Origin of the sequence: Roseivirga sp., assembly GCF_034669765.1 — a bacterium.
Lineage (GTDB): Bacteria > Bacteroidota > Bacteroidia > Cytophagales > Cyclobacteriaceae > Roseivirga.
The window spans coordinates 1-57,671 of the sequence record NZ_JAXMOQ010000007.1 but is presented as its reverse complement, the minus strand read 5'-3'; the positions used below and the strand labels follow the sequence as shown (position 1 = coordinate 57,671).

The 57,671-nt window shown below is 37.9% G+C and carries 49 protein-coding genes and 1 tRNA gene (1 of these 50 running past the window's edge); 8 read left to right on the top strand and 42 right to left on the bottom strand.

The window, feature by feature from the left end; translation table 11 throughout:
- From asnB (VOI17_RS14340) to VOI17_RS14180, 33 genes are all read right to left on the bottom strand, one after another.
- Positions 1–546, bottom strand: partial view of an asparagine synthase (glutamine-hydrolyzing) gene (asnB, locus tag VOI17_RS14340; RefSeq protein ID WP_323757915.1) — the start only. The gene continues 1,347 nt to the left of window position 1, outside the view; the window shows 546 of its 1,893 coding nt (coding positions 1–546); it begins with the start codon at positions 544–546; the stop codon falls past the left edge of the window.
- A gap of 72 nt (positions 547–618) precedes the next feature.
- Entirely contained in the window at positions 619–1,431 is an 813-nt protein-coding gene (locus VOI17_RS14335; protein ID WP_323757914.1) for a class I SAM-dependent methyltransferase, read from the bottom strand.
- Between the two features lie 62 nt (positions 1,432–1,493).
- Entirely contained in the window at positions 1,494–2,789 is a 1,296-nt protein-coding gene (locus VOI17_RS14330) for a hypothetical protein (RefSeq protein ID WP_323757913.1), read from the bottom strand.
- Positions 2,790–3,974 carry a glycosyltransferase family 4 protein gene (locus tag VOI17_RS14325; RefSeq protein WP_323757912.1) on the bottom strand — a complete coding sequence of 395 codons (1,185 nt, stop codon included), beginning with the start codon at positions 3,972–3,974 and terminating at the stop codon, positions 2,790–2,792. It abuts the gene before it with no gap.
- A gap of 6 nt (positions 3,975–3,980) precedes the next feature.
- The gene (locus VOI17_RS14320) at positions 3,981–5,111 is read right to left on the bottom strand and encodes a glycosyltransferase family 4 protein (RefSeq protein ID WP_323757911.1); all 1,131 of its coding nucleotides are present in this window, start codon (positions 5,109–5,111) and stop codon (positions 3,981–3,983) included.
- A gap of 69 nt (positions 5,112–5,180) precedes the next feature.
- Positions 5,181–6,998, bottom strand: a complete 1,818-nt coding sequence (locus VOI17_RS14315) for a hypothetical protein (RefSeq protein ID WP_323757910.1) — start codon at positions 6,996–6,998, stop codon at positions 5,181–5,183.
- A 144-nt stretch (positions 6,999–7,142) separates the two neighbouring features.
- The gene (locus VOI17_RS14310) at positions 7,143–8,306 is read right to left on the bottom strand and encodes a glycosyltransferase (RefSeq protein WP_323757909.1); all 1,164 of its coding nucleotides are present in this window, start codon (positions 8,304–8,306) and stop codon (positions 7,143–7,145) included.
- A gap of 21 nt (positions 8,307–8,327) precedes the next feature.
- The gene (gene asnB / locus VOI17_RS14305) at positions 8,328–10,256 is read right to left on the bottom strand and encodes an asparagine synthase (glutamine-hydrolyzing) (protein ID WP_323757908.1); all 1,929 of its coding nucleotides are present in this window, start codon (positions 10,254–10,256) and stop codon (positions 8,328–8,330) included.
- Between the two features lie 116 nt (positions 10,257–10,372).
- Positions 10,373–11,608 (bottom strand): glycosyltransferase, encoded by a 1,236-nt coding sequence (locus VOI17_RS14300; RefSeq protein ID WP_323757907.1) that lies wholly within the window; start codon positions 11,606–11,608, stop codon positions 10,373–10,375.
- Between the two features lie 174 nt (positions 11,609–11,782).
- Positions 11,783–13,063 carry a hypothetical protein gene (locus VOI17_RS14295; protein WP_323757906.1) on the bottom strand — a complete coding sequence of 427 codons (1,281 nt, stop codon included), beginning with the start codon at positions 13,061–13,063 and terminating at the stop codon, positions 11,783–11,785.
- Between the two features lie 189 nt (positions 13,064–13,252).
- Positions 13,253–14,353 carry a hypothetical protein gene (locus VOI17_RS14290; protein ID WP_323757905.1) on the bottom strand — a complete coding sequence of 367 codons (1,101 nt, stop codon included), beginning with the start codon at positions 14,351–14,353 and terminating at the stop codon, positions 13,253–13,255.
- 240 nt (positions 14,354–14,593) lie between these two features.
- The gene (locus tag VOI17_RS14285; protein WP_323757904.1) at positions 14,594–15,466 is read right to left on the bottom strand and encodes an NAD-dependent epimerase/dehydratase family protein; all 873 of its coding nucleotides are present in this window, start codon (positions 15,464–15,466) and stop codon (positions 14,594–14,596) included.
- 152 nt (positions 15,467–15,618) lie between these two features.
- Complete coding sequence (locus VOI17_RS14280; RefSeq protein WP_323757903.1) at positions 15,619–16,851, bottom strand: glycosyltransferase; 1,233 nt, start codon at positions 16,849–16,851, stop codon at positions 15,619–15,621.
- A 149-nt stretch (positions 16,852–17,000) separates the two neighbouring features.
- Positions 17,001–17,936 (bottom strand): methionyl-tRNA formyltransferase, encoded by a 936-nt coding sequence (locus tag VOI17_RS14275; protein WP_323757902.1) that lies wholly within the window; start codon positions 17,934–17,936, stop codon positions 17,001–17,003.
- Complete coding sequence (locus tag VOI17_RS14270; protein ID WP_323757901.1) at positions 17,933–18,643, bottom strand: hypothetical protein; 711 nt, start codon at positions 18,641–18,643, stop codon at positions 17,933–17,935. The genes VOI17_RS14275 and VOI17_RS14270 overlap by 4 nt, the downstream gene beginning before the upstream one ends.
- Before the next feature lie 10 nt (positions 18,644–18,653).
- Positions 18,654–19,763: a class I SAM-dependent methyltransferase gene (locus VOI17_RS14265; protein WP_323757900.1), complete on the bottom strand. Its 1,110-nt coding sequence runs from the start codon at positions 19,761–19,763 to the stop codon at positions 18,654–18,656.
- A gap of 47 nt (positions 19,764–19,810) precedes the next feature.
- The gene (locus tag VOI17_RS14260; protein WP_323757899.1) at positions 19,811–21,223 is read right to left on the bottom strand and encodes an NAD(P)-binding protein; all 1,413 of its coding nucleotides are present in this window, start codon (positions 21,221–21,223) and stop codon (positions 19,811–19,813) included.
- A complete protein-coding gene (locus VOI17_RS14255) occupies positions 21,210–22,262 on the bottom strand; it encodes a GNAT family N-acetyltransferase (RefSeq protein ID WP_323757898.1) in 1,053 nt (350 codons plus the stop codon). Before VOI17_RS14255 ends, VOI17_RS14260 begins: the two co-directional genes overlap by 14 nt.
- Entirely contained in the window at positions 22,255–22,896 is a 642-nt protein-coding gene (locus tag VOI17_RS14250) for a class I SAM-dependent methyltransferase (RefSeq protein ID WP_323757897.1), read from the bottom strand. The genes VOI17_RS14255 and VOI17_RS14250 overlap by 8 nt, the downstream gene beginning before the upstream one ends.
- 6 nt (positions 22,897–22,902) lie before the next feature.
- A complete protein-coding gene (gene asnB / locus VOI17_RS14245) occupies positions 22,903–24,801 on the bottom strand; it encodes an asparagine synthase (glutamine-hydrolyzing) (protein ID WP_323757896.1) in 1,899 nt (632 codons plus the stop codon).
- Between the two features lie 2 nt (positions 24,802–24,803).
- Positions 24,804–25,946, bottom strand: coding sequence for a DegT/DnrJ/EryC1/StrS family aminotransferase (locus VOI17_RS14240; protein ID WP_323757895.1), 1,143 nt, complete (start codon positions 25,944–25,946; stop codon positions 24,804–24,806).
- A 10-nt stretch (positions 25,947–25,956) separates the two neighbouring features.
- Complete coding sequence (locus VOI17_RS14235) at positions 25,957–27,249, bottom strand: ABC transporter ATP-binding protein (protein ID WP_323757894.1); 1,293 nt, start codon at positions 27,247–27,249, stop codon at positions 25,957–25,959.
- Positions 27,250–27,253: 4 nt separating this feature from the next.
- Entirely contained in the window at positions 27,254–28,099 is an 846-nt protein-coding gene (locus VOI17_RS14230; RefSeq protein WP_323757893.1) for an ABC transporter permease, read from the bottom strand.
- Positions 28,100–28,110: 11 nt separating this feature from the next.
- A complete protein-coding gene (locus VOI17_RS14225; protein WP_323757892.1) occupies positions 28,111–29,094 on the bottom strand; it encodes an NAD-dependent epimerase/dehydratase family protein in 984 nt (327 codons plus the stop codon).
- A gap of 68 nt (positions 29,095–29,162) precedes the next feature.
- Positions 29,163–30,320, bottom strand: coding sequence for a hypothetical protein (locus tag VOI17_RS14220; RefSeq protein WP_323757891.1), 1,158 nt, complete (start codon positions 30,318–30,320; stop codon positions 29,163–29,165).
- Between the two features lie 16 nt (positions 30,321–30,336).
- A complete protein-coding gene (locus tag VOI17_RS14215; RefSeq protein ID WP_323757890.1) occupies positions 30,337–32,871 on the bottom strand; it encodes an SLBB domain-containing protein in 2,535 nt (844 codons plus the stop codon).
- Positions 32,872–33,061: 190 nt separating this feature from the next.
- The gene (locus tag VOI17_RS14210) at positions 33,062–33,583 is read right to left on the bottom strand and encodes a UpxY family transcription antiterminator (protein ID WP_323757889.1); all 522 of its coding nucleotides are present in this window, start codon (positions 33,581–33,583) and stop codon (positions 33,062–33,064) included.
- Positions 33,576–34,100, bottom strand: coding sequence for an ArsR family transcriptional regulator (locus tag VOI17_RS14205; RefSeq protein ID WP_323757888.1), 525 nt, complete (start codon positions 34,098–34,100; stop codon positions 33,576–33,578). The genes VOI17_RS14210 and VOI17_RS14205 overlap by 8 nt, the downstream gene beginning before the upstream one ends.
- 175 nt (positions 34,101–34,275) lie before the next feature.
- Positions 34,276–35,412, bottom strand: coding sequence for a DegT/DnrJ/EryC1/StrS family aminotransferase (locus VOI17_RS14200; RefSeq protein WP_323757887.1), 1,137 nt, complete (start codon positions 35,410–35,412; stop codon positions 34,276–34,278).
- Positions 35,413–35,415: 3 nt separating this feature from the next.
- Complete coding sequence (locus tag VOI17_RS14195) at positions 35,416–36,387, bottom strand: Gfo/Idh/MocA family oxidoreductase (protein ID WP_323757886.1); 972 nt, start codon at positions 36,385–36,387, stop codon at positions 35,416–35,418.
- Positions 36,384–36,956: an acyltransferase gene (locus tag VOI17_RS14190; RefSeq protein ID WP_323757885.1), complete on the bottom strand. Its 573-nt coding sequence runs from the start codon at positions 36,954–36,956 to the stop codon at positions 36,384–36,386. The genes VOI17_RS14195 and VOI17_RS14190 overlap by 4 nt, the downstream gene beginning before the upstream one ends.
- Position 36,957: 1 nt before the next feature.
- Positions 36,958–38,013, bottom strand: coding sequence for an NAD-dependent epimerase (locus VOI17_RS14185; RefSeq protein ID WP_323757884.1), 1,056 nt, complete (start codon positions 38,011–38,013; stop codon positions 36,958–36,960).
- A complete protein-coding gene (locus VOI17_RS14180; protein ID WP_323757883.1) occupies positions 38,014–39,300 on the bottom strand; it encodes a nucleotide sugar dehydrogenase in 1,287 nt (428 codons plus the stop codon). It abuts the gene before it with no gap.
- A 173-nt stretch (positions 39,301–39,473) separates the two neighbouring features.
- Here VOI17_RS14180 and VOI17_RS14175 point away from each other — a divergent pair, with 173 nt between their 5' ends.
- The 7 genes from VOI17_RS14175 to VOI17_RS14145 all read left to right on the top strand — a co-directional run bounded on the left by VOI17_RS14175 (position 39,474) and on the right by VOI17_RS14145 (position 46,407).
- Positions 39,474–40,157 carry a heme exporter protein CcmB gene (locus VOI17_RS14175; protein WP_323757882.1) on the top strand — a complete coding sequence of 228 codons (684 nt, stop codon included), beginning with the start codon at positions 39,474–39,476 and terminating at the stop codon, positions 40,155–40,157.
- Between the two features lie 71 nt (positions 40,158–40,228).
- On the top strand, positions 40,229–40,891 hold the full coding sequence (ccsA, locus tag VOI17_RS14170) for a cytochrome c biogenesis protein CcsA (RefSeq protein ID WP_323757881.1): 663 nt from the start codon (positions 40,229–40,231) through the stop codon (positions 40,889–40,891).
- Between the two features lie 5 nt (positions 40,892–40,896).
- Positions 40,897–41,145: a CcmD family protein gene (locus tag VOI17_RS14165; protein WP_323757880.1), complete on the top strand. Its 249-nt coding sequence runs from the start codon at positions 40,897–40,899 to the stop codon at positions 41,143–41,145.
- 68 nt (positions 41,146–41,213) lie between these two features.
- Positions 41,214–41,612 carry a cytochrome c maturation protein CcmE gene (locus VOI17_RS14160; RefSeq protein WP_323757879.1) on the top strand — a complete coding sequence of 133 codons (399 nt, stop codon included), beginning with the start codon at positions 41,214–41,216 and terminating at the stop codon, positions 41,610–41,612.
- A 21-nt stretch (positions 41,613–41,633) separates the two neighbouring features.
- A complete protein-coding gene (gene ccsA, locus VOI17_RS14155; RefSeq protein ID WP_323757878.1) occupies positions 41,634–44,165 on the top strand; it encodes a cytochrome c biogenesis protein CcsA in 2,532 nt (843 codons plus the stop codon).
- Between the two features lie 93 nt (positions 44,166–44,258).
- A complete protein-coding gene (locus tag VOI17_RS14150) occupies positions 44,259–45,554 on the top strand; it encodes an aminotransferase class V-fold PLP-dependent enzyme (RefSeq protein WP_323757877.1) in 1,296 nt (431 codons plus the stop codon).
- A 67-nt stretch (positions 45,555–45,621) separates the two neighbouring features.
- On the top strand, positions 45,622–46,407 hold the full coding sequence (locus tag VOI17_RS14145) for a Rossmann-like and DUF2520 domain-containing protein (protein ID WP_323757876.1): 786 nt from the start codon (positions 45,622–45,624) through the stop codon (positions 46,405–46,407).
- A gap of 33 nt (positions 46,408–46,440) precedes the next feature.
- Here VOI17_RS14145 and VOI17_RS14140 read toward each other — a convergent pair whose 3' ends face one another.
- The 5 genes from VOI17_RS14140 to VOI17_RS14120 form a co-directional block, all read right to left on the bottom strand.
- Positions 46,441–47,604 (bottom strand): AIR synthase related protein, encoded by a 1,164-nt coding sequence (locus VOI17_RS14140; RefSeq protein WP_323757875.1) that lies wholly within the window; start codon positions 47,602–47,604, stop codon positions 46,441–46,443.
- 91 nt (positions 47,605–47,695) lie between these two features.
- Positions 47,696–49,759 (bottom strand): OmpA family protein, encoded by a 2,064-nt coding sequence (locus VOI17_RS14135; protein ID WP_323757874.1) that lies wholly within the window; start codon positions 49,757–49,759, stop codon positions 47,696–47,698.
- A 38-nt stretch (positions 49,760–49,797) separates the two neighbouring features.
- Positions 49,798–50,298 carry a hypothetical protein gene (locus tag VOI17_RS14130; RefSeq protein WP_323757873.1) on the bottom strand — a complete coding sequence of 167 codons (501 nt, stop codon included), beginning with the start codon at positions 50,296–50,298 and terminating at the stop codon, positions 49,798–49,800.
- Between the two features lie 76 nt (positions 50,299–50,374).
- Positions 50,375–51,172 carry a (Fe-S)-binding protein gene (locus tag VOI17_RS14125; protein WP_323757872.1) on the bottom strand — a complete coding sequence of 266 codons (798 nt, stop codon included), beginning with the start codon at positions 51,170–51,172 and terminating at the stop codon, positions 50,375–50,377.
- A gap of 14 nt (positions 51,173–51,186) precedes the next feature.
- On the bottom strand, positions 51,187–52,509 hold the full coding sequence (locus tag VOI17_RS14120; RefSeq protein WP_323757871.1) for a 4Fe-4S dicluster domain-containing protein: 1,323 nt from the start codon (positions 52,507–52,509) through the stop codon (positions 51,187–51,189).
- Positions 52,510–52,608: 99 nt separating this feature from the next.
- On the opposite strand from VOI17_RS14120, the gene VOI17_RS14115 reads away from it, so the two are divergent.
- Positions 52,609–52,681 (top strand) — tRNA-Phe (locus tag VOI17_RS14115).
- 120 nt (positions 52,682–52,801) lie between these two features.
- On the opposite strand, the gene VOI17_RS14110 is transcribed toward VOI17_RS14115, so the two are convergent.
- From VOI17_RS14110 to VOI17_RS14095, 4 genes are all read right to left on the bottom strand, one after another.
- On the bottom strand, positions 52,802–53,614 hold the full coding sequence (locus tag VOI17_RS14110) for a pseudouridine synthase (RefSeq protein ID WP_323757870.1): 813 nt from the start codon (positions 53,612–53,614) through the stop codon (positions 52,802–52,804).
- Between the two features lie 50 nt (positions 53,615–53,664).
- Positions 53,665–54,234 carry an SMC-Scp complex subunit ScpB gene (gene scpB, locus VOI17_RS14105; RefSeq protein WP_323757869.1) on the bottom strand — a complete coding sequence of 190 codons (570 nt, stop codon included), beginning with the start codon at positions 54,232–54,234 and terminating at the stop codon, positions 53,665–53,667.
- Entirely contained in the window at positions 54,234–54,620 is a 387-nt protein-coding gene (locus VOI17_RS14100) for a TraR/DksA family transcriptional regulator (protein ID WP_068411383.1), read from the bottom strand. Before VOI17_RS14100 ends, scpB begins: the two co-directional genes overlap by 1 nt.
- A 493-nt stretch (positions 54,621–55,113) precedes the next feature.
- Positions 55,114–57,671, bottom strand: a 2,558-nt coding sequence (locus VOI17_RS14095) for a lamin tail domain-containing protein (RefSeq protein WP_323757868.1), incomplete at its 5' end; no start/stop codon positions are given.

Sequence of the window (57,671 nt, the reverse complement as noted above, 5' to 3'; positions counted from 1 at the left end):
TTTACCTGGAGACCAAAGAAACTTTATGTAGTTGGCAATCGACTCATAGTCTAATTCATTTGAGTCAAACTCAAGCGCCTTTAACTCAGACGAGAATTGAAACTCGTTGTTTACAAAACTGTAATACAAAGGCTTAACACCAAACCTATCCCTCACCAAAACAGCCTTTTCTGTTATAAGGTCATATATGCAGAGTGCAAATATTCCATTTAGCATCTCAAAAATTTGAGTGCCATACATTAAATAACCTTCAAGAACTGTTTCAGTGTCAGAAGTCGACTTAAACGTTACTCCTTTTTCTTCAAGTCCTTTTCTAATTTCCCAGTGATTATATATTTCACCATTGAAAACCATTACCGTATTTCCATCCTTCGATAGAAACGGTTGATGGGCCATTTCACTAACATCTTGAATAGAGAGCCTTACATGGCCAAGGGTAACATTCTTATGTTCAAACCAACCGGTATCATCTGGTCCTCTATGCTGTATGAGGTCGAGTACCTTCCGATCAATTCTTTTATTAAAAGCTCCAACTATGCCACACATAAAAACTTAAAATCTATTAATACATTCCAATGAATAAGTGCTTCAAAAAAAGCACGACAGGATAGTTTTCGCTCATTTTTTTTCTAAATCTAACATCAGAAATAGGCCGTTATTTCTCATAAAAGCTTTGAAGAAACGTCTTGGCCATATTTTTCTTGCTCCATTCAAAATAGCACCTTTATGCCTTTGCCCAGCCTGAGAGGTCAGTAAATCACCATGAGTTAAAGGAGAGGTAATGGAATTGATTTTGAACTTATGAAAAAGTTTCCTTGCCTCTTTATAAGAGTAAGCTTTTGTTCCAGGGCTTTCCAAATATTGATGATATATCTTATTAAGACCAATAAAAGGTCTAAACGTGAACAAACCATACCTTAACCACAGCATGAAGCCAACTAGGCTATATTTATGGTATATCATTATTTTGCATTTGCCATTTTTCATCAGCACCCGATGAATTTCATCTACCACCTTTGGTGTATTCGGAGAGTGGTGTATTACGCCCCATGAATAGATCATTTCAAATGATCCATCCTCGAAAGGTAAATTTTCAGCATCAGCGACCGAGAGGTCAGAAGTTAATCCTAGTAATTTAAACCTCCTCTTTGTATGACCTACCGCCCGTTCTGTTAAATCAATACCTGTTAATAATGCCTCACTTCGAGCCAAAAGCATATGATCTGACCCTAAGCCAACACCAATCTCTAGGGTCTTTTTATCCTTAAATGATTCAAATTGGCCAAAACTTAATATCTCTGGTTCCAGTTCATATCTTACCTTCGATTGATTTAAATAGTCATCCTTAGAAAAACCCTCTAGAAACAGCTTCTCTCCACAAGAGCTTTCATTCCAGAATTCATGAACATCATTTTTTAAGTTATTTGTCACAATAAGAATTCATATATGAGACAAAAAGCCAATGACTGTATTGTTTTTTCATTAATACTCAGCTACACCTGTTCTAAATTTCTTTTATTGGCCAGTTTTTTAGCTAAAACCTTCTTATCAAACATTCCATAAATGAGCCAAATGGGTGGATAGACGATGGGTAAGCTAAACATCAGCCCAATTAAGACAAGGAATACGGTAAACAATCCTGCTTGCTTAAAATCTAACCCTGACAAAATTAGCATCAAATATAGAAGGAAGAAAATACCATATTCGAACAAATACTTCCCAAATGAAGACACGGAGTCGCTAGATATTTCATATAACAACCTAGGTCTATTATAAGCGGGGTAGAGTTCTTCTAGCCCATTGTCCAAATAAACACCCCTCGCTTGAGATGTAAACGAACCACTACCGCGCCCTAGTGGCTTTTCAGATGCTCCGTAAATACCAACCAATATAGGATTCACTCGATTAGCAAGCGATGCAATGCGTAGAAGGTCTTTGGGAGATGTTGACTTTAAAACGCCAACTAAATCCGATAACCCTTTATTTCCGCTTACTCGGTCAGTAGTCGTAACAAAAATCCCAAGACCAATCCCCATAAATAAACCTATATACCAGTATTTCTTGATATAGCCCGTGAATTGTGATGCCGTGAATAAAAACAGCAATACATATCCTGCTCCAGATTTCGAGAGAAGAATCATAAATACACAAGCCGCAAACCTGTAATAGTAAAACTTATCCTTCTTTTCTCCCTTATAAAACCAATTCTGAATGATCAAAAGATAGATACAAATGATCCCTAGAAAACTCGGCTCCGGAGCAAAAGATGTCACCCCTCTTCCGCTAACTGCAGAATACTTCACTTCTCGAATGAAATGCTCGAAAATCAGACTAAATATTCCAGGAGAAATAAACTGTAATATTGCACCAATAAGGTAAATGATAATTACTGCTGAAAGAATTTTTTTACTGAAGTAACCATTATATCTCTTTGCTATGTAGAAAACGCCAAAGCTATATAATGGCCCTATCGCTTTTCTAAGCTGATATGTTGACTCATTAATATTAATATAAAAGATGAACACTAGACATAAACCAAAAATCAGCAATTCACGTTTGTCCACCACAAACTTATCTTTCATTAGAAGAATAAAAAGGACTGTATATCCAATCAATCCCGTAAGAATCTGAACATCCGTACCAAGTGGTACAGGTGAAACATAGGGCATCAAAGCAAAAAAGAAAAAGATATTAAGAATAACCTCTTTAGAAAAAACGGGGTTAATGTTGAACCTTAGGTTCAACTTCTTTAAATCAAATTTTGTCGTTAGCACTTTTATTAACATCATCTAATTCGCAAGTAGCCTTAGGTAAACCTCATTCATTTCTCTGGCGGCCAAATCTTGAGCACATATCCTGAGATACTTCTCTTTCGCTGCTTCCCCAAAAGCTTTGAGCTTACTTCTATCTTGTTCTAAACAAACTATACCATTAACCAATTCCTTATGGTTTTTCTCATTAATCACTAGCCCATTTACTTCATGTTCAACCAAATCATCTATCTTATGATAAAGTGCTAGAATTGAAGGAATCCCATATATTCCAGCTTCGAAAACAGACCTTGGTGTGCCGTTCAAGTGCATTGGGGCAATGAGCAAATGGCAGTTTTGAATCTCAGACTTGATATCTCTAACCTGCCCCAACAAGGTAACATTTTTAAGGTCGTATTTTTCGATTGCCTTTCTCATCCTATTCTCATAATCAGGATAGACATTAAGCAGGTTTAACAATCTTCCAAACATGCTTTTAAAAAAAGCTTGTGGTTTAATATTAGATCCAATTATTACAAACTGAATGTTAAGGTTAGCCCTTAATTCAATTATGGCCTTTAAGGTCTCTTCTACACCTTTTTGCTTGTAAAAATTGGCAAGAAACAACACTTTGAAAACTTGACTATCATAATTGATTGCGCTAATTCGATTAATCTCATTTTCATCCAATTGAATGGGATTGTAAATAACGCTCTTATGGAGTATTTCAGGGTACAAATGAGCAACACTTTTAGTAATGCAAATCAATTGATCAACAAATCGATTGCATTGATTTGTAAAGAGTTTTAATAGTAATTTGTATTTCCTATTTGGGACGGTTCTTGCATGCATTACGACAGGAATTCGCAGCTCTTGCTTCACCCTTTTCGCCAAAGAAAACATCCCAATTTCATTTAGGTGTACTATGTCTGGTTCTATTTCGCTTATTATAGCAACAACCTTAGCAACTTCTTTATAATAAAAAAACGATTTTAGGTTGACAAAAATCGTTCTTATATATCCAAAGTTTTCTGCCGTAAAAAGTACAGGGATTCCTCTAATTTCGTAAACATGAGGCGTTAACAATTTGAACTTGTCTACCATTTCTCCTTGTTGAGTAATGATGTGAATCTCATGTTCCAATACTAATTTGGACAACAAAAAATAAAGACTATTCCCTGCTCCTCCAGTGGAGCCACAGTGATGGACATAAACTATTTTCATGTTGCTCTATAATCGATTGTACAACTGGATTAGTTTTTCTTCTTGTAGCAACCAACTGTATTTAGCAGATGTTGCAGATGTATTTGCCTTAAAGAAATCAAGGTCTTTGCTATTCATTAGATCCACAGCATTCTTAAATCCCTCCTCAGTATTTTCATTTGCAACGACTCCAACTTTATTGGTCTCAACAAGCTTCTTCATTTCCGGAAGGTTTGAGCAGATAACTGGCAACCCACAAGAAATATACTCGAATAGCTTATTTGGGAGACAGTACCGATCAGATAAAGAGATATCTTGAATGAATGCAATCCCCACATCTGCGGAAGAAGTATAATTTAAGAACTCATTAGGATCCACAAAGTCGTGAAAATAAATATTCCCTCTTACTCTGTAATCATCAATAAGCTCTTTTAACTTCCCTTTCCCCATAAATACGATAACGTTCTTGTCTGAATCAAGCTTGCTGAAAGTATTTAGTAATATCTCTACCCCTCTCCCTGGCATCAAGTATCCTTGATATAAAAAAATTCTCTGGTCGGGTCTAATCTCCAGTTTTTCTCGAAATAAATTGTGCTTTTCCCCTGTATCTCTTGTAATCTTTGGAACATTTAGAAGCACTGTTGGTGGCTCAATGCCATATAGTCTTACATACTCATTGGCGATCGTATCACTTACCGTAATGACCCCTGAAACCTCTTTGATAAGCTTTCTTTCCAAGAATTGATATATCTTCTTTCGAAAGCCTTTGATACCATTCGCTTCAGTTTCATATTCATGTGCATCGTACACAATAGCAGCATCTTTATGAGCTAAGCGTTTGATAAGGCTTGCCACCACCAACCCTTGCAAGTCATTCGCATGAATAACCTCACATTTTATCTTTTTAGCCCTAAAAACCGACCGAAAGATAAACTCCAATGTTTTAAACAAGTTAAAAACAAAAAAAGAGGGTAGTCTTTGTGCAAAAAGTGAAATATAGACCGTACTAAACTGATAATGGGTAGTCGTTTGTTTTCTTGAATCAGGGCAAATCAGACTTACTTGATGGCCATGACTGGCGAGCGCATTCGTATAATTTATGACCCTGTTATCATTTGCTATTTCCTTTGTCGTTAAAGCTAATATGTTCTTACCCATCAAAAACTAACTATTCAGTAGGTCATTAAAATCATTTCTAATCGTAGTTACAATAAACCTAAACTTGGCCTAAAGTGTATACAACTTTGGGATCTTATTGACCACCGTAATCGCCTCCTTAAAATCAATACCTACTGCGTCTAGATACCACCTTATGTTTTGATACCTCGGCTGATTCTCATCCTCTACTAATTCGAGAGCTTTTTCTCTGGTCATCTGCCCCTCTCTTATCTGATTACTTCTAAAGGTATCATGCTCAGTAAAACCTGCCACTACATAGTATATATAATTATAAAAAGCAGCTGTACCATCTCCAATTCTCCAGGTAGTAGTTGTGTCAGGTGCTAACTCCCAATCATAGGTAGCAAGTGTTTGATCGATTTCTGTTTCATCCCATCTGAAGAAATCAAAAATATGGTAGTAGTCACTTTTCTCTGTAAAACTCCTGTAGTACTCTCCAGAGAGCGTATCCCATAAAGACCTATTAAAATACCCTGGTGACTTCATCATTGCTTTCATACGAAGAAATTGATATCTCAACTGCTTCATAGCTCCGTGACTATATACTCGCTCCTCTTCAAAATCTGGAGGAACGCCTAAAAAGCCAGATTTAAAATGGGTCACCTCTAGTGGATTTACGCCCCATAAGTTGAGCCCAATTCCCGTTTGCTGTTTTATTGTCTCTACATGCCTAAAAAAGTGCTTGTCGCCTGCCGTGAGGATACTGATCATGCCCAAATGAGGTGACTTAAGCCAAGCCTTAAGGTTCATCTCTATATATTTTCGCTTCTTCGTAATATCATCAGCCACTATAATATTTTCAACACCCATTTCGGCACACATTCGGCTTATATTTCTTCTGCCCAAATCGGTTACCATACCCCAGTCATAGGTATAAGTAATTGGCTTCATTTTAAGCTCCTTGACAATCAAATGAAGCCCAAAACAACTATCTCTACCTCCTGAGAAAGGAACAATACAGTCATTCCCTTCCTTTCGTCTGTATGGCTCTACTAACTTGAACAATTCCTCTTTAGGTCTCGGAACATTTCTTAGTTTGTAGTTATTGCAATAGTTACAAACACCCTTATCATCAAAACGGATATAAGGCATCGTTTCTGGAAGAATACATTTGGTGCACCTCTTCAAGTTTGGTTTAGGGTATTCTAGTAATTTCTCTTCTGAAGACAAAAGTGGCAAATCAGCTATCAGGTTGGTTTTTCTACCTGCTTTATCAGATACGTCCATGGCTTTATCAGACACCGCAATGTCAATAAAAACACCAGTCTTTATCTTCTTAATATCCTTGCATCCCATCTGAACCAATGGATAACTCTCAGAAGCAAAAATCTGTCTTCCCTCATTTTGCCCCAAATACAAACTACCATTGTTTGAAAACAGGCAGAGCTTACCAAGTTTTGGTAATACCAATGCACAAGCAACAATCCCTTCACACAAATCAAGTATCTTTTCAGGAATGCTCTCAAGGGTATCTCCGTTTTCAACACATTCTGCCGCAATGGCAGCAATCACTTCTGTATCTATCTGAAGCTTTCTTTCCTTGCTAATTTTAGACCAGATCGATTCATGGTTAACCACAATACCGTTATGAATTACTGCGACTCCATCTCGTACCACAGGTTGGTTGTCGGATAGGCCATTCGTAATCAATCTGCTATGTCCCATCACCATACTAGAGGATTTCAGCTTGACTTCCTTTAAAAGTTTGCTTATAGCGTAATCAGCACGCTTAACAATATAATCCGAGCCGTCCGTAAAGATTAAACCACTCGAATCCATGCCTCTTTGCTGGGAGTGATTAACTAAGACTTGCAATTCCTTTTTATCGACTGGAGCCGAGGAAATGATACCGAATATGCCACACATGTGCTAGATTTTTGATTGTTTCAAATGAATTGATAAAAAGACTATAAAGTGTTCTTTTTAATCAGACCGCGAAGTTAGTCTAATTATGGAATTAGTAAACCATGTAGTTGATGATATTGCCATTAACAATGGTCTCTTGATATTTTATAGTTGATTTTTGTCCTCAAAACTTTTATAAAGTTCGAAAAGTATTTTTTCTTGTGTACCCCAATTGAACAAAGCTCTCGTATTAAGTATATGTCTGGCTAATTCGGGTGAATCAAGGTTTGGAAGATTGTTAAATGCCTGAATAAAACCTTCCACATTATTCGAGTCTGCCGCTGTTCCTACCTTATAGGTATTGATAAATTTCTTCAAGTCTGGTAAGCCAGAGCTGATCACAGGAAGACCCGCAGCAATGTATTCGAATAGCTTATTTGGCAAACAGTAACGATCCGACAAAGAAATGTCCTCTATAAACGCAATTCCACAATCTGCCGAAGATGTATACCCTAATAGCACATCTCCCAACACAAAGGGATGAACAAATACTGATTCACCATATTTCTTATGCTTCTTTATCTCATCTGTAAGCGTTCCCTCACCCATGAAAACCAAAACACCATCTGCTAAATTGAGTTGATCAAAAGCCTCAAGTATTACCTCTATCCCTCGCCCTGGATATAAATAGCCCTGGTATAAAAAAATTTTCTTTGAGGCAGGAATACCGAATTGCTCCCTGAATAAATTCTTTTTGATCACTTCTTCTGACCTGAGAATTGGACAGTTTAGAATTACAACTGGTTTTTCAATTCCATATAAGCGTACATATTCATCTGCAATTGTAGGCCCCACGGTAATAACACGATCACAAAACCTAATTAAGAGCCGCTCTTTTAGCTTTACATATGTCCATTTTAAACCGTGAAGACCATTCCTTTGGGTTTCATATTCATGCGCATCATAAATCAACTTAACCTTGCCAAGCTTGATGAACTTCATGAGAACACCAAACTGCAACGTGTTCAAGTCATGACAATGAATGATGTCATATTTAACTCTTGCTTGTCTAAAGAACTGCAACCACACAAATAGAATAAAGTATACCGCACGTACATATTTAATGCGCTCTATCGTATTATTCATCATTCGCTTCCGAATGATTTTGACCCCATTCAATTGCTCCTCAGTTGGTAATGATGTCTTTCTTTGGATACCCATTAGCGTGACATCATAGCCTTCAGAAGCTAATGAGAAAGCTTGGTTAAGCACTCTATTATCATTCCTTAAATCATTAAACACTACTGAAAATACTCTTTTCTTAGCCATTTTATTTATTAAACTGATGAGTCAATTAAGCTTTGTTTCAATATGAGTTTTGTTAATTGCTAACCAATTACAAAAATTAATTATTCTCCAAGTCATCCAACTAAAAGGCTTTGATCCATTTAGGGACTCCTTTAATTCCTCTTGAATTTTAATTCCATCCAAGAAAGGGATGTTCGAGGTATTTTTGACCCAATCAGTTATGTCGTTGTTTATATCACTTATCCATTCCTTTTCGGGGGTTGCAAATCCTATTTTATCCGATCTATCTAAAATTTCATCTGGGACAATTCCTCTCATGGCTTCCCTAAAAATATACTTTGTCGTACCTTCTTTGGACAAAAGATATTCTTCAGGCAATGAGAGTAAAAACTCGGCAATTTCAGTTGTAAGAAATGGTACTCTCCCTTCAACACTCCATTTCATGGAATTCCTATCACCATGTCTTAATAGTGAATTTAACCCCATTTCATTTTGCCCCATTACCGACCTTCTCAATTCGGCTACGAGTCTTCTACCGTAAATCACCTCATCTGAGCTATTGTCAGCTTTTGAAGTATTATTGACTGAGTTGATGTCGACTAACAACCAGTCTGGGACAGACAAAATAGGTTCTTTTCTATACCTCTCCCTCAGTCCATACAACCTTGTCTTTATAAGAATGTGTTTGGCAACTTCTGAAGATAAAGACTTCAAAACGGGCTTAATTGATCGGCCCGTTACCTTTGACCATGACTTCAAGAATTTAATTAGCTTAGCATATTGATTCTTATCCACATAACTCATAGAAGCATGTACAGGATACCCCATGTAACCTGCTAATAATTCATCGGCCCCCTGTCCTTCAAGCAACACCGTGACGCCAGACTCTTTGGCCTGTTTGAAAACTCTATACTGTGCGTAAATACTAGTGCTACCAAATGGTTCGCCTTGTGCCTTCGTCAAGTCGTTAATATCGCTAGCTAACTCTTTAGAGTCTAATTTTATTTTGTGAGGAATTGCATTTACATGTTCATTAACTATATCAACCCATTTTTCTTCATTTAGCCCAGCATCCTGTGCCAGATAACTAAATGTATGTATAGGCATATCGGGCTCCAAATAGCGCATAGCACAAACTATTGCAGATGAATCAATTCCTCCGGACAAGGCAGCTCCAATCGGGACATCGCTCCTCATGTGTACACGAACACTTTCAAGAAATAAGCGTCTTAATTTATCTTTTGCCTCATTAAATGAAATAGTGTTGTTTTCAACAATACTTGGCCTCCACCATCTCTCTTTTTTCAGAACTAACTTATCAGAAATATCTAGGGTCAAATAAGTGCCCGGTTCCAAAGCGTTAACCTCTTTTAAAAAAGTATCTTTTCCAATATCATACCCCCCTTTAATAAGGTAGTTTATTACAGATTGTTGGTTTAATTCTAACTTTTTATCCATCATCGTTAGTAATGGCGGTACTTCAGAGGAAAAATAAAATTTTTCCTCTGAGTGAATAAAGAAGAACGGTTTAATACCAAAAGCATCTCTGACACAGTAGATTTTTTTTCTCTCTACATCATAAATAACAAAAGCAAACATCCCATTTAGACGCTTAATACAATGGCTTCCCCACTCTGCCCAACAGTATATTAAAACTTCAGTATCGGTATGAGAGACAAATTCATAGCCTAATGCAACTAACTCTTCCCTTAACTCTTTATAATTGTAAATCTCCCCATTGAATGTTATCCAATACCTGCCGTCAGCAGAACTCATTGGCTGATGCCCTAAATCAGAAAGGTCAATAATGGAAAGACGCGAATGTGCAAAGACTATACTTTTATCTCTAGGCTTAAACGATTTTATACCTTTACCATCAGGACCTCTATGAGATAGGCTATTATTAGCAAAGGAAACTTTATCTATTAAGCCTTCTCCATTAGAATCAATTGCTCCTATTATGCCACACATACTCCTGCCACTATTTTTTTTAACTTATTCATTTGTACACCATTTGAGACTTTCGATGCTGGCCAGATGTATTCTCTTTACACTGAATCACAATCATTTATTCAATTTTAGAGGAATTAAAACTTAAGTCCTTCTCTCTCCCCATCTGCTACAAACTCCCCATACCACTCTTCGTTTTGAATACATGCATTCCATTGATTCAAAAGCTCCTTTTCATCTTCAGAAATAGGGGTATAGTCGTTTCTGAAAAATGAAGGAATATAATCATACTGAATGGGTTGGCCTTCAATGAGGTTGATTACCTTTTTACAAAATATTCGAATGTCAAGGTATTTATCTACATATGCTCTACCTCTTGCTGCCAGTTCACTCCTCCTCTCATAATCATTGATAAGTGAGGCCAATTCTTCTTTAATTGTGGAAGGGTTCACATCTACGATTGGGCAATCTGCTGGGTTTTTCTGAGGATAATTATCATAAGACATATTTGCCATTACAACTGCACCACTGGCAAGTGCTTCGGTAGCTAACTTCCCTGTACCCGGGCATAGAAGTTGGTCAATCACAATATCCACATCGGAATACAGTTCCACCGCTTTTTCATTGGGCACATTCTCTATGAGTTTAACTGCAAAATCATAGCCCTCATTCTTCAACTCTTCGATAGCCCTAAGCACATATTTTGTTCCTTTAATAGACCTGTCACTAGGGGCATGGGCCACTATAGGTCTAACCTTTCTTTGGGCTCTATTCTCATTAATCTGCTTAGCATTGACCATCATGTTCCAACGATAATATGGTCTTAACTGTAACTGCCCCTGATCTAGCCTACTAAAAATAAAATCTGAATAGCGTTCGCATGTTCTGATTCTTGTTAAGCGTTCTTTCAATGCCACCTGTGTTTTCAACCCATCAATATCGTATTCTATTGGAGCCAAGCCATGTTTTTTAAACTCCTGTTCCATAGCAAAAAACCAACGTACGTCATCACCAACAAAAACACATACAATCTTTTTTCCTTTTCGCTTCAAATACTCAAGATCAGCGAAGTCCTCTCTAAAACTAGACGAAATAAACACGAAAACATCGCACTCCTTGACAGCCTTCCTGAAAATGTAGGCGTCAACCAATTTACCCCATACTTTCCTTACCAACGAATTTAGAATCCTAGGCTTTAAAGTAGGAAGGCTATCTTTTACTTTAGCCGTATTAAAGTCTGCGTAATCGTGAATGATAACCGATGAGGAGATATATCTTGAGACAATAAACGTATCTATCCCAAGATCCGAAAATCCATTCTTTAAGTCAGAAAATACCGAGGCTATATTGTTTAATCCGATAAAAACCTTCATCTACTACTTCTTAACGATGTTGTCATTTTTTAAATATTATCTAGAAATACCACACAGATTCCGACCTGAGGTAAACAGCCTCTACTTTATTGAGGTAAAAACGCAAGCTCCTTGTGCTATGAATAATACCTTCTTAAGTTCAAATTAAGACCGTTTCAGTTTTATAGGTCATTTTTAGTCCTTACGTTGCAAAGGATGCTCAATAAAAGGATATCGATTGTTAAATGATTCTTTATCATTCGGATTGAAAAAGTTAAGTAAGTCAACCTCTTTACCGTACCATATTCTATCATAGATCGCCCCAAATATTTCTCCCATCGCTTTATAAGAATGATATTTCTCCACGTACTTCACTCCAGATTCACCTAATTGCTTTCTCAGCTCCGGTTGAGTGATCAGCCTTCGTAAGGAGGATTTGATCTTTTCGGGGTTGGAGCTGAAAATTGGACATTCATTTAAGTATGAAAATCGTCTAAACACTTTAATCTGATTTTCATCCTCTTCCAAATTTGAAATAACAGGAAGCCCTGTCGCCATCCCTTCCAGTGCGCTGAGGGCAAATCCTAGGATCAGCTGTTCGACCAATATATCCGCATCTAAAAAAAGTATCTCCCTAACTTTATCATTTTGCATCTTCTCTAGCAAACACAATTCTACCAGCAAGCCTTCTGCCTGTAGTTCCTCAACCGCTTTGACCAGAAACTCAGTCCCTTTCGCTCCACGATGATTGGGAGTGTGATATACTTTCACCGCACCATTTTTCCCATCGGCATTATTATATTTTATTTTGGGTTTCCAGAGATCTGTATTCATAGGATAAACAGCATATGGAAGAATATCCCAACGTGCGATCTGATCAAATTGAAAGCCAGCCATGATACAATCAGCATGTTCTACAAAATAATCTATTTTTTCCCTTATCACTTTTTCCCTTTTTACACCCTCAGGATAGTTCATCAGCAAGGCATGATGCCAAGACTTATTATACAGTTTGGAATACATCTGATAGTCTGACCCATATGGCAAGACTACAAACTTCAGTTGCGCCTTCCTATAGAACTCTAGCTCCTCTCGCCAGAATTTCGTATCTGCCCATATGAGACCATCATATGTAGTATGAATGATATCCGATTTACTTGCAATAAAGAAGAGGAGATGTATTCGTGCCAAACTCCGATAGCGAGGAAGTAATTTCCTGACTACCTTCAAAAAAAAAGGAACTGGCACTTGGTCAAAATAGAAGTCAAAATCAGACCTTTTATTGATAGAACCGTAATACCCTGACATGAAGGATTCAGATGAATATCCGATCGCCTTCATAGCATCATTCCAGTACTTGAAGTTGAGAATAGGAGTAACTCCCCAGATCAAACGTGGACGATTACTTATTTGCTTTCCTTTTACTCTTTTTGTAAGGAAGTAGTGAAAGGCAACATTGATCAGAAACTTCTCCATTTTACTATGCAGTAACCCCATTAATAAACAATGGGCACTCATTATCATTCCTAGATTGGCTATAATTCATAAATTAATGAAGAGATAGGCAATTGTATATCAAACAGAATTTAGGTTCTAGCATGATGAAATTTTGGTCTTTAAAAAAAGGTCCTTTAGAACTTGATATTTAGAATTAGGCGAAGCCCACTATAATGGAACTGACAAACCTTTTCTGTTACTCGGTTGAATATTTATACTACTATTAACCTTATGAAAAACCTTGCCTATGTATTCGAGTGAATGATATTTCTCAACAAACTTAATCCCTTTAACGCTTCGCTCCTCCAATGAAATATCACCTTTTAATATTCCCAGCAGGTTCTGTTTGACCTCCAAAAAATGTGAATTTATATGGGGTAACTCTTCTAGAGAAGCTAGGTTACCAGAACTCAAATATAATTCTATTAAATCCTTTCTAAGGTAACAAATAACTGGTTTTCCCATAGACATTGCCTCCATTGAAAACATAGCATACCAACCTACAATTAACTGATCGGCTACAACATCCACCTTAGACATTGCTTCTAAAACCTCAGTATTAGGTTTTCCTTGAAGCAAAACTAATTCCACTGGATATCCTTCTGACTTTAGTTCCTCTACAGCCTTTATGAAAAAACTTGACCCTTTGGTTGCCTTATGGTTGGGGGCATGTAATATTTTCAAGGGATTGTCTAAAGTGTACTCTCGTCTATAAAATTCTAGATTTTTCCGGTACGGAGAAAACTTCGCTATATCTATCGAAAAATGGGCTAAAGTTAAAGTGTCCCAATGATAGGTAAAGTCGACCCAATCGCACCCACTAATCACATGGTCCGCATGAATTGTCCATCTTCTTACTTGCTCTTCTACTGAAGGCATGTGCTTATAAAATTCTGGATAGTCAGAATCTAAGGCATGTTTATAAGGAAGGTTAGGGAAATCCCTGAGGATGCTTACATCACCTCCATAAGGCATAACAACCACCTTTGTCTTTGAAAGTTTAAATAGTTTAGGTTCGTGTCGTCTAAGTCTTTGTTCTCCATAAAAGGGACCTCCATTAAAATAGATATAAACACATTTATAAGTAGAAACTGTACGAAGAAAAAATAGATATTTAGCAAAATACTTACCCAACCAATTTCTTTTTTCATTTACCTCAAAATCTCGGTAATCAAAATCATCCGTTATAAAATATGTTTCATTAACAAAGGTCTCGACAGAAAAACCTTGCGCCAAAAGTGCCTTTTTATGATAAATATTGTTTATCAATGGCTCAGGCCCTAAACCAATGTCTATGGGCTTGTTATTACTCTTACCAATAAAATAGCACCTTAAGTAGAGATACGGTAAGGCAAATACCCATTCAATGAAATTAAGGCTAACCCTAATCCCATTTCTCAATAAAAATGAAATACCTCTTCTTAGTATTGAACGCCTAGGTCCTGATTGACTTGCTATTGACTCTTGCAAAGGGATGAAATTATTTGAAGTTACGAATACTAAATAATGCTAGAGTAACTCGTCAATTTTGTCCTCTATTTTATGTTTAGGAACATAAAGCCTTGACTTCAAAAACTCAATTTCTGCAATGCAATCATCAGTTTTCTTATCTATGTTCTTGATGATAGGATCCTTACCAACCTTAGCGCCAATTATTTTTACTATTTTTTCCAAATTTAAGGCTTCCGGACCTGCCACGTTATATGTGTAACTCCCATCATTATTTAATAAAAGATTTGAAAGGACTTCTACAACATCGCTAACATGAATAGGGTTAATCACTATCCCCCCACCGGCTGTTAATGTAATTGGATTACCATTCTTAACATTATCAACTAGCCTTGGGATGAGCATAGATCGTTTTTGCTCTTTTCCGTACATAAAGAAAAGTCTAAGAATTGAAACATCGAAATAGTCAGTATAATTATGCGTGAGTATTTCACTACAAATTTTGGTAGCAAAATAATTCCCTAACTGTCCAAATGTATTGATTGGAGAATTTTCATTCACCATACCTACACTAGTATCATAAATGCCACCTGTTGATGTAAAAACAAACTTCTTTGCATTTGCGCGTCTGGCATAGTCCAAAAGCTTAACCGTTGAGGTAACATTTACATTGAAAACAGCTAAAGCATGCTCAGGAAATTCACGAAAAAGTTCTGACTGTGCGAGGTGAATTACCGCAAATACATCGGAGGGCAAGTCATTTGTTGACCAATCAGAATTAAAATCTCGCTCATAATAGTGAACATTATCAATCGGGGCTGAAGGTAACCTATGAACCAAAGCATGAATTTCATAGTCACCATTTAATGCCCTTAATGTATTTTGTCCAAGTAAGCCATTAGCGCCTGTTATCAATAATTTAAGTTTCTTCATGACCATATTTTAATCTTCTAAATTCTAATGTGTCTTTTATTGCAAAAGCCTATTACCCTTCGTAAAGAGAGTACTTTCTGATAACACTTTTCTCTTAAAACAGTTAAATACCCAACCGTACAATTTATTATTATTTAAGCTCTACTCAATACTCAATATTTTAATTCAAGCTTATCAGGAATTCTGTTTTGTTTTAATGGATGCCTGATAATAGGATATTTGTGATTATATGATTTTTGGTTGGTTGAATTGAAAAAATTCATCGGATCACTCTCTGGGTCTTCCCACCAAATCTTCCTTTCAATTTCGCCAAATAGTGCACTGAAAGCTTTATAAGAATTGTACTTCTCAACGTACTCCCTACCCGCATCCCCCAAATGTTTTCTAAGACTGGGATTGGTAATAAGCTTCCTCAAGTTCTCTTTAATCGTTTCTGGAGAAGTAGATACAATAGGGCACTCATTGAGGTATGAATAACGTCTAAATAATGTGGAAATATCCTTATGCTCCCAGTTGGACATTACCGGTATACCTGAAGCCATGCCTTCCACACCACTTAACCCATAGCCAGTAAAAATAATCTGTTCTACCAGAATATCTGCTGTAGTAGTAAGAGTATTTCGTACAACTTCATTCGGAACTTTTTCTAAAAGTACAAAGTCAATTTTGAGCCCTTCATCCTTTAATTCCTGAACAGCCTGAAGAATAAACTCTGTTCCCTTGAATCCTCGGTGATTTGGTGAATGAACGATTGTTACAGCCTCATTAACACCGTCAGCCTTTCTCAATTCAGTACCTCGCTTCCACAGGTCTACATCAATACATAATGGACTAACTGGAAGAATATCCCACCTCGAGGCATCGTCTACCATAACACCCATTATCATGAAGTCTGCATAGATCGTCCAATAGTCCACTTTTTCTATTATTGCTTTCTCATTGAACACCTCTGCCGGCATATTGATCATTAAGTTATGTTTAAGGCTTTGATCTATAATTTTAGAATACTTGTAGAAATCGCTCCCGTAGGGAATAATGACCACTTTTTTTCCGTATTTTTTCATCAGAGATGCCTCTCTATTAAAAAATACGGTGCCGTCAAAAAAATTGAATCGGAAGGCCATTACAAAAATATCGTACTCCTTGATTATAAAATTAAATACCCTAAGCTTCTGTCGAGTAAGCTTCCAATTATTAGGCTCTCCGTTAATTGGAAACAGATCCTCAATCAGCAAATCAAAATCCTTCTTAGTATTATTTGTAGGAACTCCATATGCTATTGAGTCAGCTTTATACCCCTTAAACTTCAAAGCATTAGCCCAATATTTGTTATTTATAATTGGACAGGGACCAAATAAAACCCTTGGCTTTTGATCCTTGGTCAAAGTGATTGCAGTAAAGACAAAGTATCTATAATAATAATAAAACGCATATTCCATATGCTTACTATTCATTATTTTCAATATTCTAGACCGAATATTATGATACACTCTATATCTAACACTATTATAAACTCTGTTAAATATGGACATGATTATACTAGTCTTAACCTTACACTTTTAAATCTTGTGGCAGGCTTAACCCTTTGACCATCAATGTCGATTTCCTTTACCAAAATTTTTCCCTCTCCAGTGATCACGACTATGTCTTCTGTGTTAGAATCTACTGTTGCTATTTGTCCAGGGATCGCGCTGAAATTTTCGCGATCAACATAAACGGAAGCTCTCCAAATAGTAATTTTTTGGCCTTTATTATCATAGCAAAACGCCCCACTGAATGGCTCAGATGAAGCATTAATTAGCCTGATAATATCTTCCGCTCGATTATTCCAGTCAATTCTTCCGTCTTCTGGTCTTCTGGGATAACACCTTAAAGCCATCAAAGAATTTTTGCTTTGGGCCTCTAAAACAAACTGAGGTTCTACTTTCAGTTTCTCCGCCACCTTGAGAAACATCCTTGGTATGTCTTTTTCAAACCACTGATATACCTCCCCAACTCGAGTATCAATATCTATTGGGTAAAGCTTCTTTAATAGAATATCTCCTGAATCAAGCTCATCTCCAATCATTCTGTGAATACACAATCCAATTTCCTTTTCTCCATTGATGATGGCCCATGCTTGACAAGCGTTACCTCGATAACGAGGTAGATCTCCACCATGGGCATTGAGGATCCCTAATGGAAATAAATCCGTAACCTCTTTTGATATAACACCACTGTAATTAATACTAATGGCAATGGCTACATCATTCGAAGTTGATAGCTTCAATATTTTGTCTTTTGAAATTGCGGGATCATGCAGAAATGGACAATTTAGTTCATCTGCAAAAGCTTTAAAATCATCCGACCCTACTTCGTATTCTGGAGCCTCCTTGGAGGTAATAATATAAGCTATTTCAAATCCTTTACTCTGCAGTAACTTACCTGTATCAAGCAATACTTTTGTTCTCCCAATCAGAGCTACCTTCATTTTTTCCCTCCAAATTGTAAACTAACATCGTATAGTTTCGAGGACATTAAGCCATTCAGTGAAACATGCTCTAACAAGGCAATCAAAATATCTCTAGTCCCTAAAACTTCTCCTATATTCTGTACCGTTTTTAACAATCCCATATTCTGTTGATCATGTTTTATTTTGGAAAAACGATCATTGTTTTCTGAGTTCAAATAGATATGAATGGGATGGAAATTAAAAATATTTAATCGCTTGTCCATTAAGTCTATCTTGCTATCATCAAATGGATAATCTAATGCGAAATGATAATCATCCTCCCAGTTAAATGGAATTCTACATAAGCCATTCCATAAAACAAATGGTTTAATCCCTTGATGGTATGGTAAAAAGTGGTTTACCTCATAAGTGATTCCAAATTTTCTGTACATCTCAAGAATATACCCGCTTTGAGTAAGGCTATGAGACCTAGCACCTTTTGCCTCTGGGTACATCTCCTTTAAATTAGACATTACGTCTTCAACATTCCCTCCTTTTCCCTGTAGAATCTGATTGAAATTTGGGTGCAAACCAATTTCAAATAAATCACGATCACAATTGTCCAATACCTCTGACTTATGTGTCGTGAAAATAGTACAAGGCACATCGTATTTCTTAAATAAATCAAGCGTATCCTGAATCACCTCTTCAGGAGCCCAGTCCACATCAATAGTAAAACAATTCACATTCCTTTTTTTAAATAAAAAAATCGTCTAGACAATAAATAACCATTTTGTCTTTCCCTATTTTATCAATGATCTTATTTTTAATTTTTTGACCGAAAGCGGCACTCATGATCACCATGTGGGTTACAGGCTCATCTACTACATCTTGAAAGTTCTCTACTTTTATTTCAAAGCCATCGAAGTACTGATTATAAATTCCAGCGTTATCATCAAAGAATCTGATGTTATTGTTACTTCCGATGTCGGCAATTGCCAGATAAGGCATGGCTCTTAATGGAATATAACAGCCTAAAGTATTGTTTTCTTGAAGCCCTAAATTAATTAGGTCAACTACCTTATTTTTTAGTGTATGTAAGTTTTTATCAAATTTTTCAAATTTGCTAGTGCCTTTTTTCGCAGTCCAATCCTTAGTTTCTGAAACTTTAGCAACGCAGTATAACACCCCACCAAAATCAGCCGGCCGAATACTCAACACTTCGAACCCAGCTGATTCCACTACATTACGAAGCGATTCTTGGTCGAAGTAATTTAGATGTTCATGCAAGATCATAGACATGTCACCAGAGTCTATATATCTTGTGCAATCTGGAACTGCAAAAGCGATCAAACCTCCTGTATTTAAATCCTTCGCATGTTCTTTAATGAAAGCTGAGGGTTCTAAAACATGTTCTAAAACATCATAATGAATAATCATATCCGTTTTCGGCATTTCATTGCTTGTTGGATAGAAGTCTTCTATTACCTCAATGCCTAGCTCTGCTCCAGCTTGAATCGCTATAGGACTGGGATCGATTGCAGCAACATCAAAGCCCTTATCTTTTAGTTTTCCTAAGATATAACACCCGCCTGCGCCAACCTCTGAGATTCTTTTAGTTGATGGATTTAGTTTGTCAATTGATTGTTCAATAAATTCAAGAAAATCACCACCGTAACTTATTGCTAAGTCGTGCCCTTCCTGTAAATACCCTACGTTATAATCCTCTTTGTAAATAGTTTCAAGATAACCCCATGTTTGATCGTTTCTTTTCTGAATAATTAGTTGATAGTCTTCATTAAACTCGAAACTAAAATCAACAAAATCGGGAACGGGATTAACAGGTGAATTTGGTTTATCTGTCATTCTCCAATAGAATGGAAGTTTCCCTAATTTAATCTCTCTTTTCATCCTTAATTACTTTTTTGATAAACATCAACGAGAACATCTGTTTGAAAAAACAGGTTATCCTTAGCTAGGATGCCAATCATTTCAATATTGTCGATATTCATGTCTGTTATCTGTTTCCGAATATTTCTTATTGCACTTATGTTGTTTTTTGATGGCATAGGAAAACCACTTTCCAAAGGTTCTGCCTTTGCGAAAACTATTTCGGTTCCTCCTTGTAAAACATCAAATCTCTTTAGCTCATTTATTGCTATTTCTTCAAAAGTCAATTTCGATTCCTCGATTTGTTGATCACTCATTAAAAGCTCAATGCTGATTGGATACAAACCATTCCTTTTTGCGCCAGAACAATAGGCATTAAAATCATTCAATCGATAAGTATGGAAACCATCTTGATAGCAAAAGAAATAGAAAAGGCCATCCATATCCAATGGCTTATCAAGCAAGAGGCTAACCACCACAGTTTTTAATGGCTTATCATACTTCAATCCAGTAAAATCAACCCCTAACATCCTTCCTAAAAGTGGAATGCCTCCTGTCCAAACAAAATTCTGAATTTTGTCAATTTCAATAAGTTCCCCACCTGTCAAAAGAGAAATAGAATCAACCTTGTTACTTTTTAAGTTAACCTTCCTTAGCTCAGATGATAGTTTAAACTCAACATTTAAACCTTTCAATTTTGCTACTAGAGCCTCTATAACACGATACATCCCATAATTCTTTGGGTAATATGCTTTTCTCCCAGAAGATAAATTAAGGGGAAGTTCTCTTTGATGACTATAAGCCAACTTAGACCTTAGAACATCCGACTTAATCAAATCGTCCAACAATGGAGCATCATATAAAGCCACTCTTGTCATTGGTGTGAAAATAGTAGCCATGTAATCCAGTTCACTGGCAGGTTTTTGATGAATTTTCTCTACGGAAGGAATAATTGTTTTTGAGGCAATATAATTTCCAAACCGATGGTTGGCATACTCCTCTGCAGAGAGATCCGTTTTAGGTTTGCTTTGAGAGTCCTCTTCCTTTAGGTTTGAGAAAAACTCAAACATGCACTTTTCATATTCTTGTTTTTCAAGGTTTCTTAAATCAAAATAAGGAGTGTTTTTTTGTAAGGTATTTGAATAATAAATACCCGCTAAATCGCGATTCTCTCCTTCCAATATTTGCCAATCTTCCTTTTCGAGTAGAGAAAAAATAAAATCATCTAATTCCTGAATCCCGGTTTCCATGATATTATGCATTCCGTAGTCAAAAACACCATAATCATCGCCATAGTCCAGCTTTCTTAGCAAGCCTCCAACCTCTGAATTCTTTTCAATAATAATTACATCAGTATCTTTTTTAGAGGCCAAATAATAAGCCCTTAATAACCCTGAAATACCTGACCCAATAATGATCGATTTATTCTTCCCCATCCTTGTTAATATTTAATTGATTAAAGGGTAAAACGAAAAAGTCTGTATACTCACTTAATAATTCCTCTGGGGTGCTCTGGAAGATATCCTTATTATTAATTTGGGTGTGGTAATAATATTTTTCATCAAAAGTCCCCCAACGTTTTTTAAACCGGTACACTCCTTCTTGAGTTTCCCAAGTCCCTCCCCAGTTCCATAATTTATAGCCTTGCTCAGAAGCATCTTTCATTGCCTGAAGAATAAGTAAACTCATTGGCTGTTTATCCCTATGATCCGACTTTATTACAGGGGTGTAGTATTCAACCGTATTTTTATGATAAAACAGCAATAAGCATGAGATAAGCTCTCCATCAAAAGAAGCAGTATAGATTTTATAGTCCTTATTAGCTTCATAAATACTAGGAAATATCTTAAAAAATTGTTCGTTTTTTGGCTTCCCTCCGATTGCCTCCATATTTTCTAAATGAACCTGGTATAAAAAGTCCAGTTTCGAATTATCAACACTTATAACTAAGCCCGACTTCATTGACTTTCGAACCATGTTCCGAGTTTTGTAATGAAATAAATTCATTAGATTCTCTTCGAAATTACTTTCAAAACCAATGTCCGTAAACTGGCCAATTCTGAAATCAATCAGGTTACTCTTTACTCCAGAAAAATCTTGATTGGACAAAAGCGGAATAGAAATCACTGTAGATGCAGCTATTGTTTCTTTTCCTATAACTTTGTGGTTATAATAGTTTATTAAAGCCTGAAATGCTTTATCATTTTTTGTTAAAAACCCACCATTACTCCCATAAAAAGGCAAAGAGTTTACAACATCTCCATACTTTCCGTTTTTAATCATCATAGGTAGAACTCCCACGATTTCATCCTGAATAATCGCGATTATATAAAGAGCCTCAACATCTAATAATTGTATAAGTAGGTCTCTATACTTTAAGGAATGATAGAGCATTGATGCATCATGATCGTAGACAAACTTTTCATACTTGTCTTCCCACTCATGATTTAATATTATGCAGTTGATATCATTCATTTTTATAAATATTATCTGGCCTTTTTATTGTTTGGTCTTTAAATACGGTAATGGTAAATTCATAAGGCATATATGAGCAATCAAGGACATATCTTTTTGATAACCTCTCTGAAACAAATCTCAATAGCTCATTTATATTTTGATGATATGCACCCTCTTGAATAAAGTCAACTTGGTCGGACATGAAATTCACAGACAAATAGACGCTTGTTTTACTAAACAAACCTTCCAAAATTTCATACACCAAATTTTTATGTTTTTCAAGATCTTCAAAATAGGATATATTAAATACCCCCGAAATTAATACATAGTCAAAGCTCTTCTGTATTTCGGAATAATCTTGAATTAACTGAAAATCAGTATTTGGATAGGTTAATTTATTTTGAGCTATAAAACTATCAACTACATCTACTCCATGATAGCTAAAACCCCCATCATAAATCGCGTTTAAGTAATCAAACATATGCCCCAATCCACATCCAAAATCTAGAATTGAGAATTTCTTTTTTACAATTGATCTAGTTAAAGCATCAAATCTCTCTTTTTGTCTCCCTTTAGGCCAAAAGACTGATTTTTCTGAATTGCCGTATTTATCAAATGCCTCTTGGTATTGCTTTATTACGTTATCAATCATGAATAATTAATTCAAGCCTTCGGTTTCACCATTTAAGAAAATTCTGCACCACCATTCAAAATTCATAAATGACCAAATTAAAAGTCTATGGTTAATGTGTTGTTCATTATGCTCTTTGACGATCCTTTCTATATATTCTGGATTTATAAACTCATAAGAAACTGTTTTTTTCTTATCAAGTAGGAGCTCTTTAACATAGCCCATATTCTCACCCCTGTACCAACTTTCATCTGGTGCTGAAAAACCTTGCTTTTTACGGTCAAGAATCTTTTTAGGAATATAATCTTTCATTGCCTCTCTTAGAATCATTTTCCCGTCATCAAAGTTTCTATAACGTAACTTCATATGAGCATTCTCATCTATCTTTTTAATCTCATTAGTTAGGTTACCAAGTTTGTATTTTACGGGAATTTTCTGAGCAAAATTCACCAAGTCATTGTCCATAAATGGGAACCTTTCTTCTAAACCACTTGCCATGGCCAATTTATCCCCCACTAAAAATAAACCTGGTAGAAATGTCTTCGCTTCGAAATACAGTGAATTCTGAATATGGGCCTCTGGACTATCGTACCTTAATGACTTATTAAAGGTGAATACCCGTTCAAAAACTCTCCTTGGCTCGGACATGTCCATTTGAGAAATTTTATCACTTTGAAACAACGTGGTTTTATCTCCATCTGGAACTAATCGTTGCCAAAAGGAATAGTATTGTTCAAAAAAATTCTCTTGACTAATGGAATCAAAAATACGGTAGTATCGCCAAGGATAACCACCGAAAAGCTCATCTCCTCCAGTGCCCTGTAAACATACCTTGACGAACTTTGATGCTAATCTTGATATGTAATAGTTTGGGTAAGACATACCTACCCTTAAATCCTCTAAATGATATACCAATTTTGGTAAGGACCAGCGTAAATCACCTGCATTCATCACTTGTTCAAAGTGCTCAGTCTTAAAGTGATTGGCCATCAACTCGGCATCTCTTCTTTCATCATAATTGGCCTCTACTCCTGTCACCCCGCTCATGTCAAAACCACAGGTAAATGTTGACATTCTAGGGACGTATTTCGAGGCTATTGATGTTATTGTGCCCGAATCCATTCCACCAGAAAGATAACTCCCTACTGGAACGTCCGAAACCATTTGCCTGGCCACCGCTTGCTCCATCAACCGCTCCGTTTCAAGTTTAGCTTCTTCAAAGCTAATAGCATCATCTGGCTTGGTAAAATCATAATCCCACCAAGAACGATGCTTTACACTAATAGAGGTCCGGTCCATGGTAACAGTATTTGCCGGAGGAAGCATTGTTACTCCTTTGAATAAGGTTCGGAACGTAAATAAGTTTTGGAAAGTAAAATATTCATTCAAGGAGCCTAGATCTACTTCAGTCTTATAGCCAGGATGTTGTAATATGGCTTTGATCTCTGAGGCAAAAACCAATGTTTCTCCATTGAACCAATAATAAAGCGGCTTAATTCCAAAACGATCTCTAGATAGATACAGTTTCTTTTCTTGCTTATCCCAACAGGCAATGGCAAACATGCCATTCAATTCTTCAACAAAGGAGATACCAAACTCAGAAATACCCTCAACAATCACTTCGGTATCTGAATTAGAATGAAAACTATGTCCGGCTGCCCTTAACTTTTGTCTTAATTCCAAATAATTATAGATGCACCCATTGAAAACAAGTACATACCTGCCATCTCGTGATGACATAGGCTGTGCACCTTTTTCTGATGTATCTAGAATGGCTAGCCTCTGATGGACCAATCCAATATTTTTGTCTATGAAGAGGCCATCTCCATCTGGGCCTCGATGGGCAATACTTTCACCCATCTTCTTGAGAAGTTGAGTGGTAACTGGTTTATCATTGAGGTTAAAAACACCGGCTAATCCACACATGCCTAAAGAGATTTTAGTATTTGGACAACATATTCAAAATCCTCTGGCATCATTCTATTATGCAAAGGTATAGCCATTGAAAAATCATTCGAGGCTTGAGCTCCAGGGAAGTCAGTGGGTTGAAGACCGTATTTTTTAGAATAAAAGCCCAACATATGAACAGCATGCGTTCCTGGTCGAGTTGAAATGCCCATATCTAGTAGTTTTTGCATGATCTCATTTCTAGACATCGGTGATTTGCTTTCATCTACTATGGTAACATAGCTTTGCCACCCGTGTTTGAAGTCTTGAGAATAGACAGGAAGACGCAACCATTCAATTTCTGAGAGTTGATCTACATAATACTGTGCCCATTTTGCTCTTTCATCAATAAACTGATCTAGTTTACCAAGTTGTACACAGCCTAAAGCTCCTTGAAGGTCGGTCATTCTATAATTATAGCCACAGACGTCAAAGTCAGGCAAGATATAAGGTTGAGCACCATGATGCCTTTGTTCTTCGGAAATAGAAGCGCCATGATTCCTCAAGATTGAAAGTTTTTCGGCAAGCTTATCATCATTGGTGGTAATCATACCACCTTCACCGGTCGTTACAGACTTTCTAGGATGAAATGAAAAACAACCCATAATTCCTAAGCCTCCTGCGGGAACTCCCTTAAAAGCAGCCCCTGCCGCGCAAGCGCCATCTTCAATAATAGGTATACCTGGTGCCACTAACTTAATCGCATCCATATCCGCACATAGACCGAAGAGATGCACCGCCATAATGGCTTTGGTTTTGGATGTGATTTTCTCCGACAATTGAACTGGATCAATGTTAAACGTTTTAGGATCAACATCACAAAAAACAACCTTCGCACCTTGGTGAAGCACAACGTTAGCCGTTGATACCCAAGTAAACGCTGGCACAATTACTTCATCACCAGGCCCTATGTCTAAAGCTACTAGTGCCAAATGTAATGCTGTTGTTGCGCTAGTAACCGCCAATGCATGTTTGACCTTATGCCTCTCAGCAAACATTTCTTCAAATTCCCTTACTTTAGGGCCTGAGGTTAACCAACCTGACATAATTGGTTCCTTAACAGCTTCCCACTCTTCTTGTCCGGTGCTCGGTAAAGAAATAGGTATGTTTCTTTTTACACTCATTTATGTTTTTTTAAATGCGTTTCATTTCCCAACTCGATCTAGGCTTATAATACCCATGTACTGTGGCCCAAGGGTAATCAAGATCATGCTCAATTGAATCTCGGAGAATTCTTATCGTCCCAACAGCCTCCACAGAGTCAATATCAGCACCCGTATTGTACTTTGAAACAGATAAATTAAAAGAGTATTCACCCGGCATTAACACTTCGTCAAGTAATACTTTAAATTGGTATTTACCCTTCTCAAGAGAGATCGGCTTATAGTTTTTATTTGGGGCTATCATTGTAACTGTTTCCCCATAAACACTCAATACATGAATACCAACGGCAGCATCGGTAACAGTAGTAAATACTTCCACCTCCAAAAGTAATACAGGCCTTTCACCAAAAAAGAATTCTTCACAACCCATGCCTTCCTTTGTTGGTAAAAATCGTGTATATCGTATTTCACCTGTCCCTTGAAGACTAATGCCCTTAGGTAAATAACCATCTCCAGTTTTAGCAGGTGAATAGGCAGATAAATAAGTGCTAATCACATCACCCGTTTCTCCGACAGTATGAATTTTACCCTTTTCTAAGAAAATGGATTTCTTACAAAGGGCTTTAATAGTTGGCATAGTATGACTCACAAATATAATCGTACGCCCACTAGAACTTCCTAATTGATTCATTTTACCAATACACTTTTTCTGGAAATCCGCATCTCCTACTGCCAATACCTCATCTACAATAAGTATATCAGACTCCAAATGTGCAGCAACGGCAAAAGCAAGGCGTACGTACATGCCAGATGAATAACGTTTTACAGGAGTGTCTATATATCGCTCTACGCCAGAAAAAGCTAGAATTTCATCAAACTTTCTTTTGATTTCCTGTTTGCGCATACCCAGTATAGCACCATTTAGAAATACATTCTCTCTACCAGTCAATTCAGGATGAAACCCTGTGCCCACTTCCAATAAGCTGGCTACTTTTCCTCTTATCTTAATTTGCCCAGAAGTCGGATGAGTTACTTGTGATAGAATTTTCAACAATGTGCTTTTACCAGCACCATTGCGACCAATGATACCAACAGAATCACCTTGTTGTATATCTAAAGAAATATCTTTAAGGCTCCATACTATATTGCTATCACCCTTAATTGATCTATCATTTTCTTCTCCAATTTTTAAAAAAGGATCTTCTTTACCTCTTTTCATGGCCCACCACCTGGAAAGGTCATCAGAAAAAGATCCTGTATTGAAAACACCTAGTTGATATGCCTTTGAAACATTCTCTATACTAATCGCTGTACTACTACTCATTTGATTAAATTGTGTCGACAAATGTTTTCTCGTATTTATTAAAAGCGTAAACACCAACAAATAATATAATGATCGTAATCACTATCATATAAAGGATATTCATTGTTGAAAAAGAGCCTGTACCAAAAAATGAATAACGAAACAACTCAATAGGGAAGGTCATTGGGTTAGCAGAGACTATCAGTTTGAATTTACCTGAAATCCCAGATAATGGAAATACGACTGGGGCCAAGAATAACCCCAATTGCAAAATGTAGCCCAATAACATAGAAAAGTCTCTGTATTTTGTAGCTATGGCCGCAACCAACAAGCCTAAACCAACTGCCTGAAAAGAAACGATTATAATAAGGAACGGTACCAATAAAATAGCAGGAGTAAGACTAATTGTATCTGATGTAAACAAGTAATATACAAAGATCAATATGAGCAATATTAATTGCACCCCTAATCTCAGCATACTCGAGAAAACAATACTCAAAGGCATTATCAAGCGAGGAAAATAAACTTTTCCAAACATAGCAGCATTCTCCAATAGTACTCCGCTACACTTTCCTACTGTGTCAGTGAAATAAGACCAAATCATTAATCCCGAAAGATAAAACAATACTGGAGGTATGCCACCAGTAGATAAGCCTGCCACCTTACCAAAAATAAAGAAATAGACAAGGGTAGCTACAATTGGCCTTATAAAAAACCATAAAGGCCCTAGTATAGTTTGTTTATAAAAGGCTACAAAATCTCTTCTTACCAATAACCATAGGAGATCCCTATACTGCCATATTTTTTTTAAACTAGCACGCCCACGCTTATCATTGGCATCAATAACTAGGTCCCATGTTTGTTCACTCATGCTAAAAATTCTTACTTTCTTTGATCTACACCAGTATCAATTCTCCAATCAATAAGCTTCTTAAGACCATCTCTTAATTCATATTTATAGCGAAAGCCCAATTCTTCTTCGGCCTTCACACGAGACCCGATTCTATTTTGAACTAAAGACCTTGCATCGTCAGCAGAATAAGGTTTGTATATCACCTTCAGTTCCGATTTTTTAAGATCGAGAATGGTGTCGCATAATTCTTTAATGGATGTCTGAACCTCAGTGCCGACATTATACATTCCAAATTTAGTATCACTTTTTAATGCGTCCACATTACATCTAGCAACGTCCTCCACATAGATAAAATCATAAGCCTGACTTCCATCACCATTAATCACTGGTGACTCATTGGCCTCAATTTTGTTTAGCATAATGGGCACCACACCCGTATAGGCCGCTGTCTGATCCTGATGCGGACCATAAACATTCATGTATCGTAGGCCAATTACTTCTAGTCCATACCTATCATTGAACGCAGTACACATCGCTTCGCCAGCAATTTTCGAGGCTCCATAAAAATTTTTGTTATTAAAAGGGTGCTCTTCCGTCATGGGTAATTCTACTGCATCACCATAAACCGAAGCAGAAGAAGACCATATTAATTTCTTAATATTATTCTTAACGCAAGCCTCTAGAATATTAAAAGTACCTTCAATATTTACGTGAAAGGCAGTTCTTGGGAAATCCTTACAATGTAATAACCACATGGCTGCAAGGCTGATTACATAGTCCTTACCTGCCATAGCTTCATTCAGGATATCAACTTCCCTAATGTCACCACCGATAGGGAAAATAGAGCACCTTGAATCTTTTAGTTGTTCTTCTAAATAACTTCTCTGGCCTCTGGCAAAATTGTCATAAACAAGGACCTCTGCTATATCTTCTTTAAGCAGTTCTGCTACTACAAAACTGCCAATAAATCCTGCTCCACCAATAACAAGAATTTTTGAGCCTTTTAATTCCATATGAAATTTATTATTTGTTAAATTTTATTTAAATGTATTGTAATAATTCGAAACCAAATTTGGGTTCATCATTCGATGAGAGTGGTTTCGTCTATTTTTTTTCTAAGAATACCAAAAATAACTAAGGCAGTATAGCCTATCGCCCATAGGATACCGAAAATTATACCGAAAATTACGTAACGTATCACGGAAGAAATGCTAAAGCTACCTATCGGAGTTAATGGCACATAAGCAGGTTCAAAGACATTATAAAATGGAGTATTCTCCAAAAGATCAATTTTCATTAATTCAACTTTAGATGCCAGTTCCGCATAAATACCGGAATACAAACCATAGTTGGTTGAAAGATTCTCTAAGTTTGTATTCGCCACGGCTAATTTTACTCCAAAATTTTGATCTTGAAATTTCGCCAAAGCCAATTGGCTTTCTTTAAAATTAGTCCTAGCCGTGTCCAATTGCTTTTTCACTAACATAAGGTCTCTTTGCTGCTTCCCTGTTCTAATTTCAACTGTTTTTTCAACTAGTTTTTCCAAAACAAGATTATTGAGCCTAGTGCTAAGTTTAGCCGTGGGCATATCGGTTTCTATGGTAACAGGATTGGAGCCTTCAATTCTTATCCTCGCTTTTAATAGAGACATTAAACTTATTTGTTCCATTGTGAGAGTACTCAACGTATCTGTTGGTATTTTAGCTGCATTGGGATCCATATCAGATGTTGATTCGTCTTTTCGTTCAAAAAGTTCAAAAAAGCGATTAGGTAAATCTTTGATTTTAGATACCGCTGTGCCTATAACACCAGTCTTTGGCTGAATGAGTTTCAAATAATCTGACAAAGGAAGATATCCTCCATGCTGTTCGGACAAAATAGGCTCATCTAACATATCAATCAAAAAAGGAGAGCTTTCCATAATACCAGCAAAAGATTCTATTCCGATTGAACTTGTTGTAGAAGCCACTTGAGGCATCATAAAAGCTTCTAATCCCATGGCCGTTTGGGGGGGAGGAGGAGCGCCACCTCCAGGGATAATTACAGACTTAGAAGAATAATATTCGGTATAGTTATTTGCCTGAATAAAGCCCAGAATCAAGAAAACAAAACAAAGAATCGCAACTATCTTCCAAAAAGACAGCAGATACTTTATAATACCTAAAACTGAGATCTCCTCTGTTTCAATGGTTTTATGAATAAACTGATACTTTACGCTTTGTTTATTCAGTCGAAGCACATTCCTTAACTTCATATTATCTGTTGCTTACTGCCTCTATTAATAAATATGTTGATATGGTCGTGGTGATCAGAGAAATAACTCTATCAAAGTTAATTTTTTGATTTTCCGGCTTAAGCGGCACCTTGATGATTGCGTCAGTAGTCACTTTTGGATAAAATTTAAAGAAAACAAATGACCTTACTCTGGCGATCTCCCCATTTGCATATTCAACATAGGCCCTACGTTTATCCGCCCTACGTTTAAAACCCCCGGCAGTCTCTACATAGTCTAAAAAGGATTTTTCCTTTTTATATATTGCCTGAGTGGGTTGAAACACAGCCCCATCAATCTCAACCAAAGAGGATCTAGACGGCACGAAAAGTATATCTCCGTCCAAAAGTTTTACATTATACTGAGATTCAGGGTTACTCATAATGTCCTCATAGGATAGTCCTATTTCCATTAATTGAACCACTTTGTTATTGATCACAAACTGCTTTGAGAGTTTAAAATTATTCTGGACGTCTATACTGTCACTTCTTACACCTTCATTAGAATTCTTTCTATTTGAAAGAATTCTATCATTCTGAAGCTGTCCATATGAGTTCTTTATTTCATCATATTCTAATTTGGAAACAGTAGCCTCAAATTGAGCACTGCTAATAAATTCTGAAATGGATTTTTTTCTTTCATATTCAATGCTGTCGTTTTCATCACTCACGTTCTTCACTTGTCTGTAAAGCTTCAACCCATTCAGGTTGGCAGTGGGCATATAGCCCCCAAACCTAGATACTAGGTCGGAAACGCGGGTGTTTCCTTGACTTATTATATATTCGCCAGGTTGATCGACATCCCCTTTGACATAAACTGATCTACTTTTTCTTCTTACCCAAGTATCCCTGACATAGATATTATCGTTTTCTCTTAACACAAATTCTTCAATATTCTCAATCTCTCTAGGGACCTCAATATTAAAGTAATCATACTCCCCAGAGCCATTTTCATTCTTCAAACGAACAATTTCTATATTACCGCCTAAAGCAGAACTCTTAATCCCGTTGGAAAGAACTATCGCATCCAAGATTGTCATTCCTTCATAATAAGGTAATGATCCCTCTCTATTCAACTGCCCTGATAAGTTGATGAATTTTGTTTCTGTAATCTCTATCTTACTAGGAATATAAACCGAACTACTCTTTTCGATATTAACCTGCTCATAAGCTCCTTTACCAACAGACCTCACATATGGAGATAAGTCCTCATTCAACCTAAATACGGTTGCCCTATTCTGAAGAGCGTCACTTCTAACCCCACCTGCCATCTCAATCAAGTCATTTAAATTCATTTCTGGTTGCCATGAATAAAATCCAGGTCGCATGACAGCTCCAGAAATCTCTACTCTTTCAATATTGCTATCTTTTAATTTGCCTATCTCTAATATATCTCCATCATTCAAATCCTTTAAAGAAATATTCGGTTTAACTTCTCTTATGAATTGTGATGCACCATTTAACCTTTTAAGGATTAAAGAAGTGCTATCAGCACCTGCGGTGTATCCTCCAGAAAAATTCAAAATATCATTTATCGTCTCCTCATTCTTAAGCTCGTAGATCCCTGGGTTTTTTATCGCCCCTTCAAGTTCAATCCTTCGGTTATAAGTGCTCAGCACAATTACGTCTTGATCATTCAGAACGAATTCCTGATCGGTAAAGCCTTTAGAAATAAAATCGTATAGATCAAATTCTCTAATTAATCTGCTAGACCTGTATATTTTAATATTTCTGAGTGTGCCATTGGTGGTAGGTCCACCCGCTTTATATACAGCACTAAATATGGTAGATGTGGTTGAAAGAGCATAAGTGCCAGGTTTTATTACCTCACCCAAAATATTCACCACAATTGATCTAGTATTCACTAAAGTTATGTCTAAAAAAACTGTTGGGTTGGGATAAGACAAGCCAACGTGTCTTTGACTTAATTTTTCTTTAATCAAAGCCTTAGCCGATTCGAATTGCAGACCTGCAATTGACACGGGGCCTATAAAAGGCAATTGTATTCGACCTTGCTGGTCTATTGTAAAACTATAACTATCTGTAGTCTCTCCATATAGGATAACACTCAACCCATCTCCAATTCCAAGGACATAGGTACCAGGGACGGTCATCGAGTTATAGTCCTGGAATGAAAATTCACTCTGGCGAAAAAGTTTCAGCCCAAAAATTTTCTCTTCGTCTGCTGTTAATCCGCTAGAAGAAACCTTTGATAATACCGAAAATGGATCACTGGAGGTGGAAGCCTCTATACCTCTAATTCGGTCAACTATATTAAGAGACTCCGTGTAGCTAAAGCCCCCCTCTTGTAGCAATTTAGTTACGGTTTGATAATTATATCCAAGTTTCTTAGCATTTACCCAGAAGTCATTCAATTGGCCATCCGACATTAAATATACATTTTGCCCGCTGGACTGACTAACCTGAGCATCCAAACTAGATATAGTAACTATTTGAAGGCTTAGTATTAGCGAAAGGAAGCAAGCCGCTTTCCTTCCATATCTTATTAAAAATTTCATTCGATGAGAAATTAATTGTTGTCCTGATTTCATTACAGATTCTGCGGGCTCACCCGGTTTTATGTATTCCTTGCTAGTTGTCTCTGAGAGTCGAAAATAAATAAATTAAATTTGTTGAGTTCAATTATCATGAGATTAGCGCTTCATGATATCTCCCAGAACATAAGCCCGCCTAAAAGGCCAAATATAACTACTTCTCGAAACAATCACCTGCTTTTATAAGGTGATTAAGCCCTATCTCTGCGCTAATTTCAATTCCTAAGCTTACTATTGAAATTACTACTCTTCCTTTTTTTATTTTTCTTACCACTCCAGAGTTTCCAGAAAGTGCCCCAGTTTCAACAGTGACATGATCTCCAACTATATAATCGTTATTCAGCACATCAGCTGCGGGATAATCGTTAAGAAAATTCTTAATCTCCCTGATTTCATTATCTCGTATGACAGCTGGCTTACCTAACCATCGTACATTTGAAACTATGCCCCTATCTTTAAGAACCTCAAGTCTCTCAGCATCATCTACCTTGGCAAATAAATATGAAGAAAAGACTGGCTCGACTACCTTCTTTTTTCTATCCGACCACTGCTTCAAAACTGTCCGTGTAGGGCAATACACTTGATAACCCTTAGACGCCAATCTATCGGCAGATTTCTTTTCATTCCTTGGTTTGGTATAAAAAGCGGTCCAATATGGGTCTCTTTCTCTATTCATGCCAAATCAATAGATGGTGGTTAGAATCAAAGGTCATCTTAGAGGCTTCTTCTTGCGAATAGACCAAATATTGAATCTTTTTCGGCATCAACTCTTCGGCCTTTTTAATCAGCTGAATTAGATAATGCAAATCAGGATCCCCGATTAAAATGAGGCTCACTACATCAGAATCTTTCCCCAATGCCAAATCACCTGTCAAATACACATCTTTTAAATCCCCCAGTTTTTCGATAATTTGATCTAAAACCTCTTGTAAACCCGTGTACTTTAATAGAATACTTCTTACTTCCTTAAATAAGGGATAGGATCTATTTGCCCTAAACACTTTTTTATTACCAACAAAATCAGAATTCAACATACCCGCCTCCTCAAAACGGTTAAGCTCTAAACGAACCGAATTGGTGCTCTCACTAAACTCTTCTGCCAGCCCTCTTAAATAAGCACTGGAATCTGGGTTAAGGAAGAAGCGCAAAAGTAACCTAATGCGCGTTTTAGAAGAGATGAGTGCCTCAAGCATTTAACAAAGTAGCTTCTTTTTAAACCAAAAACCCATTTGGGAAGATACAGCTTCGCCACCTGAGTCACATAATGATCCATTATTGAGTAACAAATTTACTCAAAAATATAACACCACAATGCCGTTTGAGCTTTAAAATGTTGACCAACTTCTAAATGAATACTGTTTGGTATCCTTAGGACTTTCTAAAAAACCTCAGAATATTATCAATGATATAGTCTTGTTGATCCGTTTCCATTTCAGTATGAATAGGGAAAGAAATAACTCGAGAACATAAATCTTCAGTGATTGGGAAGTCTCCTACTTTATAACCGTAATAACTGTACGCTTTTTGTAGGTGATTCGGGACAGGATAATAAATCATGGAAGGTATGCCTTTCTCCGCAAGGAATTTATTCAAGGCATCCCTGTTCTCAGCACTTTTTAGCTTTACCGTATACTGATGATATACGTGGGTAGTAAAGTCCGCAGTAAGAGGTGCTTCTATTTCGGGCACTGTTGAGAAAATATCGTTGTATCGCTTGGCTACATTCTGACGAGCAGCGCTGTAGTCATCTAAATATTTAAGCTTTACATTTAATATTGCTGCCTGAATACTATCAAGCCTTGAATTCACCCCAATAGAGTCATGATAATAACGCTCGCTCTGACCGTGATTCACAATCATTCTTAGTTTAGCAGCCAGTTCATCATCATTGGTTGTAATTGCTCCTCCATCTCCGTAAGCCCCTAAGTTTTTAGAGGGGAAAAAGGAAGTTGAACCAGCATCTCCAATGGTTCCAGCCTTAGCAACAGATCCATCTGAGAAGGTATAATCAGCACCAATTGCTTGAGCCGTGTCTTCAAAAACCTTTAGATTTCGGGCTTTCGCTATTTCCATAATTCGCTCCATATCTGCGCACTGTCCATATAAATGCACAGGAACGATAGCAACAGTCTTATCTGTGATTTTCGACTCCATATCTTCAATATTCATATTGAAGGTGTCAGGGTAAACCTCTACAAAAACAGGCTTTAAGCCCAAAAGAGCAATAACTTCTACAGTTGCAACATAAGTAAACGAAGGAACTATGACTTCAGCACCTGGCTTAAAGGCATAGGCCATCATGATTACCTGAAGCGCATCCGTACCATTAGCGCAAGGGATTACATGCTTAACCGAAAGATAATCTTCAAGGTGAGCCTGAAATTCCTTTACAATAGGGCCATTGATAAATGTAGCCGTGTCCAGGACCTTACCAATCTCCTGTTGAATTTCGTCCTTAATTGTTTGATATTGGCCTATAAGATCGGCCATTTGAATTGGCTTCATATTTTATTTTTTACTAAATGGGTGAGAAGAAAGAGGTAGTTTAGCCAATGGATGATAATCTCCAGTTAACCCAACAGGGGTAGCGTGTCTAATATTATAAACTAGCTCAATTGCTTGTCTAGTTTCTTCAACACCATAACCATTGCCAGCAAGTATCTCAGTGTACGAGGTTGTATGAAGGTCTGTAAAACCTCCACTGAATTCTAATTCATCACCTTCAACGGTAATTGATCGGAAAGTTCTTTGTCCCTTCTCAACCACCTCTTTAGGAAGTACATTCTCGTCAATTGAAAGAAACCACCTTACGTTGGCCCTGTCCAACTCTAGAAAACCCGATGCTCTGTCATGTGTATGAACGTGGATTTTATTTGATTTAACGCCACCAAAAATCCAACTTAACATGTCAAAAAAGTGAACTCCTATATTGGTTGCAATTCCACCAGACTTATCAACATCTCCTTTCCATGAGGTATAATACCAATGCCCTCTAGAGGTTAGGTATGTTAAGTCAATATCGTATATTTTGTCCTTCGGACCCTGATCAATTTTATTTTTGAGGGCAATTATACTTGGGTGTACTCTTAGTTGTAGAATATTCCAGACTCTTTTACCAGTTGTTTCTTCTACTTTACTCAGTGCGTCTATGTTCCAAGGGTTTAATACTAAAGGTTTCTCACAGATGGCGTCAGACCCCACTCTTAATGCCGTTCTAATATGAGCGTCATGTAAATAGTTAGGAGTACAGATACTCGTATAGTCAAGTTGAATACCTTTATCGTTCTTCAGCTTATAAATATGCCGATCGAACCTTTCAAACTCCACAAAAAAATCAGCATTTGGAAAATATGAATCCATAATTCCAACACTGTCAAAAGTGTCCAGAGCGGCTACTAGATTATTATTAGTTTCCTTAATTGCATTTAAATGCCTTGGAGCTATATATCCTGCTGCCCCGATAAGTGCGAAATTTTTCATATGTTTTTGGTCACTTGACCATTAGAAAGTGTGTATAATTCATTTGATTCTGGGCACTCGGCAATACCCTTTTCATTAAAATTGAGCCTATGCCCAAATTCGCTTATCCAACCGATTTGTCTTCCTGGGTTTCCAACAATAAGTGCATAGGGTAAAACCTCTTTGGTAACCACCGTTCCTGCACCGATAAAAGCGAATTGTCCTATATCATTACCACAAACAATAGTAGCATTAGCGCCTATCGAAACCCCTTTTCTAACCACAGTTCTCGAGTATTGCCCTCTTCTGTTAACGGCACTTCTTGGGTTAATAACATTAGTAAAAACCATCGAAGGGCCTAAAAAAACATCATCTTCACAGGTCACCCCAGTATAAATACTCACGTTATTCTGGACCTTCACATTATTGCCTAAAACAACCCCAGGGCTAACAACTACATTCTGACCAATATTACAATTCTTCCCGATGATACAATCAGTCATGATATGTGAAAAATGCCAAACCTTGGTGCCTTCACCTATTTGACAATTCTCATCAACTATTGCAGAATCATGTGCAAAATATTCCATATTAAATTTTATAAAAATTTCTATACCACTCAATAAACTTTCCTACTCCATCTTCTAAAGTTGTTTCGGGCTTATAATCAAAATTATCAATTAAACCCTGAACATCTGCATAGGTAGCCGAAACATCACCAGGCTGCATTGGCATAAATTCCTTTTCAGCCTCCTTACCCAAAGCTCTTTCAATTGTTCTTACAAAATCCATGAGCATAACAGGTGAATTGTTACCAATATTGTAAATCTTATAAGGCGCCTTCGATGATGCAGGATCAGGAGTTTTACCTGACCAACTTTCATTCCCTTTTGGAGGATTATCATTTACTCTAGTGATCCCTTCAACGATGTCATCGATGTAAGTGAAGTCTCTTGACATTTCTCCATTGTTGAAAACCTGAATGGGCTTTCCATCCAAAATAGACTTTGTAAATAAAAAAAGCGCCATATCGGGCCTTCCCCATGGCCCATAAACCGTGAAGAATCTTAAGCCTGTTGTTGCCAAACCGAACAAATGACTATAAGTATGGGCCATTAACTCATTGCTCTTTTTACTGGCCGCATATAGGCTTATCGGATGATCTACATTGTGACTTGTCGAAAAAGGTTGAACTTCATTTAAACCATAAACTGAAGAGCTACTCGCGTATGATAAGTGCTTCACTTTATTATGCCTACAAGCTTCCAAGATGTTTACAAAGCCTACAATATTACTGTCAACATAGGCTTTTGGATTTTCTAGACTATATCTCACCCCTGCCTGAGCGGCAAGGTGAATAACCTTATCGAAATTCTCAAGTTCAAATAAGTGATTTAAATTTTCCGCATCTTCTAGTTGACACTGGATGAAGCGATAAGATTTAAATGTAGAGCTTTGAACTAATTTATTATATTCAACTTCTTCTGGATTGATACCCGTATCTAATAACCTTCCATGCTTTAAACGAACATCATAATAATCATTAATTGAGTCTAGCCCAACCACCTCATCTCCTCTCTCAAGGAGCTTTTTGGCCAAATGAAATCCGATGAACCCAGCCGTTCCGGTAATTAGAATTTTTGCCATTTACAATCTAGCTGTAATTGTTTCTTTTGGAAGAAATGATTTAACATCATATATGACAGCATCTGGATCTACATTCTCAGGTCGCATCATAGTAAGGAATTCATTATGCGCCACAGCCAAGACGATCCCATCGTATGCCTTCATGTCGAAATTAGACTCACTAACTAAGTCTAAGCCATATTCATGCTTCACCTCTTTAGGTTCGGCCCATGGATCGAAAACGTCAACATTTACATCAAATTCTCTCAATTCCTGAATAATATCAATAACTCTAGAGTTACGAATATCTGGGCAGTTCTCTTTGAAGGTAATGCCCAAAACGAGCACTTTAGAGTCTTTGATAACTTTCCCTTTCTTCATCAAAAGCTTAACCACTTGACTACCAACATAAGGCCCAATACTATTATTCAACCTTCTACCTGCCAGCAAAATCTGTGGATAATACCCTGCTTTTTTAGCCTTTTGAGCTAGATAATAAGGATCAACTCCAATGCAATGCCCTCCAACTAAGCCTGGTCTAAACGGTAAGAAATTCCATTTTGTACCAGCAGCTTCAAGCACGTCAACCGTGTCAATACCCATCTTATTAAAGATCATTGCCAATTCATTAACGAAAGCAATGTTAATATCTCTTTGTGAGTTCTCAATTACTTTTGCGGCTTCCGCCACCTTAATTGAAGCCGCTTTGTAAGTACCAGCTGTAATTACACTCTTATAGAGTTGATCAACTGTTTCAGCTATTTCTGGCGTAGAACCAGAGGTTACTTTCAAAATTTTCTTTACCGTATGCTCTTTATCCCCAGGATTGATACGTTCGGGTGAGTAGCCACAATAAAAGTCCACATTGAATTTCAAGCCCGATTTCTTTTCCAAAACGGGAACGCAATCCTCTTCAGTAGCACCAGGGTACACCGTAGATTCATATATAACAATATCTCCTTTTTTAAGCACTTTACTCACCGTTTCTGAAGCCTTAATTAAAGGTGTCAGGTCTGGATTTTGATCATCATCAATAGGGGTTGGGACTGTGACAATAAAAATATTACAGTCCTTAATATCTTCTAGCTTATTTGTATTGAAAAGACCTAATTCGGCATCTTGCTTTACCAAAACAGAAGATAGAAGGTCATCTTCTACCTCCAATGTTCGGTCATGACCGTTATTTAATTCATCAATTCTTGGTTGATTGATATCAAAGCCAAAGACTTTATATTTCTCCGCAAAAGCTACTGCCAACGGAAGGCCAACATAGCCTAATCCAATGATTGCAATTCTATTATTCGACATGCTAAAAATTTGTTCGGCACGAAATTAGGGATTATTAAAGATTCTTCAAGTGGAATAAAAAGATTCTTCACATAATAAATCATCACATTACTTTTTAACTCATACCACCTTAGGCTATTAACCCATAAACTTTAGGCATACTTTCTTTAAAGGAGTTATCTTTGCCTTCTCAAATGAATAAGAATCAAATACTCTCACTTATAGAGAAGGAGCTTCTCTCAGAATGGCGACAAAGGTATGCGCTTAATGGCATGATCCTCTACTTGGCAAGCACCATCTTCATTTGCTATATGAGTTTTGGATTAAAGGCGGGTGCCATAGACGCTATAACCTGGAATGCGTTATTCTGGATTATATTGCTCTTTACTGCCGTAAATTCAGTAGCCAAAAGCTTTATTCAGGAATCGCGTGGAAGAGCACTTTACTATTACTCCATCGCTAGTCCAATAGAAATCATAGTTTCTAAAATTATCTACAATGCCCTTTTGTTATTGGCCTTGGCCCTAGTCGGCTTCTTCATCTATTCATTTGTGATGGAAAGGGCCAACGAAGACGGAGCTACGTTTGACTTACTCTATTTCCTAATCGCCATAGTGCTTGGTTCATTAGGCTTAGCATCGAGCCTTACCATGATTTCAGGTATTGCTTCCAAAGCAGAGAATAGTACTTCTTTAATGGCTGTTTTGAGTTTCCCCGTCATACTCCCCATTATCCTCATGGTTATCAAGCTTTCTAAAAATGCCATGGATGGACTTGACCGATCCGTAAGCACGGATGAAATTCTAATATTGGTAGCCATAAATGCCATTGTATTCTCGGTATCCTACTTGTTATTCCCTTATCTTTGGAAATCATAAAAGAAGCGTAACCATTCTGAGATAACTCTCGTCTAACCGCTTTCTTTAATTAACCAAAAAAGTTAATTGTCATGAAGAAAAACTGGTGGAAAGCCCTCGCCTTAATCTTGGTAACCTACACGCTATTGGCAGGCTTACTCATGGATGCCCCCCGCTTAAATATTCTTAACGAAACTATTCGCAATCTCCATTTTCATGTTACCATGTGGTTTGGAATGGTAATCCTGCTTACCGCATCGATGGTTTATGCGATTAAATATTTACGTTCTGGCCAAATCACCTATGATGATAAGTCTGTAGAAATGGCCAAAGCTGGAGTTTTACTTGGTAGTATGGGAATTATTACCGGAGCCGTTTGGGCAAATTATACTTGGGGAGAACCTTGGAGTGGTGACTCTAAGCAAAATGCTGCCGCTATCTGCCTTTTGATTTACTTCGCTTATTTGGTGTTGCGTAACTCAATGAAGGACGAACAGCAAAGGGCACGCGTAAGCGGTGTTTATGACATATTCGCTTATGCAGCAATGATCCCACTCCTCTTTATTTTACCAAGGCTTGACCCTAATTCGTTACACCCAGGTAATGGAGGAAACCCAGGCTTCAACGCTTACGACCTTGATAGTAAACTGAGGGTAGTTTTCTATCCTGCGGTAATTGGCTGGACATTGATGGGGGTATGGATTGCCTCATTAAAAATTAGAACTCGACAAATTGAACGCGCCCTAGAAGATTAATTGATATGAAAAAATTTCTCACCATCCTTTTCCTTTGCTTTAGCTTAGCTTCCGTAGCTCAAGAAATTACCGAAGGCAGTTATACTGATCAGACCGTTGAAATGGCCGATACAATGCGCTCAAATGGTAAAATCTATGTAGTTGTAGCTGTTATTATGATCCTTTTTGTTGGCCTAAGTGTTTACACCATTTCCGTTGATAAAAAGATAAGTAAGCTAGAGAAAGAGGTTTTCAAGGAAAAGGTTAATTCATAGCCGTTTGTGTTGTAATTTCGCACCCAAATAGAGGTTCATCCCGTTGAACCCCAAAAAACATTCGTGCTATGAAAAAATCGAGTATCATCGGAATCGTAGTGATCGCCATTGCCATCGCTATCATCATTTCTACACAAAACAGTGCTAGCTCTTATGTTTCATTTGATATCGCCAAAGAAATGGCTCAAAATGGAAGCAGCAAGAAAATTCATGTTGTAGGTGAATTAAAAAAGAACACCGTTGGCCAAGTGATTGGCGTAAACCCTAGCCCAGACAAACTTTCTGTTTCGTTTGTTATGCTAGACGACAACAACTTGGAACAAACCGTTTATTACAATGAGCCAATGCCTTCTGATTTTCTAAGGTCAGAAAAAGTGGTAGTTATCGGGTCTTACCACGATGACAGATTCATTGCTGATAAAATTCTCCTTAAATGCCCTTCTAAGTACGAAGAAACTGAACTTTAATCTGAAATAAGGTAACCAAGCATGGTACACACTGGCATAGGCAATATTGGCCACCTCCTCATTATAATCTCATTTATTACTTCATTAATGGCCGCCTTCGGGTATTTCAAAGCCACTAACAATAATGAGGTAGGCAAATCTCCTTGGATCAGCTTTAGCCGTACTGCCTTTATCATCCATGGCTTTTCGGTTGTTGGTGTGGTCGTTACCCTATATACCATTATATATAATAATTATTTCGAGTACCATTATGCATGGAGCCATGCATCAGAAAATCTCCCTCCCTATTATATGATCGCCTCCTTTTGGGAAGGTCAGGAAGGAAGTTTTATGCTTTGGTTATTTTGGAATGCGCTTTTGGGCTTCATCATTATCAAAACCAACCGTAAATGGGAAGCTCCAGTAATGACGGTTTTTGCGGTAGTTCAGGCATTCTTGGCTTCAATGATATTAGGGGTAGTAATTGGTGATTTGAAAATCGGAAGCTCCCCATTCTTACTATTAAGAGAGGTGCTTAACGATCCAATTTTCTTAATCAATCCAGATTTTATTCCTGCAGACGGAACAGGCTTGAACCCTCTATTGCAGAACTACTGGATGGTGATTCACCCTCCAATGACATTCTTAGGCTTTGCCTGTTCGTTAATTCCATTCTCTTATTGTATTGCAGGTCTTTGGACGGGTAAGGTGAAGGAGTGGGTAAGACCCGCTTTGCCTTGGACGATTTTTGGTACAATGATATTGGGCACTGCCATTATTATGGGAGGCTATTGGGCTTATGAAACCCTAAACTTTGGTGGCTATTGGAACTGGGACCCCGTTGAAAATGCAGTTTATGTGCCTTGGCTAATTATGGTAGCCAGTATTCATACCATGATCACTTTCAAGAAAAGTGCAACAGCACTGAAGACATCGATTATTCTAGTGATCACCTCTTTTATACTTATTCTTTATTCTACCTTTTTAACAAGAAGTGGAATTTTAGGAAATGCCTCGGTTCATTCGTTTACTGACTTAGGCCTTTCAGGACAGCTGTTGATCTACTTAATGTTCTTCCTCATTATCTCCATCATATTTGCAGCTAGGGTTTGGAAGCAAATTCCTTCTTCAGAAAAAGAAGCATCAACTTATTCCAGAGAGTTCTGGGTGTTTATAGGGGCATTAACATTGTCTCTCATGGCATTTCAAGTATTGATTCCAACCTCATTCCCTGTATTCAATGCGGTCATAGAATTGTTTGGTGGGATTTCTACCCTTGCCCAACCAGCCAATCAAATTGAATTCTACTCCAATAGTCAAGTATGGTTTGCCATTGCTGTAGCCCTGCTGAGTGGTACTGGCCAATTCTTCTTTTGGAAGAAAATGGATAAGCAAAAACTTATTGCTTCGCTTACTTCCCCAATTTTGATATCACTATTATTGAGTGCTGTTATCTTCATTGTGGCAAATATTTATGACCCTGTATATATTCTCGTACTCGTTGCTGGAATGTATTCAATTGTAGCCAACTCAAAAATCCTGTTAGAATTACTAAAAAGTAAGAGTTTTAAGTTGGTAGGAGGCTCGGTAGCCCACATTGGTATCGCCATGATGTTGATTGGAATTATGTTTTCAGAAGGTTACTCTGAAGCTATTTCTCGAAACACACTTATCATAAGCAAAGAATGGACGGATGACCAAAACCAAACTAATATCCCCCTTTTCTTAAATGAGCCAAGCTTTATGGATAAGTATGAAATTACTTACCGTAATGAGCTCATGAAGGTCAATGACATTCCAGGTTATGTTAAGAAATCTAATCTCAATAATACAGAAGACCCTTACTATAAGGTCATCAAACAAACTGTTGTTATTGATGGTGCAACCTATGCCCAAGCTGGTGATACGGTTTATGTTCAAAGTCCAGAGAACTTCTATTACCAAACAGATTATAAGGACTTAGAAACAGGAAAAGAGTTTACACTTTACCCTAGAATTCAAGTCAACCCTCAAATGGGTGATGTAATTTCTCCTGACATTAAAAAGTTATGGGGTAGAGATATCTACTCTTTCGTTTCAGTTAAGCCGTACTCCGAAGAAGATATTGAATGGAGTGAAAAAGTAGATATCGAGGTAAAAGTAGGAGAGCGTTTTTTCGTAAACGACTACGTAGCCGACTTCAATGGTTTGGAAAAACTTGACCGCATGAGTTTTGTAGATCTTGGACCAGAAGATGTTGCTGTAAGGGCCAATATTACTGTTTATGCTGAAGATAATATTAAGTATTTGGCTCAACCCGTTTTCATTATTCAAAATGGGCAAGTCGGAAAACAGCCTGATGTAATTAAGGAGATCGCTTCAAAGATTTCAGTAGAGAGTATTAATCCTGATACGGGTTCTGTGACCTTAGGCTTAACCACCACCCAAAAGGATTTCATTATTATGAAAGCCCTTGAAAAGCCACACATCAATATACTGTGGATAGGTACTTTGGTGATGATTGCAGGCTTTATTATAGCCGTTAGAAGACGCTATATTGAGTTCATGCAAATGAGAGACAAGGGGATTGAGTAAAGCCGCCATATTCTGGTGTTTTTACCTCTCTTCTAATCAAAGGTTTTAAAATGTTGAAAAATGCCTAATTTGAATTCACTAAAATTTTAGGCTATGAATTCACGCAGGTCATTTATCCAAAAATCCTTTTTAACCGCAGGAAGTCTTTCTCTTTCCTCATTTTTTAACAAATCCGTTGCCGAAGATGTGAGTCAAGCAATGGTGGAAATAAATCAGCTTTCTCCTGAGGCCGCAGCCCAAGACGAGGAGCTCTGGACAAGGATTCAGCAGGCCTATACCACTTCCCCCAATATTATTAACCTTAATAATGGCGGAGTAAGCCCACAGCCAAAAGTGGTGCAAGATGCTGTCATTCGCTATTACCAATACGCCAACGAAGCGCCTTCCTATTACATGTGGAGAATTCTTGATCAGGGCCGTGAACCTGTTAGAGATAAACTGGCAGCACTTGCAGGTTGTTCTCCAGATGAACTAGCCATCAACCGAAATACCACCGAAGCCATCAATACGGTAATATTTGGAATGAACTTGAAAAAGGGAGACGAAGTAATTCTGACCAAATATGATTACCCAAACATGATGAATGCTTGGAGGCAGCGTGAAAAACGCGATGGAATAAAATTGGTTTGGCTCGATTTAGATTTGCCCAATGAAAACGATGACGTTATTGTAAAACAGTTTACAGATGCGGTAACGCCACGAACACGCGTTTTTCATATCACCCATATGATCAACTGGACTGGCCAAATTATGCCCGCTAAGAAGCTTTGTGCTGAAGCCCGAAAAAGAGGAATTGACTCTGTGGTAGACGGAGCTCACACTTTCGCTCATCTAGATTTTAAAATTTCAGATCTGGGGTGCGATTATTTCGGAACCAGCCTTCATAAATGGCTTTGCGCACCCTTCGGAACTGGAATGCTTTACATTAGAAAAGAAAAGATCAAAGACATTTGGCCGCTTTTGGCTTCGCCCGAAGACCAAGAAACCAACATACGCAAGTTCGAAAATATTGGCACACGATCTTTTGCCACAGAACAAGCCATTGGTGGGGCGCTCAACTTTCATAACGCAATTGGCCAAAAGCGAAAAGGAGCTAGGTTAGAATACTTGAAGCAATATTGGGCCAAGGAGGTTATTCAACATAAAAACATCATTCCATATACTTCTCTAAAACCGGAATTTAGTAGAGCCCTCTGTAACTTTGGTGTGGCGGGAATGACAGCAGGAGAAGTACACAACAGGCTTTTTAACGAATACAAAATACATACGAGCCCTGTGCAATGGGAAAAGGTAAATGGACCTAGAATCACGCCTCATGTGTATACTACGAAGTATGATTTAGATCGTTTGGTGGAGGCCATGCTCAAAATTGCAGAGACACCAAAGTAAACTTATTGCAGACAAGAACAGCTCTTTCGATATCAACCTATTCCATTCGTTTTTCTAACTTCGAACCATGAGTTATCAAATTGGCATTATAGGTACAGGAAATGTTGCTTGGCACTTGGCCAGAGCATTTGAAAATGCTGGACATATAATTACTGATGTCTATAATCGAGATGTAAGCAAGGCCAAACACTTTGCTTTGGACTTTTTTAATGCTCAACCCACCAATAAGCTTAATTTTGATAATAGCAGTGCACAGATATTTATTTTGGCCGTTTCGGATGATGCAATAGCTGAAATTGCTCCTGAAATTACACTTCCAGAAAATGCCATTTTAGCGCATACCTCAGGATCCGTAGCAATGAGTGCATTGGGTTATGCACCAACTGAAAACCAAGGGGTCTTTTATCCGCTTCAAACCTTTAGTAAAGGCAAAGCGGTTGACTTTTCAGAGATTCCAATTGGCATTGAGGCAGAAAACAAAATGACGGAAAACGCTCTGGACAGTTTGGCTAAAAGCATTAGCAACAAAGTACAGTTAATGGATAGCCGAGACAGAAGAACGATTCACTTGGCGGCCGTTTTTGCCTGTAACTTTACAAACCATCTGTTTACGATTTCAAAAGGTATTTTGGAAAATAGAAACCTAAATTTCGGTTTACTTGAGCCTTTAATCATTGAAACACTCAGCAAGTCGCTTGAAATAGGCCCAAATAATGCTCAAACTGGACCAGCCAAAAGAGGCGATTTTGAAACCTTGGATAATCACTTCCAAACCCTTTCGAGCAATCCAGACATTGCAGAAATCTACAGGTCTATCTCCCAGAATATTATTGATTTTTACTCTGAGGAATAAATCCCCTTGTAATCACAACAAACATTCTACCCTCTAGTAGATGAAGTTTCCAAACTTAGAGTCTATGGTAAGCTTCTTTGTTTCTGAACTTTCTACCCTGCCTACAATTTGAGCATCGATATTAAATCCTTTTGAAATAGAGATAATTTCTTCAGCAAATTCTTCATCAATATAAACCTCCATTCTGTGGCCCATATTGAAAACCTTGTACATTTCCTTCCAACTTGTTCCGCTTTCTTCCTGAATCATTTTGAACAAAGGAGGAAGTTCAAAAAGGTTGTCTTTCACAATATGAACACCATTAACAAAGTGAAGTACTTTGGTTTGAGCGCCTCCGCTACAGTGAATCAATCCACCAATTTGATTTCGGAATTTCTTCAGAATCTCAACCATCACTGGTGCATAAGTCCTAGTAGGCGATAAAACCAGTTTACCAGCATCCAATGGACTTCCTTCTACAGCATCAGTCAATTGATATTTGCCTGAATACACCAAATCAGCAGGCACTGCGTGGTCGTAGCTCTCTGGGAATTTAGTGGCTAAGTCCTTATGGAACACATCGTGCCGAGCAGAAGTAAGCCCATTTGAGCCCATTCCACCATTGTACTCACTTTCGTAGGTAGCTTGACCATAAGAGGCCAAACCAACAATTACCTGGCCCGGCTTAATCTTTTCATTGGTCACCACATCCTCCCTTTTCATTCGGGCAATTACAGTGCTATCTACCACTACGGTTCTTACCAAATCACCCAAGTCTGCGGTTTCGCCTCCAGTGCTGATAATATTCACGCCATTATCTCTCAGCATTTGAAGCACTTCTTCCGTGCCATTGATCAGCTCAGCAATGACTTCACCTGGAATCAGATTTTTATTTCTACCAATAGTTGAAGAAAGGAGAATATTATCAGTGGCACCAACACAAAGCAAATCATCAATATTCATAATGATGGCATCTTGAGCAATGCCACGCCATACTGAAAGGTCACCAGTTTCTTTCCAATACATATAAGCCAAAGCAGACTTTGTGCCCGCACCATCGGCATGCATAATATTACAAAACGCATCGTCATTGCCCATAAAATCAGGAACAACCTTGCAAAAGGCAGTAGGAAAAACCCCTTTGTCCAAGTTCTTGATTGCGTTGTGAACATCTTCTTTTGAAGCTGAAACGCCTCTTTGCATGTACCGGTCGCTCATATCTGATAATTTAAGATCACAAAAATAAAAAAACCCCGTATGACGGGGCTCTTTTTTCAAGTTTTTAATCTGCTTAAAAATTCAATACGTCTTAATTACCATTATATTCTATCACTTTGAACTCCGTTCTACGGTTTTGCTGATGTTGATCTTCGGTACAATCTGCATCATTAACGCATCCATTTATCAATTGCGATTCGCCATAACCCTTGGCCACAAGTCGGCTTTGAGAAATTCCATTTAAAATCAAATAACGAACTGCTGCTTGTGCCCTTCTTTCTGACAAATCTAAATTTGGAGCATCCTCACCACGTGAATCGGTGTGTGAACTTAATTCGATTTTAATATTCGGGTTATCATTTAAAAGTTCCACGAGTTTATCCAGCTCTATTGCTGCATCAGGCCTAATTTCAGCCTTATCTAAATCATAATAAATATTCTCTAGCACAATTGTCTTATCAAGAATAATAGGATCAAGAGTTAAAGAGGATTCAAACTTTTTTGTGGTAAATCGCTCTATCAAATCTTCTTGTCTCACCGCTTCCCCAACAGTTGAAAAGTCTCGTCTTTTTGCAAAGAAGTTCGCTTTTTCACCCAGTAAAATATATTCCCTTTCAGGATCCACTACGAATTGAAAAACTCCACCACGACCGGTGACTTGATCGTCAACAACTTGATTATCAGTGCTCATCAGCTTTACTCGCACATCTGCTAAAATGCTTTGTGTGCTATCTTCATTCAGCTGGTAGGTAACTCCTGACAGTACGTATTCAATTTGCTTCAAGTCCGATGAATTGTCTATGAAAGTATAAATATCATCATCTCCTTTTCCGCCTGGGCGGTTAGAGCTGAAAAATCCTTCAAAAGGAAAATCAGAATAAACTAGGCCAAAATCATCATAAGATGAATTGATAGAAGGCCCCATGTTTTGAATAGTTATATTTCCGCCTTCATTAATGCCCACAAAAACATCGAGCATACCAAAACCAGCATGTCCAGTTGAAGAAAAGTAAAGCTTGTTATCTGGCGAAACATAAGGAAACATTTCATCTTCAGGCGTATTAATTGTTGGCCCCATGTTTTGAACATCTCCCCAACGCCCCCTGTCATTCAATCTCGTTCTATATATATCTGAGCCACCCAAACCTCCTGGGCGGTCAGAAGCAAAGTAAATGGTCTTTCCATCGCCACTAAAAGTAGGGCTAGTGTCCCACGAGTCTGGGCTGTTAATAGGCATAATTTGTGGCTTCGTCCATTCTCCATTTCTCTTCGTAGAAATGAAGAGATCTATGTTAAATCGCCCTCGTTTATCAGCTGAATTCCCTTTTGCAAAAACCACTGAATTCCCATCAGGGGAAAAGGCAATGGAGCCTTCATTTATTTCTTCATCATTGAATAGATCCGAAAGCTTTTCAATGGAAGACGCATCCATATTTAAACCATTACTCTGAATCTTATAGAGATCCGTAAACGGAATTCCATAGCGTTCAAATTTTGCTTGCTCTCTACCCGTGGCAAAATAAAGCTCATTGTTGAAAAAATAAGGACTGTATTCTGCATTTTCAGTATTAATACCTTCCGCATTCTTGATATCAATATTTCGAACATTCAACCCAATACTGTCCAGCTTATCTAGGTTCTTCAATTCATTTTTAGCGCGATCTACAAAACTTTCTACGGTAGCGTATTGGAGGTAATTCTGTAGCACATTCTTAGCATCGTTGTATCGCTCAGACGCCTTTAAAGCTTGGGCATAGTGTAACTCCATTTCATCATCAGCAAAGCCCCCTTCTATGGCCTTCGCGTAATAATCTGTTGCCTCAAAAATCCTGTTTGTTTTGCGGTATGATTCCGCCACGTAATAATTATAGACTGGTGACTCAGGATCGTCTTCCAGTTCCTTTTTATAATCTTCGATTGCTAGGTTGTAGTTAGCATTCTCATAACTCTTCTTAATCTTGACCTCCTTCGTCTTCTCTATTTCCTCCTCCACTCCGTTAGTCAAACTACCAACGCTGTCAGATTGGGTATTTGAAGGCTGGTTACCTTTTGTCGAAGTGCTGGGAGTATCCACTCCAAGAAAGTTTTGGGAAGATTTACAGCCCACCAAAAGGGCCAATATAAGAATACCAGTAATTTGAATCCTATTCCTCATCGATTGTAAATTAGCGAAATAAGCTGAATGCTAATACTCTATACGCTTAGAGCCTGCTTAAAGTATCTGTTCAACCAAGTTTTACCCGCTTCAACGCACCAATTATTATCAAGTTGACTTTTTGTTTGAATTGTGTTGTCGAAGAAAAGTGTTTGTGAAGAAATTCGGCCATTTTCAACCTCGGTTTTGATTTGGCTTAACGGCACCAATTCTACTTCATTATTGATTAAAAAAGCAATGTTGGTACGTTGAAAAAAGTCAATACCTAAGTCTGATGAAAGCTGCTGCACAAACCTCACCTGCGTATCGATAGAACAGCCGCTGGCCATATTGAAAGATTCGTCTGTACTAATGATGAGGAAGTAATCATGCTTGATAATTCCCGAAGCCATTAAATCATTACCATGGGCCGCCCATTGATTTAGGAAAGCATCAAGCTGACTTAAACACTTTTCTTTGTCTGAGGCAGTCAGTTTCCTATTGGCCTGATATACCCAGGTTCTAGAGTTGTCGCTAAGGTTATTGAAATCGGCTAGCATACGTTTTTTAAAATTGTTGGTAGACTGTAGTTGAACTTCAATCTGTAAAGAATAATTCCTTAATGGCAATCAGACATTATAGCCCTTCATTTTTAGCGATCAGTTCAGCCAAATCCATTACTACCACGCTCTCTTCTTTGTTCTTACTTTTCACACCGTCACGCATCATTGTCATGCAGAAAGGACAAGCCGAAGCAACGATACTGGCACCTGTTTCAATGGCCTCCTCGGTTCTTTCAACATTCACCTCTTTGTTACCTGGTTCCGCATCTTTAAACATTTGAGCACCACCAGCACCACAGCAAAGACCTTTCGTTTTGCAGCGTTTCATTTCAATTAATTCGGCATCAAGTGCTGCTAGAACCTCCCTAGGAGCCTCGTAAATATTGTTCGCCCTACCCAAATAGCAAGAGTCGTGATAAGTGATCTTCTTACCTTTGAATTCTCCACCACCTTTCAAGCCAACTTTACCTTCATTAATTAATTGCTGAAGATAAGTAGAGTGGTGAATCACTTCGTAATTACCTCCTAGCTCTGGATATTCATTCTTAATGGTATTGAAACAATGCGGACAAGCCGTTACGATCTTCTTTACATTGTAAGTATCCAAAACTTGAATATTGGAAACTGCCTGCATTTGAAACAAAAACTCGTTTCCAGCTCTTCTGGCAGGATCGCCTGTACAGGTTTCCTCTGGGCCTAAAACGGCAAAAGAGATTCCCACTTTGTTCAGTATTTTAACAAAGGCTTGGGTTACTTTTTTATATCTGTCATCAAAAGAACCAGCACATCCTACCCAAAAAAGTATTTCAGGAGATTCGCCTTTGGCGGCCAAATCGGCCATTACGGGTACATTATTCAAATTATCACTCATGATTTCTTTCTCTCTTAAGATTTAGACTCCATTTCTTTCGCCCAATTAAACCTGTCTGTAGGTGGAAATTTCCATGGGGCAAAATTGGTTTCCACGTTTTGGAACATGCTATTCCATGAAGCAGGTGACCCTGATTCTTCCATGGCTACGTACCTTCTCATTTGTAAAATAATAGCCAGTGGGTCAATATTTACTGGACAGGCCTCTACGCATGCATTACAGCTGGTGCATGCATTAATTTCTTCTTTGGTGATGAAGTCGCCCAAAAGCGATTTCCCATCTTCTAACCCTTTACCTCCTTTGGCCAAGCTAGCGCCTACTTCTTCAGCCCTATCACGCGTGTCCATCATGATTTTTCGAGGAGAAAGTTTCTTACCAGTCATATTCGCTGGGCAGTTATCAGTACATCGGCCACATTCTGTGCAAGAATAGGCATTCATGATGTTCACCCAACTCAAATCGTTTACATCCTTCGCTCCAAATCGAGCAATCTCAGCTGGTGGTTCGTTGGCATTTTCGGTAGGCATGCCCAACATCATTTTCACTTCGTTGGTTACCTCAGCCATATTCTCCATTTGCCCTTTAGGGTTTAGGTTAGAATACCATGTGTTTGGAAAGGCCAAAGCGATATGCAAATGCTTAGAATAGGTAACGTACACGGCAAAACCTAAAATTCCAAGAATATGGAACCACCAAGCAAACCGCTCTATAAAGATCAAAGTAGATAGCTGCATCCCCTCGAAAATCGGCACTAGAAAGCCACTAAAGAAGAATGTTCCCGTTTGGGCATAATGTTCATCCTGACCTTGAATAAGCGTATCTGTTGCATTCATGGTAAGAATGGCAAACATCAAAACGATTTCAATCACCAAAATAAGGTTGGCATCTAGGGTCGGCCACTTCTTCATTTCATTGCCTTGAAAGCGCTTAACCTTGACTACGTTTCTTCTAATGAGAAACATAACGCATGAAAACATTACCCCAACGGCTAGAAACTCGAAGACATTGATGAGTACGGTATAGAAACCTCCCAAAAACGGAGCAAATATTCTGTGTGTTCCTGCAATTCCGTCAATTACAAATTCAAGTACCTCAAGATTGATGACTAAGAAGCCCACATAAATCAACATGTGTAAAAAAGCTGGCACAATGCGCTTGAACATTTTCTTCTGACCCAAGGCCACCAATAACATTGTTTTCCATCTTTCGGGGCTAGCGGTTCTTCCAGAAGCTTTTCCTAGAAAAATATTTTTCCTAATTCGGCTAATGCGCTTGTACAGAAAATATGCTGCCACAGCCACTACAATCAAGAAAACGATTTGAGATATATACTGCATAGGTTAGGGCTTCAAGGGTTAATAAGTATTCAGACCTGAAATTATTAAAAATGTTTTGTACGGGTGAACTTTTTGTATACTTTTGTGCCTCCAATTGAGGGTGCTGTAGCTCAGTTGGTAGAGCATCGGACTGAAAATCCGTGAGTCGGTGGTTCGAATCCACTCAGCACCACGTTGAAAAAGCCTTCCAGAAATGGGAGGCTTTATTTTTTGCTCTTCAGCCAAGAACTGGTTCATCTCGCAGTGCATAAACAAATATACATAATGAAGTGAAAAATAGTATGCATGCATACTATTTTTTAAGCTTCATCAATTCTTTTTCAGTCATAAAGCGCCATTTGCCACGTGGTAAGTCCTTTTTAGTCAACTCACCATACACGACTCGGTCAAGTTTTTCCACCTTATAGCCTAGGTGCTCAAAGATTCTACGGACAATTCTATTCTTTCCCATGTGAATTTCGATTCCCAAAACGGTCCCGTCTGGGCTAGTCACTGCCAAGTCATCTACGGGAGCAAGGCCGTCTTCTAAGGTTACTCCGGCTTTGATTTTCTCGAAATCCTCCTCCTCAATCGGCTTGTCTAAAGTGACCTGATAAATCTTTTTCACTTTGTGCGATGGATGCGTCAGCTTTTTAGCCAAATCTCCATCATTAGTAAAAATCAACAAACCTGTAGTGGCTCGGTCTAACCTTCCTACAGGAAAGATTTGTTCTTCACAAGCATTTTTAATCAGATCCATCACTGTTCTCCTACCTTCAGGATCACTTGTAGTACTGATAAAATCCTTGGGCTTATTGAGTACTAGGTAGACCAGCTTCTCTCTTTTTAAGACATTGCCTTCGTAAGAGACCTTATCGGTGGGCTTTACTTTGTAACCCATTTCGGTAACTACTTCTCCGTTCACTTTAATTTCACCCGCCTCAATAAGCTTGTCAGCATCGCGTCTAGAACATACACCTGAGTTAGAGATGTAGCGGTTAAGCCTTATTTCACTTGCGTTAGCCCTTCCCATTTGCACGAGTTCGCGATCGTAGGTGGGTGGAGTTTTTGGAGTGTTTTTAACCTTATTGAAAAAAGGTTTTTTTGGTTTGAATTTCTTTGCCATAATGATGCAGTATCTCTACTGGAATATAGGCAAAGGTACGAAAAGCTTATCTATGAACCTTCTTCTGTGGGTTGGCCTATTTCGTTTTCTTCTGTGGCAAAGTCTTTTGGGGTGGGTAAGTCTTTAAGGCTATTGATACCAAAATAGTCCATGAACTTTTCAGAAGTTCCGTAAATTAGCGGTCTCCCCACGTTTTCAGATTTACCTTTAATCTCAACCAGCTCCTTTTCCAATAATTTCTGAACAGCATAATCGCAGTTTACGCCCCGGATTTGCTCCATTTCGGATTTGGTAACAGGTTGTTTATAAGCAATAATTGAAAGGGTTTCTAAAGCGGAGGTAGAAAGTCTTTTTTTTGATTGTTGTTTGAGTAAAATACCAATACTAGCTTGGTAAGCAGGCTTGGTAAGAAAATGATACCCCCCTCCACTTTTGAATATAGTAAAGGGGTACTCATCGCCTGAATACTTCTCCTCGATCTTACTAATAGCATCCAGAATATCTTGCTCTGGTACATCCGCCTCAAACATTTCACTCAAACAGGATTTGAGTTCAGCTACTTTAATTGGTTTCTCAGAGCAAAAAACGAGGGCTTCAATATGGTTTCCGAGAAAATCCACTAACTCTTTTGAGCCAATTTGGCTTCAATAGAGTGCATGGTATGGGGTACTGCTTTCAGCCTTTCTTTTGAAATAAGTTTACCAGTATCAACACATATTCCATAGGTACCATTCTTAATTCTAATCAAGGCATTCTCTAAGTTGCTGATGAATTTCTGCTGTCTGGCAGCCAACTGATTAAGATTTTCCTTTTCTAGTGTATCAGCTCCATCTTCCAAAACTTTGGTAGAGTTGTTGGTGATATCTGTGCCTGTATCTCCTCCTTTAGAAATACTTCTTTTCAATTCATTGAATTCACTTTTAGCCTTTTCCAACTTGTCATTGATGAGCGCCTCAAATTCCTTTAATTCACTGTCAGAATATCTTGTTCTTTCTCCTTGGCTCATAATTAGTTTTATTTAAATGTAGTGGTATAAAAGTCGCACTAAAATAGCCGACCTCAAAGAGAACGCAAAGGCTTTCAATTAATTTTTAAGAGGACAGTGCAATGACATTATGGTTTTTCATTACAAAAAATGACAAAGCCCCCTCAGCCCTAGAAAACATAGTCTCATGATAAAACTCCTAGTGCAACCAATATGTCATTGCTTATCTATTTGTTTCATTATTACGTGTTTAAGGACTGCATCCTTTTCATAATCGAAAAGCTATCAATTTGCACCCTATACTTCATTCTGAGGTATCGATTAATCACTTCGATCTTTCTACCCTTTTTTAGGTTAAAATCGATTGCATTATTTATTAAACAATTCATTTAGTTGGGTATTAGATGGTTCTGAAAATAGTCTCTCCTAATATAACAATTCCTCACGCATATTCCCTAACAGAGCAATGCAACTTTCATCATAAGCAGCAAATTGTATCTATTACATATCAAAATTAGAGGCGAGTACCTATTGCTACCGTTTCCTTCTTGAGGGTTACTTTTCCTGAGGGTTCTATAATTTCAAACAGAATCAGATAATAACCCGCACGTACTTTTTTACCTATGTTGTTTGTTCCATCCCAGCGAAAAAAACCCGAGGTGCCTACTATCGAACTCTGTGTAAGGTTTTTAACTAGGTTCCCATTTGAATCGTAAATTGAAACTGTTATTACGTTCCCAGTATTATCAAATTCATAGTTAATAGTCGTAAAACTAGCGCTTCCTATCACATCTGGAGCAAATGCTTTTGGCTCTATATTGAGGGCAGCCATACTTGTAGGCTGGCTTTGTGCTTGAGAATTTAGATAGCCGGGGGTAGCATAACCAAACTGACTCGAAGCCGACTGCCAATTATTAGCATCATTTGATAGCCCAGAAAAACGAATTCTCTCAAGCGAAACACCGTCTACTGAACTCAACAGGGGAGAATGATAATCTTCATCATATTCCACTTCATCAATCACAACAGCATCACTATTAATAAGCCGAACCATTCCAGCGTCAGAAGGCAAGCTTGGTAAGGCATCCATTTTTAGTATCGTGGAAAGTTTTGTTTTTGCGTATTGATTCTTCAAAATATCACCATCTGTTGTAATGGTTTTATAACCAGAAGGAGCAATTATAATATTCTCTGTAGAGATTAATCTCTCATTTGTTTTACCCTCTATTCTCCAGCTTTTAAGATTAATGTATTTGTTCGATTGATTGCAGATCTCGACAAATCTCACACCCCCTGTTTTAGGGTTGAAAAGAATTTCATTGATCACAATATCCAAAGGTTCGGCTTGCACGGCTATCACTACAGTTGCTTGTCTGGCATTGGCCAAAATAAGATTACCACTGCAATCAGTAATGTTATCCACCGTGATTTGATAAGCTGTGTTCGACACAAGAGCACTACTTAAGTTCAAGGTGGCTGATTTAGCATCGGATGCGACACTGATGCTCGAAACAGAAATTCCTTCCGAAATGGAAATATTATTTCCTATCAATGAAGACACCGCTAATTTTTCATTGAACAATAACTGAATCTGATTGACATTTAATGCGACTGCTTTAACCAATTCAGGCCCAGCCAAATCTGGATTAATTCCATTGACAGAGTTACGCGCCCCTGGTGTCCCTCCTGCCATTGCGTCTGAGGCTTTCCAATTCGGCTGCTCAACACAAGCATAGTTAAGGTCAATAAGCTCTAGACTAAAACCTCCATTTGCTTTTGAAGAAGAGCGATACCAAGCCGAAGAATAATCCACACTATGAATTATTTGATCACCCAGCTTGAGCGAAACATTATCGCCACTTGTATTTAAGCTTGGCCAGCTCGCTACCCCCAAAACATTACCGTAGGGTTCGATTTCGCCCTTATCGGAATTAGCTGTAAGGATTGAAAATTCAGATGGATTAAGGTTGAAGTTACCCAATTTGGTTGAGCTTGAACCATCAGAAAGTGTTAAACCTGCCAAAGAAATTATTTTAGAGGAAGCATTAAAAACCTCTATATATTCCACTACGGGCAAGCCCTGCGAAGGAGCTGGGTTGGCCATAATCTCAGTGATAATAAGTTCTTGATATGACGGAATGGCTCCCAATGAAAAGTTCTTGGTTACGGTTGAAATCATATTTCCTTCGCAATCGCTGAGGCCAGATAGTGTAATAGAATACGCTGTTCCTCGCTCGAAGGCGCTAGATAAATTCACCAAAATTACTTGCCCAAAGTCATCAAGAATTTCAATACTAGAAACCTGAAGCCCACCAGACAAGTTTAAGTTCGAAGTCAAGATTGAAGACGTATTCATGGCTTCATTAAAAGTAATTTTCAGCTGTGTTTCTGATTCCGTAGAAAGCGAGGTTACTAATGGAACCGTAGTGTCTGGCGTGGTGTCAAAAACTGAATTCTGAATACCTGGCGTTCCGCCATTCGCACTATTTGAAGCAATCCAATTACTCTTATCGAAACAAGTAGCCAAAGGATTGATCATCTCCATGCTATAGCCTCCATTATCCTTGGCATCGGACTGATAATAACTGCGGTCATAAGCCACTTCAAAAATGATATTTCCATTAGCATCTTTGAGTTTCGCCTCATCTTCAATCGTCAAAGTTGGAAATGAGTTTACGCCCAAAACATCACCATAAACAGCCAAAGTTGCGGTGGCTGAATTGCTTGATAAAATCAAATATGTATCTGGTAATATGTTCTTCTTTGTCAGTTTATAATCCCCGTCATTATTACCAAAAAAGAGACCTTCCAAATCAATAATTCGTCCTGAATTGTTATAAATTTCAACATACTCTACCTCTAGCGAGCCTTTACTTGGCGTTGGAGTGGCCATAATCTCGGTGATAATAAGTTCTTGATATGACGGAACGGCTCCCAATGAAAAGTTCTTGGTTACGGTTGAAATCATATTTCCTTCGCAATCGCTGAGGCCAGATAGTGTAATAGAATACGCTGTTCCTCGCTCGAAGGCGCTAGATAAATTCACTAAAATTACTTGCCCAAAGTCATCAA

Bases quoted from the DNA above. Each gene is read 5' to 3' on its own strand.
- VOI17_RS14295 (WP_323757906.1), bottom strand. From the start codon at position 13,063: ATGGAGAAGTTTCTGATCAATGTTGCCTTTCACTACTTCCTTACAAAA.
- asnB (WP_323757896.1), bottom strand. From the start codon at position 24,801: ATGTGTGGATTAGCCGGTGTTTTTAACCTCAATGATAAACCAGTTACC.
- VOI17_RS14100 (WP_068411383.1), bottom strand. From the start codon at position 54,620: ATGAGCCAAGGAGAAAGAACAAGATATTCTGACAGTGAATTAAAGGAA.
- VOI17_RS14145 (WP_323757876.1), top strand. From the start codon at position 45,622: ATGAGTTATCAAATTGGCATTATAGGTACAGGAAATGTTGCTTGGCAC.
- ccsA (WP_323757878.1), top strand. From the start codon at position 41,634: ATGGTACACACTGGCATAGGCAATATTGGCCACCTCCTCATTATAATC.
- VOI17_RS14130 (WP_323757873.1), bottom strand. From the start codon at position 50,298: ATGCTAGCCGATTTCAATAACCTTAGCGACAACTCTAGAACCTGGGTA.
- VOI17_RS14285 (WP_323757904.1), bottom strand. From the start codon at position 15,466: ATGAAGAAACTTAAATTATTGATAACAGGCGCTAATGGCTTACTTGGA.
- VOI17_RS14255 (WP_323757898.1), bottom strand. From the start codon at position 22,262: ATGAATGATATCAACTGCATAATATTAAATCATGAGTGGGAAGACAAG.
- VOI17_RS14195 (WP_323757886.1), bottom strand. From the start codon at position 36,387: ATGAAAAATTTCGCACTTATCGGGGCAGCAGGATATATAGCTCCAAGG.
- VOI17_RS14120 (WP_323757871.1), bottom strand. From the start codon at position 52,509: ATGCAGTATATATCTCAAATCGTTTTCTTGATTGTAGTGGCTGTGGCA.
- VOI17_RS14310 (WP_323757909.1), bottom strand. From the start codon at position 8,306: ATGGCTAAGAAAAGAGTATTTTCAGTAGTGTTTAATGATTTAAGGAAT.
- VOI17_RS14110 (WP_323757870.1), bottom strand. From the start codon at position 53,614: ATGGCAAAGAAATTCAAACCAAAAAAACCTTTTTTCAATAAGGTTAAA.
- VOI17_RS14135 (WP_323757874.1), bottom strand. From the start codon at position 49,759: ATGAGGAATAGGATTCAAATTACTGGTATTCTTATATTGGCCCTTTTG.
- VOI17_RS14210 (WP_323757889.1), bottom strand. From the start codon at position 33,583: ATGAATAGAGAAAGAGACCCATATTGGACCGCTTTTTATACCAAACCA.
- VOI17_RS14275 (WP_323757902.1), bottom strand. From the start codon at position 17,936: ATGAAGGTAGCTCTGATTGGGAGAACAAAAGTATTGCTTGATACAGGT.
- VOI17_RS14205 (WP_323757888.1), bottom strand. From the start codon at position 34,100: ATGCTTGAGGCACTCATCTCTTCTAAAACGCGCATTAGGTTACTTTTG.
- VOI17_RS14250 (WP_323757897.1), bottom strand. From the start codon at position 22,896: ATGATTGATAACGTAATAAAGCAATACCAAGAGGCATTTGATAAATAC.
- VOI17_RS14175 (WP_323757882.1), top strand. From the start codon at position 39,474: ATGAATAAGAATCAAATACTCTCACTTATAGAGAAGGAGCTTCTCTCA.
- VOI17_RS14150 (WP_323757877.1), top strand. From the start codon at position 44,259: ATGAATTCACGCAGGTCATTTATCCAAAAATCCTTTTTAACCGCAGGA.
- VOI17_RS14215 (WP_323757890.1), bottom strand. From the start codon at position 32,871: ATGAAATTTTTAATAAGATATGGAAGGAAAGCGGCTTGCTTCCTTTCG.
- VOI17_RS14235 (WP_323757894.1), bottom strand. From the start codon at position 27,249: ATGAGTAGTAGTACAGCGATTAGTATAGAGAATGTTTCAAAGGCATAT.
- VOI17_RS14180 (WP_323757883.1), bottom strand. From the start codon at position 39,300: ATGTCGAATAATAGAATTGCAATCATTGGATTAGGCTATGTTGGCCTT.
- VOI17_RS14140 (WP_323757875.1), bottom strand. From the start codon at position 47,604: ATGAGCGACCGGTACATGCAAAGAGGCGTTTCAGCTTCAAAAGAAGAT.
- ccsA (WP_323757881.1), top strand. From the start codon at position 40,229: ATGAAGAAAAACTGGTGGAAAGCCCTCGCCTTAATCTTGGTAACCTAC.
- VOI17_RS14225 (WP_323757892.1), bottom strand. From the start codon at position 29,094: ATGGAATTAAAAGGCTCAAAAATTCTTGTTATTGGTGGAGCAGGATTT.
- VOI17_RS14260 (WP_323757899.1), bottom strand. From the start codon at position 21,223: ATGGGGAAGAATAAATCGATCATTATTGGGTCAGGTATTTCAGGGTTA.
- VOI17_RS14325 (WP_323757912.1), bottom strand. From the start codon at position 3,974: ATGAAAATAGTTTATGTCCATCACTGTGGCTCCACTGGAGGAGCAGGG.
- VOI17_RS14320 (WP_323757911.1), bottom strand. From the start codon at position 5,111: ATGGGTAAGAACATATTAGCTTTAACGACAAAGGAAATAGCAAATGAT.
- VOI17_RS14240 (WP_323757895.1), bottom strand. From the start codon at position 25,946: ATGAGTGTAAAAAGAAACATACCTATTTCTTTACCGAGCACCGGACAA.
- VOI17_RS14185 (WP_323757884.1), bottom strand. From the start codon at position 38,013: ATGGCAAAAATTCTAATTACCGGAACGGCTGGGTTCATCGGATTTCAT.
- VOI17_RS14315 (WP_323757910.1), bottom strand. From the start codon at position 6,998: ATGTGTGGCATATTCGGTATCATTTCCTCGGCTCCAGTCGATAAAAAG.
- VOI17_RS14160 (WP_323757879.1), top strand. From the start codon at position 41,214: ATGAAAAAATCGAGTATCATCGGAATCGTAGTGATCGCCATTGCCATC.
- VOI17_RS14300 (WP_323757907.1), bottom strand. From the start codon at position 11,608: ATGAAGGTTTTTATCGGATTAAACAATATAGCCTCGGTATTTTCTGAC.
- VOI17_RS14200 (WP_323757887.1), bottom strand. From the start codon at position 35,412: ATGAAGCCAATTCAAATGGCCGATCTTATAGGCCAATATCAAACAATT.
- VOI17_RS14165 (WP_323757880.1), top strand. From the start codon at position 40,897: ATGAAAAAATTTCTCACCATCCTTTTCCTTTGCTTTAGCTTAGCTTCC.
- VOI17_RS14125 (WP_323757872.1), bottom strand. From the start codon at position 51,172: ATGAGTGATAATTTGAATAATGTACCCGTAATGGCCGATTTGGCCGCC.
- VOI17_RS14330 (WP_323757913.1), bottom strand. From the start codon at position 2,789: ATGATGTTAATAAAAGTGCTAACGACAAAATTTGATTTAAAGAAGTTG.
- VOI17_RS14265 (WP_323757900.1), bottom strand. From the start codon at position 19,763: ATGACAGATAAACCAAATTCACCTGTTAATCCCGTTCCCGATTTTGTT.
- VOI17_RS14190 (WP_323757885.1), bottom strand. From the start codon at position 36,956: ATGGAATATTTTGCACATGATTCTGCAATAGTTGATGAGAATTGTCAA.
- asnB (WP_323757908.1), bottom strand. From the start codon at position 10,256: ATGTGTGGCATAATAGGAGCAATTGATTCTAATGGAGAAGGCTTAATA.
- VOI17_RS14230 (WP_323757893.1), bottom strand. From the start codon at position 28,099: ATGAGTGAACAAACATGGGACCTAGTTATTGATGCCAATGATAAGCGT.